Source organism: Facklamia lactis (assembly GCF_015863205.1).
GTDB lineage: Bacteria > Bacillota > Bacilli > Lactobacillales > Aerococcaceae > Facklamia > Facklamia lactis.
In genome coordinates this window covers 173,015-230,685 of the sequence record NZ_JACBXQ010000005.1, presented here as the reverse complement: position 1 = coordinate 230,685, position 57,671 = coordinate 173,015, and the positions used below count along the sequence as shown (strand labels likewise).

The window sequence follows — 57,671 nt, the reverse complement described above, 5'->3', positions numbered from 1 at the left end:
TTTCAACAGCAATTAACGCTAAATATACGTTAGAACAACTAGCACTACTTGATTTCTTCTTCCAACCTAATTACGATCGCCCTTGGCATTATCTCAATGTCTTAGCGATTGAAGCTTTAGGAAATAAAGTAACTGGAGCAGATAAGCTCTTATTTTAATAGTTCTATTGAGGCTCTAGTGTGAAAAAGCACTAGAGTTTTTTATTTTATTATTATTTTGATAACTGATAATGTGAAATTTTATATGACTTTAATCAGAAAATCTGATAATTGATAATGACCCCTTTTTATTTAGCATATGGTATATTTAAATAAATTCTATAAAAGTATTCAGAGGAGGATTTGAATGAGGAAAATTATACATATTATGCTAATAGGAGTTTTATCGATGTTGGCTTTTTCAGGAAATGGATTTCTAAACAGAGTAAGTGCCCAAGAAGAATCCGTTGAGATTAGTTTCATGATTCCTGATTGGGGAGTTCCGACAGATGAGATGCTAGATCGTTTTGAAGAAGAATCAGGAATTAAAGTGAATGTTATCACAACTGCTTGGGATGATATTCGTGATAAAGTCTCTACGGCAGCTGTAGGACAAACTGTAGCAGCAGATGTCTTTGAAGTAGATTGGTCTTGGACAGGAGAGTTTGTAGCAGCAGATTGGCTAGCTCCGATTCAAGTTGATGAAGAAACAATTAAAGATATACCAAATTTAGAAACTTTTAAAATTGAAGATCAATATTATGCGGTTCCGTATGCAAATGATTTTCGAATTTCATATGTTAATACAGAGATGTTTGACAATGCAGAGATTAAAGAGTTACCTACCAATTGGGATCAATTGATCGAAGATGCCAAAATCATTAAAGAAAAGGGAATTGTTGATTATCCAATATCGATTCCATTATTGGCAGAAGAGAATTCAACCACTACTTTTATTTGGCTAGCTTTTACTCGTAATGGAATAGTTTTTAACGATGATAATACTTTAAATCACGAGGCTCTCGTAGATACCTTGACTTTAATTGATACATTAGTTAAGGAAGAACTTGTAAATCCTGCAAATACAAATATTTCTGGAATGGATGCTTATAGTCAAATAATAACGGGAGACACAGCCGCCATGACAGGTCCTTCATCTTTTGTAACTCGTATTAATGATGAAGAAAATTCATCTGTTGTAGGAAAAGTTCAGCCAAACCGTCCTCTTTCAAAAGATCAAGATTATGCACAAGTGACCGTGCCATTTAATGAAGCGATTGGTATTTCTAAATATACCGAATATCCTGAAGAAGCTCTACAATTTGTAAAATGGTATACCTCTCCAGAAATTCAAGAACAATTAAACAAAGAGATTTCGGTTACCCCTACACGACTATCAGTATTAGAAAAATTATTCTCGGAAGGAACTATTGAAAACGGAGAGACTTTTTATGATATTGCAGAAATCGCAGAATCACCATTTCCTAAGGGAATTCCAGAATATTATGCTGAAATGTCTGCTGCCATTTTTAATGGGGTAAATCAATTGGCTTCAGGTCAATTATCAGTTGAGGAAGCGACAAAGGAAATTGAAAGTACTGTGAATGATTTAGCTTTAGAATAAAGTAAATTAAAGTGTGAAATTTCTAGTCGTATCATCGATACGACTAGTTTTTTCATCTAGAATGCGAGGTAAAATTTGATAAAAAATAATTGGCGTCCTTGGTTTTTACTTTTTCCAGTATTAATGATCATGATTATTTTTGTTTTTTTTCCAATTCTCCAGACTTTTTATTATAGCCTGCATGATTTCAAGCTGACGAGACCCAATCAAATTGAATTCATTGGATTACAAAATTACAGGGAAATACTAAAAAATAAAGACTTTTATCATGCTCTAAATAATTCATTATTTATTTTAGTGATAGTTGTTTGTTTAACCATGGTATCTTCACTATTTGTTGGGATTTTATTAAATATTCAAACAAAAATGTCAGGATTTTTAACTGCAGTTGCGATTTTACCTTGGGCATTACCACCTCTAGTTAATGGGATTATTTGGTCTTTTATTTTTCATCCAACATATGGTCTGTTGAATAAGGTATTAATAAACTTCAATCTTATTAATAAACCAGTTGTTTGGACCAATAACACATTGACACTTTTAATCATCGTATCAATTATTGTAGCATGGAGAATTGTGCCATTTTGTGCACTTATTATACTGGCTAATTTACAAAGTATTTCTACTGATATTTATGAAGCATCAGCGATAGACGGGGCAGGCAAGTATAGAACTTTTAGAGAGATAACGTTACCGCTATTAAGTCCCTCATTACTGGTTTGTTTAATACAAGCGACACTAGCAGGGTTAAATGTTTTTGATGAAGTTATTGCTTTAGTGGAATATCGACAAGATGCGCAAACTTTATTGATATATAATTATCAAAACACTTTTTCATTTTTAGAGTTTGGTTATGGCTCTGCAATAACCTATATTATTATGATTTTTACAGGAATTGCAGGATATTTTTATGTACGAAATATGACTCAAAGTATGTAAAGGAGATTAAAAATGAAATTCTCAATAATAGAAAAAGTGATATATGGACTAGCAATATTATTGTTCTGTCTATTTTGTTTAGGGCCTATATTATGGGCTTTTAATATTTCAATTACACCTGAAAATGAGATAATAAAGGGGGACAGTCAAATTTTTTCATTATTTGCAAATATAGATAACTATTTAACATTGTTTGATTCCACAACAGAAGCTCATCAAACCATTATGCCAGCAATTTATAATTCGATAAAGATGGCTACTTTCTCAATATTGATTGGCTTACCAATTGCTGTGATCACTGCCTATGCTTTTTATAGATATCAATTTGTAGGGAAAAAATTTGTTTTTCTTTTTATTATCATCACGATGGTTATTCCTGTTTTTACTACTATTATTCCAATATATGCTGTGTTTGCTAGGAATGGTTTGTTGGATAGTCTATTTTGGATAGCGATTATATATGTTTCCGCATTTTTGCCGATGACAACATGGATTATTTATAATTATTTTAAAACTTTGCCGTATGAAGTAATCGAAGCAGCGATGTTGGACGGAGCAAATGAGGTTGAAATTTTTACGGGGATCGTTTTACCTATGTCTAGGCCAATAATTATCACAGCTACTCTTGTCATTTTTTTAATGTCTTGGAGTCAATTTCAAATTCCAATGTTATTAACAACAACCCAGGCTAATAAAGTTATTACTTTAGTGATACAGGATTTTCAAGGGAGGTATTCAATTGAGTACGGTTTGGTGGCGGCTTCAGGAATATTAACGATCATTCCTCCCATGATAGTTGCAATTATTTTCAGAAAATATTTAGTTTCTGGATTGACAAATGGAGCAACGAAAGGATAGATGACACAATGATTGATTTTTACCGAAACTATTTTCAATATGTTGATATTAATGAACATTACAAAATAATGAAGGAAATTTTGGACCATCTTGGGATTAATTTTAAATTTGAAGTGACAAATCTAAAAATTAATAAGATAGAGTTGATTGAAATTTTAGTTTCGGGTTACCAAGAAATGTCCTTTGATGAGAAACGTTTAATTAGCAAAATAGATGATTATGAGAGAGCCGAGTGTTTACTTAATTTAATTCCCCCTTTAACATTACTATATAAACAACATTCATACCCAGTTTCGTTATTATATGAAAGTTTGACGGATCTTGCATTACGCTTAAATAAATATTGGGAAAAGGAACATTGTCTTGGATTAACTGCAGATGATGGTCATTGGCTGATTAGATTATTTTTTTTAAAGATATTTAAAATAGGATCATTACAATATGAACATTTGACTTTAGATTTTAATAAACTTGATTATTCATTAAATTGGAAAGAATCAGTATATAAAGATTCTTTGCAAGGTCAAGCAGTTATCAGTATTCATATTATGGAGAAAACAGATCTCTCCATTGCTGCAGTAAAAGAATCGTTTAGTCATGCTATGTTATTTTTTGATGGTTTTACATTTGACTATTTTTATTGTTGCTCGTGGCTATTAAATCCAGATAATAAATATCTTTTAAACAAAAATAGCAGAATTATAAAATTTTCTAATTTATTTAAAATAGTTGCGACTTCTAAATATAAAAAACATGCAATTTTTTCGATTTTTGAAGGAGATATTAATAAAGTTGCGAGAAGTAGTTTACAAATTAAAGCACAAAAAGCTCCAGATTATCTTGGGATTGGAGTTGGAATTATTCCTCATCCATAAAAGAGCGTATAATATGATAAGAAAGTAAGAATTTTATTATCTTCTCTCATTATATTGAAGAAAGCGCTTAAATTGTGTACCATTGATCCAGATAAGGATTATATCTATATTAGGGGGAAGTAATAATGAAACATGATTTTCAGACTTGCGTAGATCGAACTGACCAAGGCTCAAAAAAATGGCGCTTGATGCGTGAAAGTAAAGAAAATATTGGAGAGAATGTGGCTCCTTTGTCGATAGCAGATCTTGATTTTCCAATGGCTCCAGGAATTGTTGAAGGTCTAAAAGAAGAATTAGATCGTTTTATTATGGGGTATACGGTTCCGACTAAAGAGTATTTAGAATCCGTAAAGAATTGGATGAAAACTCAACATAATTGGGAAGTAGAAGAAGACTGGTTGGTGACGGCTCCAGGGGTCGTTCCAGCAATAAATGTATTTGTCAATGCTTTCACAGAAGAAGGAGATGGGGTTATTATCTTAGAGCCAGTCTATAATCCATTTTCTGAAACTATTAAGAATCATCATCGAGAAGTGATGGCTGTAGATTTAGTAAATGAACAAGGTGAGTATTCCATTGATTTTGATGCCTTAGAAGCAGTGGCAAAAGATGAAAAGAGTAAAGCGATGATTTTCTGTAGTCCCCATAATCCTTTGGGACGAGTGTGGACAAAAGAAGAATTAGAGCGAGTAGCTCAAATTTGTATGGATAATCAATTATATTTATTTAGTGATGAGATACACTTTGATCTCGCTCATAAAGATTATCAACATCATGTTTTTGCTAGTTTATCACCAGAAATAGCTCAACATGTGGTGGTCGCAACAGCTCCTTCAAAAACATTTAATTTAGCGGGGCTTCAAACGTCTAATATATTTATCCCTAATTCTGAGTGGCGTGAACGATATTCAGAAACAGCAGACCGACTTGATCTTAAATCTGTTCCAGCCTTAGGACTTTTAGCTTGTCAATACGCTTATAATACTTCTTTAGAATGGAAAGAAGAGCTAGTGGAATTGATTTATCATAATTATCTAGTGGCGAAAGAAATTATTGAACGAGAATTGCCAAAAGGCATTGTAACACCTATGCAAGCCTCTTACTTATTATGGCTTGATTTGAGAGAATATGACTTATCATGCGAAGAAATAGCAAAGATTAGTGAAGAAAATGATGTGTTTCTGAATAATGGTCAAATGTTTGGTAAGTGTGGTGAGTGTTTTGTTAGAATACATTTAGCTGTTCCGACCAAAGTGATTGAAGCCGCTGTGAAGCGTTTCTGTCAAGGAATCAATAATTACTCATAAGGAGTCATTTGATGAATGATCACCATAAGAAATTGATGGCTAATAACTATGCTATGCAACAACCCAGTGCTGATTCACGCCTTCTTTCCGCACAGCAAACGACGGATGAGAATGATTTCTTTGTCTCAGCTCAATGGTTACATCATGCAATCGAGCATAAAGTAGAGAATCTGATTGTTATAGATGTAACGAGAGGTAAGGGAAATTATCGATTAGATCAAACGCGAACAGCAATGGATTATGAATTAGGACATATTCCCACAGCTATTCATTTGAATACAGATGAATTAGGGGAGTTTAAAGATTACTTTAAACGTCCTGAGGCAATGCGAGATGTTTTCTTATCAAAGGGGATTACTTGTGATTCATTACTTGTGTTTTACTCGATCTACGCACGAGATATTATGTATATTGCCAGTCGTATGGCGTTTGCTGCCTATTATTTAGGTGTAGATCAAGTGAAAATACTAGATGGGGGAATTCAAGCTTGGCAAAGAGCTGGTTTTCTTTTGGAAGAAGGAAGTCGCAATGTTCAGCCAGTGAAGGAATTCGGTTGTTCAGTTCCGAAACGTCCGGAGATCTATGTACAAACGCCTGATGATCTTCTAGCATATCGCCAAAAGTATCCTGACCATGTATTAGCCTCTGTAAGAACCTGGAAAGAATTTATAGGAGACAATGAAGGTCACGCTTGGAATAAGGGGGCAGGAGAAATTGCAGGTGCTGTCTATATGGGAGATGAGTTATTAGTCAATATTGACGGTGAACTTGCTAATCCTAGCAATTATTTAGATCGTTGGAAAGAGTGGGGGATTGTCCCTGGAAAAAGGATCTTACTTTATTGTGGAACTTCATGGAGATCGTCTACTGCTTTTTTTATACTGAAGCATTTGGGATGGGAAAAAATTTCTATGTTTGATGGTTCATGGTACAAATGGTACCTTGCTCATGAAGAGAATCCGAAAAAGTATCCTATCCAGCGGGGAAACCCATTAGGGGATCCTCCATTAGAAATTTTTGATGGAGATTGTTAGTAAAAGAAACATCGTAGCGCTTGTTGTGATTAGGCAAGGCTACGATGTTATTTTTTTTCAATGATAAGAAGGGAAGGAGGAGAATTGTCCTGATTGAGATATTCTAGGTGACAAATAGTGTAATCCTTTTGAGGCCAGGCTTTTAGTTTTTCAAGTAAAGAAGCTTTTTCCTGTAGTCCTTGAGGATGGCCAGAATAAAGAACGAGGATAATCTGACCCTGACTCACTAATCGTTCCTGTATTTGGATGATCGCTGCTAAAGTTGTGTGGAATTGAGTGGTAATAGAATGATCTCCTCCGGGCAAATATCCTAAGTTAAAAATGGCGCCATGGATTTCGGGATAATCATGAACTGGGAGCATTTCATTCAGTGCATCATGACTAGCATGAAAGAGATGATATTGATGATTGGGAAATTTCTCAAGTCGCTCTTGTGCCAGTTGTATCGCTTGCTCTTGAATATCAAAGGCGATTACTTGACCTGTAAAATGTTTCTGTTCGAGGATAAAGGCGGTATCATGTCCTTTTCCGAGTGTGGCGTCAATAAAGAGACCATTTGGAAATCGGTGAATAAGATCATTTAATAGACTATGGCTGTACTGAAGAGCATTTTTCAAGGTTTTGGAACCTCCTCAAGTTGGAGAGGGATCTCCAGTTGATCATTGTTTAAAAGCAATTGTTTATCAGCAAATTTAAAGGAATATGTTTGGACCGGTTGATTATCATTCGGATCTAGTAAAATCAGTTCATTTCCTCTAATTTGGTAATTAAACTGATAGTTAAATTTTTCACTTGAAGTATTGATTATTTCTTTAACAGAAGGAAGTTCTAAACGAAGGTCTTCTTCGGCCATGGTTAAGAGGGATTCTTCATCAACAGTGAATGCTACTTGATCGTTTGAAAAGTAAACTTGATAGGTGAGGGGAAGATCTTCGTGGTCTATCTGAGTCTGCCAGTAGCTGTCTTTTAATTGATAATGATACAATTGATCACATCCGGCTAAAAATAGTAGGATCGTGCTTAATTTAATTAATTTTATAATTATTTTCAAGATCACACCTTCTTATAAGCTAGTAAACCTATTATACAGAGTACCCACAAATGTTAGCAAGTCTTTACTGAATATGTGAAAAGATTTCAATAACATTACAAGTGTTAAGGGTTCAATAAAAGTACGACTTTAGCCCCATTTTTGTTTGTACTTGGATTATAATGGACTCTGTATCCGAGAGGAAAAATTATTTGGAGGTTTATGTATGATTAATCAGCGTAATCAAAGAATGCGTCAGCAATTCAAAGAGAAAAGACGCAAGTTATATAAAAAAATCGTGACGCATGTCAATGCTGGCGTGATCATGTTTTCTGCTGGAATGGCGTTAGATCAAGCCACAGCTGAAAAAGCTATTGTCCATGCTCAAGGAGCCGTAAGTAAGTTTTCACCACAAGATTTCATTGCTAAAGTTGGAAAATCTGCTGCAAGAATTGCGGCTGAGAATGATTTATATGCTTCTGTAATGATTGCTCAAGCGGCTTTAGAATCAGGTTGGGGCAACTCAGGTTTAGCTCAAGCTCCTAATTATAACTTATTCGGTATTAAAGGGTCTTTTAATGGACAATCGGTAACAGTTGATACTTTAGAAGATTCAGGGAATGGTAACTATTATCCAATAAAAGATGCATTTAAACGCTATAATTCATATGATGATTCATTATTGGACTATGCAAATACATTGACAGGTGTTGGATCATCATGGCGTGCGAATTATTATGCGGGTGCTAAAAAATCTAATACAAACTCGTATCAAGATGCAACCGCTCATTTAACAGGACGTTATGCGACAGATACACGTTATGCAGGAAAATTGAATAATTTAATTAGTCAATATGGATTAAGTCAATACGATAGCCCAAGCTCAGCTCCAACTCCTGCAACTCCAGTAGAGGACACTCCACAAGCTGGAGGAGGATATGCTATTCAATCAGGCGATTCACTTTATAGAATTGCTCAGAATCACGGTGTATCTCTTGATGAATTATGTGCGGCAAACGGTCTTTCGGTTGATTCCACGATTCATCCCAATCAACAATTAGTGATCCCTGGGTCTGGTTCAAGTGCGACACCAGTTGCAGGATCTGATTCAACGATTGATAATGAAAATAATGTTGGATCTGGTTCTTATGCTATTCAATCAGGCGATTCGCTTTATGCGATCGCACGTCGTCATGGAATAAGTGTTTATGACTTAGCTTCAGCTAATGGTTTAACGATAGATTCTACTATCCTGCCTAACCAATCCTTGTCGATCCCAGCAGGGAAAGGTTCAGTGGCTGATTCTGGTACAGAAGCTCCTTCAACGGATTCCACATCTGCTTCTGCATACGCAGTACAAGCTGGAGAAGGATTATATCGAATTGCTGTCAATCATGGCATGACAATCAGCGAACTGAAGGAATTAAATGGTTTAACCTCTGATTGGATTTATCCAGGACAAGAACTAAAAGTTTCTGGAAATGCTCAAGCAAGTTCAGTAGAAAGTGCTCAAATAGCAGAAACTGAAGCAGTAGAAAGTACTGAAGTAGCAGATAGCAACTATCAAGCAGAAGAAGCAACAAGCGAAACATATACTGAATCCGTTAATCCGGTACAAGAAACAGGAGACTATACTGAAACTGCAACGGTTGAAGAAACAGCAACAACTGGAAGTTATACAGTACAAGCTGGAGAAACATTGTATTCAATTGCTCAGAAGACTGGACAAGATGTTCACCAATTAATTGAAAAAAATGGTGGAGCTAACATTTATCTTGGACAAGTGATCAATTATTAATCATTAAAATTAGCAGGACCTAGTAGAGTATGAAACAAACTGTAGAGAGCTTATGGTTGGTGAAAATAAGCGTTTAATCTTACTTGAACTCTTCCATGTATTATGATTAGACTAAGCTCTAATGAGTGTTAATTTAATCCGTTAGTCACGTTATCGCTCGAAGTCTATTAGAGGAAACTCTAGTAAAAGAATAGGTGGTACCGCGCTAACTCGCCCTATAAGGTCTTTTTGTAGATCTTATAGGGCTTTTCTTTTTATCTCTTAAAATATAAAATAACAATAAATAATTTCGGGAGGATCTAAAAATGACATATCAACATCGTATTATAGAAAAAAAGTGGCAAGATTATTGGGAGCAAGATCAAACTTTTATTACTAAGAATCGTCCAGACCATGAGAAATATTATGTGCTCGATATGTTTCCTTATCCGTCAGGGCAAGGATTACATGTGGGACATCCAGAAGGCTACACAGCAACTGATATTATGGCTCGAATGAAGCGTGCACAAGGATACGATGTTCTTCATCCTATTGGATGGGATGCATTTGGTTTGCCAGCGGAACAATATGCCTTGGATACTGGGAATGATCCTGCAGAATTTACAGCCCATAATATTGCTACTTTTAAACGTCAAATTAAGTCTTTAGGCTTCTCGTATGATTGGGAACGTGAGTTTTCGACTACCGATCCAGAATATTATAAATGGACTCAGTGGATTTTTACCAAGCTTTATGAAAAAGGGTTAGCCTATGAAGCGGATATTATGGTTAATTGGTGCGAAGCTTTAGGTACAGTTTTGGCAAATGAAGAAGTGATCGATGGATTGTCTGAACGAGGGAGTCACCCCGTTGTACGTCGCCCTATGAAACAATGGGTATTAAAGATTACAGCTTATGCTCAACGTTTATTGGATGACTTAGAAGAATTAGACTGGCCAGAAAGTATTAAAGAAATGCAACGAAATTGGATAGGCCGTTCTGAAGGAGCTGTTATTGATTTTAAGGTGAAAGATTCCGAGGCCTTGATTCAAACTTATACTACTCGTCCTGATACCTTGTTTGGCTTGTCTTATATCGTTTTGGCACCAGAACATGTACTAGTGAGTGAAATTACTAGCCCAGAACAGCGAGAAGCAGTCAATGATTATGTGACTTCTGCTGCTACTAAATCTGATTTAGCAAGAACCGAACTTAATCAAGATAAAACAGGTGTCTTCACTGGTGCTTATGCTGTTCATCCAGTAACAGGAGATGAGATTCCAGTTTGGATTGCGGATTATGTTTTGGTTTCATATGGGACCGGTGCTGTCATGGCAGTACCAGGTCATGATGAACGTGATTATGAGTTTGCAAAACAATTTAATCTTCCAATCAAAGAGGTAATCGAATCAGAAGAAGGAATTGAAGAAGCTGCCTTTATTGGCGATGGAATTCACATCCATTCGGACTTTTTAAATGGCTTGAAAAATGAAGAAGCTAGCACCAAAATGATTGCCTGGCTTGAAGAGCATCACAAGGGACAAGGTAAAGTCAATTTCAGATTAAGAGACTGGGTCTTTTCTAGACAGCGATATTGGGGAGAACCTATTCCAGTGATTCATTGGGAAGATGGGACAACGACCGCTGTTCCTGAAGATCAATTACCAGTCATACTACCTAAAATAGATAAAGTTAGACCGAGTGGAACGGGAGAATCTCCCTTAGCGAATGTTAAGGAATGGTTGGAAGTGACGGATCCAGAGACAGGAATGAAGGGACGACGTGAGACTAATACCATGCCGCAATGGGCTGGGTCTTCATGGTACTTCCTTCGTTATATGGATCCGACTAATTCTGAAGCCATTGCTTCTCCAGAGGCGTTAGAGAAATGGCAAAATGTGGATCTGTATGTCGGAGGAGCAGAACATGCCGTTCTTCATTTGCTGTATGCTCGTTTTTGGCATAAATTCTTATATGATATCGGAGTTGTTCCTACTAAAGAACCTTTCCAAAATCTATTCAACCAAGGGATGATTCTTGGGGAAAATAATGAGAAAATGTCGAAATCCAAAGGAAATGTGGTCAATCCAGATGAGGTAGTGGAACAATATGGGGCAGATACTTTAAGAGTATATGAAATGTTTATGGGACCACTTGATGCATCGATAGCATGGTCGGAGAAAGGCCTAGAAGGAGCACGTCGTTTCTTAGAGAGAGTTTGGCGTTTATTAATAAATGAAGATACTGGTAAACAAGCCGAAACCATTCAGGATCAAGAGAATGATCGTTTAACTAAGGTCTATCATCAAACCGTTAAAAAAGTGACAGAAGACTATGAAAATCTTCACTTTAATACAGCGATTTCTCAATTGATGATTTTCTTGAATGAAGCCAAAGGAGAAACGATTATTCCAAGAGAGTATGCTGAAGGCTTTGTTAAGTTGCTAGCACCAATTGCTCCACATTTGATGGAAGAGATTTGGCAACAATTTGGTTATTCTCATTCAGTATCAGAAGCAGATTGGCCAACCTATGAAGAAGCGCTTACGGTTGATAATACAGTAGAAATTGTGATTCAAGTTAATGGCAAAGTAAAAGCAAAAGTTGAAATTGAAGTTGACTTAGCTAAAGATCAAATGGAAGATTTGGCGTTAAATCATGAGGCTATTCAATCTGAATTGGAAGGGAAAACGATTAGGAAAGTAATATCTATTCCAAATCGCTTGGTAAATATTGTAGCAAACTAAAGGAAAAAAGGCTTAATGATCGTATTTGGCTATGAAAAATGATATATTATATAATGAAATATTTTACGAAAAGGGGTGTATGCAGTGTCTGAACGTCACAATGATCAAAATAAACAAGAACGATCACCTGGCTCTGAAGAAAAGTATCTAAATGAGACTTACGATCGTTATGCAACGATTGAGTTTACGGAAGAGGACTTGAGAAAAATTAGACGTCCTAATCCTCAACCGCTCGATTCGGATTATTTTGCTGTGGAACAACGCCTTGACACTCAACCACAAGCTTCATATAGTCAAGAAGGTGAGGGAAATAATCTAGCTGATCGTTCATATACTGACACACCAGAGGCAAGTCAAGTAGAGAATGAAGGCTTAATAGAAGATCGTGATCAAACGAATGAACCGCATATGGATCTAACTTTTAAAACGCCTAACGCTTACCAGGAAGAAGCTCAAGAGGAGCCTCAGGAAGAAGAAATAACTTATGTTATTTCTCATTCTACGACTGAACCAGAGACAGAGGATAACCTCGCGGAGGATGATCTAATTCAAGAAGAATTAGAAACGACATCTACAGAAAAGTATTTTGACCGTTCAGAGGTTGAACCTTTTGATCCGGAAGATTCATTAGAGAATTATGATTTACCTACAGAATTAACTTTCTATGACAGGAAGGTTGAAAGAGAAGAAGTAGATCATCAGGATATCGATCTAGCTGAGTATAAGGATTCGGCTAACCAGTTAGAAGAAACGTTATCCATGGATATTGAAGAGGACGTTTATCAACGGCATCATTTTGAAGAAGAAAGCTCAACTGAGCGTTCTAACTCTAACCCATTTGAATATCGTTCAATTGAGAATCAATTGCGTGATGAGCAAAACCAAAAAAGAGTTGCGAATGTGAAACCAAGCTTTTTCAAAAGGATCATGCAGAGCGTATTTTCGACGCGAGAAGATCTTGAAGAAACGGAATATTATTCTGATGAAGAAGATGAAGTGTTTTACTCAGATACAAGTCATGAAGAGGGAGAATTAAATCTTTCTGAGTTAGGAGATCACCCTGTTTCCGCAACAGATACAGAAGTGTTAGAAAGTGATAGCTCTAATTTTCGGATTCGTCGTACAGAGGATGACTCTGATGAAGCATATTTGGATCAAGAAGTTTCTGAAACAAGTAGTTTTGATGGAGAGAATAATCACGTTCAGGATGCGCCTTTGTATGTGGAAGAATATGAGGTTGAAGATAGAGAGGGAATGATGGCAGAAGAGGAGTATCCTCAAGTCGATCAAGTTATTTCTTCTGATGAACTTACTGAAGATCAGTATCAAGATGAAGATATTAGAATTACAACTGACTCTAAAGTTGAAGAGCGAGAGAGTCAGATAGAAGATCAGGTCATTCGGCCTGCTCGGACGGAGTTAGAAGACGAATGGGAAGATTCTGCTTCAGAGGAAGATCTCGCTACTTATCAAGAATTTGAGCAGGATGATGAAGATACCTCCTATTCTGAAGAACAGTCTAACGGTTCATCTTCAGAGGTATGGCAGAATTTAACGGAAAAAGGCTCCACAATGTGGAGTAAAACAAAAGATTCGCTCGGACAGTTAGCGGCAAGAATGCCTAGCAAAAAAGATCGTTCTGAAGAAAAAGCGGCTTATCAAGATGAAATAAGCTTAAAAGAAGGTCCGGATGTTTTTTATGAATATCGAATGAGCGATGCTAAAGAAGTGGTTCCAGAGGATTTTGATCCTGAAAATCAAAGTCTAGGAGATAAGGTCTCCCAGAGAACGGCGCATTATCATGAGCCAATTTTAACGGATGCTATTATTGAATCAGCTATGCGTCAACAGGAAATGACGGAGGATACGGATCAAAGCATAGAGGCGGACAAAGAAGCGAGTCGTAACTTTGTCTCAGGGACAGCTTGGTTATCTTTTGGTAAAATTTTCTCTAGAATAATAGGTGCTTTATATGTGATCCCTTGGGCAACCTGGTTGGGGGCAGAGTATACTCAGGCTAATACTTTGTATACAGTCGGTTATAAACCTTACTCACTTTTTCTAGCGATTGCGACAGCAGGTTTTCCAAGTGCAGTGGCCAAGCAAATGGCTTACTATAACACGAAAAAAGAGTTTAAAGTGGCAGATAAGCTATTCAGAAATAGTATGCTTATTATGTTGATTTCGGGTGTCATTTCCGCAGGCTTAATGTTTCTTTTAGCACCTGTTCTTGCCAACCAGTCAGCCACGGATAATCCAGAAGCAGCTACAACAATTATTAGAACGTTGGCACCTGCCTTATTGATCTTACCAGCGATGAGTTTAATCAGGGGTTACTTCCAAGGGTTAAACGATATGGTTCCGACTGCAATTTCAGAAGTATTAGAACAAATTGTGCGAGTTATTTATATGTTGGTTGCGACTTATGCGATAATGACAATCTATCAAGGCAATGCAACTTATGCAGTGGCGCATTCGACATTTGCTGCTTTTGTGGGAGCTTTAGCTTCTTTAATCTATTTGATTATTTGTTATCTTCGTCATCTACCACAATTGAAACAATTGAAAGCAGAATCTCGAGATCGCTTGGATGTAGATTTTAAAGAGAGTTTACGCTTAATGCTGATTGATTCGATTCCTTTTGTTCTTTTAGGTGGTGGAATCATTATTGTTCAGAATATTGATACTTATACTTTTAAACAGATATTGATTCGAACCACGGTCTTAATGTCGAATGAAATATCAGAGTTGTTTGGGGCAATGAGTTTAGATGTGGATAAATTAGTTATGATTATCATTGCGATATCTGTTGCGATTGCGACATCATCTATTCCAGCCGTTTCTGCAAAGTTTTCTGAAGGAGACGTTAATAAAACAGGAGAATTGATTAAAGATATTGTTCTAGTATTTGCCTTTATTATGTTACCTGCATCAGTCGGAATGGCTGCGATTGCAAACAATCTTTATCCATTTTTCTATCCGGCTGGTTATTCAGAAGGTCCAGCTTTGTTGGTAACCGGTTCTTTTATGTCCATTACATTAGGAACTTATACGGTCTTTTCAGCTATCTTACAATCAATGAATTATCGCCGCCAAGCAGTCAGCTATTTGGTAGTCGGAATCGTTGTTAAACTGATTTTACAATTTCCAATGGTTGCTTTATTCCAAGCGCATGGGGCCATGTTGGCGACAATGATTGGTTTCGGTGTCTCGTCCGTTATGATGTGGATGAAAATCTGGCGCGCGATAAAAATTCGTGACCGTTATTTTGTCGGAGATCTCGTTCGAATCTTGATTGGTACGGTTGTAATGGGAATTGGGGCGGTAGCCTGGAACCGAGCAATGAATGCGATGATGGATCCGGCAGGAAGAGGCCTGACATTCTTACAAATTATTATCGTTGTGATTATGGCGATGATTTTATATCTGGGGGTCATGAGTCTGTTTGGAATGATGTCGATCCTCATTGGTGATTATCAATCAGAGTTACAAGAAAGATTAAGTATTAATAAATGAGACTAGACAAATTATTAAGTAATAATGGCTTTGGGTCTCGTAAAGAAGTGAAAGCGCTGATTAGTGGAGGACATGTAAGATTAAATGGGGAAGTAGTCAAAAAGCCTAATCTTCATGTCCGTCCGGAACAAGATCAGGTAGAAGTGGGCGGGCAAAAGGTAGTTCACGAAGAGTTTGTCTATTGGATGCTTAATAAACCAAAAGGAGTTATTTCAGCAACCGAAGATTCGTATCATTCAACGGTTTTGAATTGCTTAGCCCCTGAAGACTATCGTCCTGATCTTTTTCCTGTAGGCCGGTTGGATATCAATACGACTGGTTTGCTTTTGTTAACAAATGATGGGAAACTAGGACATCGTTTAACATCACCCAAGCACCAAGTAGCTAAGCGATATTATGCTGAGATTAAAGGTATTGTGACGGAAAAGACGGTTGAAGCTTTTGCCCACGGCTTGGATTTGGGCGATTTTACCACTCAATCAGCAGAATTAGTGATCGAAGAAGTTAGATTTGAACAAGATATGTCTCGAATTACGGTTCAGATATATGAAGGGAAATTTCATCAAGTGAAGCGCATGTTTGAAGCTTGTGATTTGAAGGTTACGGAACTTCATCGACAAACGATGGGCCCAATTGAATTGGATTCCGACTTAGAATTTGGTGATTACCGCCGATTAAGTGAAATAGAATTAGAACGATTAAAACCCTTTGGATTAAGCTAGTCTAAAGGGTTTTCATGCATTATAATAAAGAAGTAAATAAAAAATGGAGGGAAGACATGGGTAAATTAGAGAATATTAATTGGCTTCAAGAGGTTGAGGAGCGTCAGGATGCCTTGCTAGAGGACTTATTTAGATTAATCCGAGTAAGATCTGTTCGTGAGGATGCGCTTGCAAGTGAGGATGCTCCAGTAGGCCCTGGACCTAAAGCGGCATTAGAAGAGTTCTTAAAGATGGCACAAGAAGATGGTTTTGCTACTGAACAATTTGGTCCTTTGGTGGGGAGGATTGAAATTGGTGAAGGTGAGAAAGTTTTAGGAATCCTTGGGCATGTGGATGTGGTCCCAGAAGGAACAGGATGGGAGACCGATCCATATGAACCGGTCATTAAGGATGGAAGGATCTATGCGAGAGGTTCTTCTGATGATAAGGGACCGACAGTTGGAGCCTACTTTGCAATCAAGCTATTGCGTGAATTAGGGGTTCAATTTAATCAAAAAATTCATTTAATCATTGGTACTGATGAAGAGTCTGGTTGGATGTGTATGGATCACTATTCTCAACATGCTGAAATGCCTGATTATGGCTTTTCACCAGACGCTCAATTTCCGATTATTAATGGGGAAAAAGGGAACGTTTCTGCAATCTTTCATTTTAATTCGGGAGAAAATACAAATGGTACAGTAAAACTAGCCCAGTTTCAAGCGGGATTACGGGCCAATATGGTACCTCAAGAAGCAGTTGCCACGGTTAAGACCGATCATCCCGAAGAAATGATGGAAGATTTTGGTCGCTATTTGGAAGGTAAGGAAATTAGCGGTCATGTTAGTTTTGATGCGGATAGTCTTCAGTTTGAAGTGACAGGTAAAGCTGCCCATGGTTCGACTCCTGAGAAAGGCCATAATGCAGGTACTTATTTAGCTAACTTTTTAAATCAATATGATTACGATGCTCAATCAGCAAATGAATTTCTTGCTTTAGCAGGCCAGACCCTACATGAGGATTTTGAAGGTAGTCAATTAGGAGTGGCGATTACTGATGAAATTATGGGAGCCCTTTCTATGAATGTGGGAATTCTTCAATATAATCTGACAGAGGGAGGCTTAATTAATGCGAATTTCCGCTATCCAAAAGGAACCGATTCAGCGACGATTCAATCAGCCATCGAGAGAGCCCTCGTTGATCAGGCGATTCAAATTGAGATGACAAAGGCTAAAGAGCCTCACTATGTTTCACCTGAGGATCCTTTAGTTAAAACCTTGCTTGATGTCTATCATCAACAAACGGGTCTTGAGGCTTATGAGCAAACAATTGGTGGCGGAACCTACGGACGTTTAATGGAGCGAGGGGTTTCCTATGGAGCGCTTTTCCCTGATTCGATTGATACGATGCATCAAGCTAATGAATTTTTAGCGATTAAAGATCTTTTGAGAGCAACTGCTATTTATGCTGAAGCGATTTATCGTCTGACACGTTAATGATTATCTAAGCGAACTCATGTCAAAAGTGGGTTTGCTTTTTTATGTACTTTGCTGTAAAGTTCTAGCGTACAACGTTTAGGATATAGAAGTAAAGGGAAGGAAAAAGGAATCAGACGATGGAATTCATACAATCTAAGCAAAATCAGAGAATTAAAGACTGGAGAAAATTGCAAACTAGTAAAGGAAGACGTAAAACACAGCAATATATAATCGAAGGGCAACATTTAATCGAAGAAGCACTTCGGTCTCAAGTCAACCTATTAACGATTCTTGTTACACAAAAATTTCTTGAACAAGTAACCAACCAACCGGTCTTCAAACAACAGCTGATGGCTAGTGGGATTGAAATGATTGAAGTGACGAATGAGATCATGGCAAGTCTCACAATGACAGAGACTTCTCAAGGGGTTCTTGCGATTGTGGGTATGAATCCTTTAGGTCAGGTCTCTCAAAAGTTAAATGGAGATTATTACTTACTTTGTGATAGTATTCAGGATCCTGGTAACTTAGGTACGATGATAAGAACAGCAGATGCTGCTGGTTTTGATGGGGTTCTAATAGGAGAAGGGTGTGTGGATCTATACAATGATAAAGTGATTCGCTCAACACAGGGATCTTTGTGGCACTTGCCATTGATTCAAGAAAATAATTCGACCTTAATGACTTATATTGCTGATCGACAACTTCCTGTTTATGCGACCGCACTGCATCAAGAGGCAAAATCTTATCGCAACTTAGCTGGGCAAAAAGGAGTTCTAGTGTTGGGGAATGAAGCCAAGGGAGTAAGTTCAAATTGGCTAAAATTTGCGGACGAAAAAATTTATATTCCCATGCCAGGAAGGGCAGAGTCTTTAAATGTAGCGGTAGCAGCCGGTATTCTGATGTTTGCCTGGAGTGAAGAGAGTAAAATGTTATAGGGGCTTAACCAAAACTTTACATGGAATTTACATTTTTTTTATAAAAGAAGGGTATACTTAAGTTAGTAAATTAAATGGAGGCATGTCTAAATGGCTTTAACTTGGCGTGAAAATAAGGACTATATGGAAATTGTAGCAGACCTGATGGGGTCAGAAGAAGTTCAAGCATTAGAAAAATTTGTTCATCATAAAGTAACGAATCGGTTAGCACATTCTATATCAGTTTCTTATCGGTCATATAAGATTGCCAAGTTTTTGGGATTAGATGAGGTGGCGACTGCTAGAGCGGCTTTATTACATGATCTTTTCTATTATGAATCTTGTGATAAGCATTGTGTTGGAGGGAAAGGCCATAATTATGAACACCCCAGAATTGCTTTAGAGAATGCTTTGAAGTTAACAGAATTATCAGAAAAAGAACAAGATATTATTGTAAAGCATATGTTTGGAGCAACACTCGCTCTCCCTCTATATGGTGAGTCTTATATCGTCACTTGGATGGATAAACATAGTGCCATTTGTGAATGGTGTGCAGGGATTATGAACTTTATTAAAAATAAAGAACAAAGTAAAGCTCAGGCTGTGGAAGTTTCAGAGTAGTTTAAACCCATAATAAATAGGATGATTGGAACAGTCCTTATTTCAAATAAGGGCTGTTTTTGATGAGGATACGATGAGAATCATGCTAACCATCAATTGACGAGGAAGATCATTCGGGTTATACTGGATGCAGCAATAATAAAGACTATGAAGAGACCCATGTTGTGTTAATTACATTAGAGGGAGGTCTGTCTTGACTGTAAACAGACTATGTAGTAACAACATTTTTCAGTCTTGGAGTCGATCTGTCAATAGTGGATCATCACTAGAAAAGGATACCTTCATTGGGGTTAACAATGTAAAGTGCTCTGAGATTTGTAATGGCTTGGAGAACAAGGGTGGTACCACGGTAGCGCGTCCCTTATTTGGGAGGTGCTTTTTTTGTACGATCAAATGCTAATCAAAACTATTCAGGGGGAAAAAGGTGACAGAGATGATAAAAGAATTACAAGAACAAGTTCATACACTTATTGAGAAAGCTCTAGAAGACATCAAACAAGCTTCATCAAGTCAGGAGTTACAAGATCTCCGAGTAAATTATACAGGTAAAAAGGGAGAGCTCACTAAAATCTCGAAAAAGATGAAAGATCTTGATAAAGAAGAGAAACCTCAGCTGGGGCAGTTTATTAATCAATTTCATACAAAGTTCAATGAAGCTTTTGACTTAAAACAAAAACAGATTGCGCAAGAAGAATTACAAGCGCAGTTAGCTAAAGAAACAATCGATGTCACTTTACCAGGTCGGATTCAGTCACAAGGTGTTCGACACATTCTGACTCAAACGCGTGAAGAGTTAGAAGATTTATTCTTAGGCATGGGCTACCAAATTATTGAGGGACCAGAAGTAGAACTCGATACTTATAATTTTGAAAGAATGAATCTGCCAAGAAATCATCCCGCTCGTGATATGCAGGATACCTTTTATATTTCTGAAGAAGTTCTTTTGAGGACTCATACTTCACCTGTTCAAGCAAGGACATTAGAGCAACATAACTTTGAAAAAGATGGGCCGTTAAAAATGGTATCGCCAGGTAAAGTTTTCCGTCGTGATACAGATGATGCGACACACTCTCATCAGTTCCATCAAATGGAAGGGTTAGTAGTGGCTCCTCGTATTACATTAGCAGATTTAAAGGGAACCTTATTGCAATTTGCCAAGGCATTTTTTGGTGAAGAACGAGAAATCCGACTTCGTCCTTCATTCTTCTCATTTACAGAACCTTCAGTAGAGGTTGATGTTTCTTGTTTTAAATGTGGCGGAGAAGGTTGTTCGATCTGTAAGCAAACAGGTTGGATAGAAGTGTTAGGAGCAGGAATCGTTCATCCGAATGTACTTGAAATGTCAGGTGTCGATGCAGAACGTTATTCTGGTTTTGCCTTTGGTGTAGGGATTGACCGAGTGGCGATGCTTAAGTATAACATTGATGATATTCGACATTTTTATCAAAATGATCTGAGATTTCTAAATCAATTCAAAGGAGGACAAAATTAATGTATGTATCATATAACTGGTTAGGAGAATTTCTCGATTTGAGTCAATATTCGGCAGATGATATTGCAGAAAAAATGTCTAGAACTGGAATCGAAATTGAAGGAGTAGATAATTTAGCTCAAGATATTCAAGGCCCTTTAGTTGTGGGTCAAGTGGTGGAACTACATCCTCATCCGGATTCTGATCATTTGAATCTCACAAAAGTAGATGTTGGCGATGGGAACCTACGTCAGATAGTATGCGGAGCGCCGAATGTTTGTCAAGGCGCTAAGGTAATAGCAGCGCTTGAAGGAACGGTCTTGCCAGGAGACATCTTAATTAAAGAGTCTGAATTGAGAGGACAGGTTTCTCAAGGAATGCTTTGTTCTTTACAAGAAATTGGTTTGTCAGAAAAAGTGGTCCCAAAAGAATTCGCGGATGGTATCATGTTACTACCAGAAGACGCTCCGATTGGAGCATCTGTAATCGAGTACCTAGACTTGGATGATCCCATCTTAGAATTGTCAATTACACCTAATCGGGCGGATGCCTTATCAATGCGGGGAACGGCTTTTGAAGTGGGCGCCATTATTCAGCAAAAACCCCATTTTTCTCATTTAGCTGCGAAGCCTGATGAAGTGACGGCTCTTGATTGGATGAAATCCGTAAAGGTTGTGCAAGAAGAGTCTGATTTGTCTTCTCACTATCAGCTTCGATTGATTCGTGATGTTGAGATTGAAGCAAGTCCTATCAATATCCAGATGCGGTTAATGAAAGCTAATATTCGTCCGATGAATAATATTGTTGACGCAACTAATTATTACATGCTTTATTATGGACAACCGCTTCATGCTTTTGATTATGATGCCTTACCAAGTAAAACAATCTCTATCCGTAATGGGTATCAGGGAGCAAAATTCCAAACCTTAGATGAAAAAGAAAGAACGCTTGAGGAACAAGATATTGTGATTGCCGCAGAGGACGAGCCTATTGCTTTGGCTGGAATTATGGGTGGTTTGAACTCTCATGTAACAGATACGACCCGAAATGTTCTGCTTGAAGCGGCTGTTTTTGAAGGAGGAGCGATTCGATCTGCTTCGCGTCGGTTAGGCTTACGTTCAGAAGCAAGTGCCCGTTTTGAGAAAGGCATTAATCAAGCGACGGTCTCGGAAGCGGGTGAGCAAGCGGCCTTGTTAATTGCAAGACTGGCTGGAGGGCGAGTCGAAGAGGCGATAGCCGAAATAAAGGTCGGTGATGTAGAGTCTGTTCAAGTGCAAGTAAAAAACGAAGATATTCATAATAAATTAGGGATTGATCTGAGCCAAAATGATTTACAAGTGATTTTTGATCGATTAGCTTTTGAGGTGGAATTTAGGGAAGAAGATTTTGTGGTCTCAGTGCCTCCTCGTCGTTGGGATATTAAAATACCAGCAGATGTATTAGAAGAAGTTGCTCGGATCTATGGTTATGATAATATTCCTGCTAGCTTGCCAAGTGCGCCTAGTCGTCCTGCCAAGCTAGATGATCGACAAATAATGATTAGAGCATGCCGTCATCTGGCGGAAGGAATGGGATTGACTGAAACGGTTTCTTATAGTCTAGTTTCTCCTGAGCAGGCCAAGCTAAATGAAAGTCAACCAGACAAAGTCACTCTTCTTTTACCGATGTCAGAAGATCGTTCTGTTCTACGTCAATCGATGCTTCCTTCTATGTTGGAAATTGCTCGATATAATAAAGCCCGTCATAATAAACCTTTAGCCTTTTATGAAATTGGAAAGGTCTTTCTAATGAATGAGGAAAAGAATAAGCAACCTCAAGAAACAGAACGTTTATCATTGTTTGTATCGGGAGAAAAAGCAAGTGCGCGTTGGGATTCAGGAAGTTTAAAGTATGATTTCTATGATATTAAGGGAATGCTCGAAGGAATTTTGGCTGACTTAAGGCTTATAGACCATATGCGATTTGAGGCAACACAAGATTATGAGTTTATGCATTTGGGTCGCACTGCTCACATTCTTTTAGCTGATGAAGTCATTGGCTTGGTTGGCCAATTACATCCAAGTATAGCGGAAGAATATGATTTGGAAGAGTGTTCCTATTTTGCAGAGTTGGAGATGGATAGGCTTGTACGATATCAACGAGAAGAACTCGTTCAAACTGCTCTTGCTAAGTATCCATCCACTTCTAGAGATTTAGCTTTATTGGTGGATCAGACGGTTTCTCATCAACGCCTGGTGACAATCATTGAACAAGCTGGTGGGAAGGATTTAATCCGTATTGAATTGTTTGACCGTTATACGGGAGCTAATATTGAAGCAGGAAAGCAATCATTAGCTTACCATTTAACTTTCCAAAATCCAGAAAAGACATTGAAGGATGAAGAGGTAAAACAAAGTATGGATAATATTCTAATGGCTTTAGCACAGGTTGAAGGATTAGAAGTAAGATAATAAATAAATGTGGTTCAAAAATAAGCCCCCAAAAAGTTCAACTTTTTGGGGGCTTTCTATTCAGTCTTTTAAGCTAATTGCCATTTCGCAAAAGCATCGAGGTATTTTTCATTAATGACGGCGGTATCGGTAAGCATATCAATAGGATGTTGATGCTTATTGGTGAAGACTAAGATAATCATGATCCAAGCAGCATAGTAGAAAATGATACGACCAAAGAATTCGCGGGTTAGTAGAGCAGAGAAAGGAATTTTTTGATCTTCTGTCTGAAGACTCACTGTTCTTAGTCTAAATAGAATTTTACCAGGTGTTTGTCCCTTCAAGAGGGCTGTCATAAAGGTAAAGTATAAACAGAAAATTAATAATCTTGCCATTGAGATGGCTAAAGATTCCCATTGGCCGAGGTTGAGATTAATATAGGGACCTGCAAAGCCAAAAATAATTTCAGTTAATAGATGAACGAAGATCCAGTCACAAATATAAGCAGCTAATCTTACCCAAAAGCCAGCAAAAACTTCATTAGGTAAACGATCATAGCCATGATTGAGACTTTGATCACGCTTTAAAGCTAGTTCTTTTTCAGAAATATCATCTGGAGAAGGAGCAGCATTCGTCTCATGTTTAAGATTTTTAGGTGCTAGACCAGCGGCGCTTGCCTTCGTAGAAGGAGAGCTAGAGTCTGTACCTTCTGTGTCGATAGAGACTTTCGTTTCTTCAGTGATCGTTTCTGATTCAGTTGTATTTGTTGTACGTTCTTGATCAGATTTAGTTTGGAGAAGTTCTGAATCATTGAGCGAATTTTCTTCATGGATGGGAGACTTTTCTGGCAGTATTTCATTGTCTTGGTCATGTAAATCTTCATGAACTGGCTCGATATCAGCAGGATCTTTACCTCCTAACAATTCGACCAGTTGGTCTTTGTCAAATTGTTCTTGTTTCATTTTATAGGCCACCTTCCCAACGATATTCTAGGTGAGGAGTGGTTTCTTCTTCCACACGATTAAGGATTTTGTCAAATTGTTCCGCATAATCAGGTGTTTCGGATTCCATAAATCCGGTTGGGAAGAAGTTATTAAAATTACTGTATGATTCAATTTTTTCAAAGACTTGGGCGTCTGCTAAGTTGTTTTCTTCACGAATGATCTCCACAACATCGCGATAGTAGGCTAAATCATCAATTAAACCATTTTCTTTTGCTTGAGTCCCTGTATAGATGCGACCATCTGCTAGTTCGCGAACGCGTTCTTCAGACATTTCGCGTCCTTCAGTCACGACTTGAACGAAACGGTTGAAAGCTTCGTCAATATAACCTTGCATGACTTTCTTCTCTTCGTCTGTCATTTCACGAGCGCCTGAACCGATATCTTTAAGATCTCCTGATTTAAAGACTTGAGGCTTCACCCCGATTTTTTTGTACAATTCTTCAACGTTCATACTTGAAGCAATCACACCGATCGATCCAGTAATTGTTTCGGGACTTGCATAAACCTTATCAGCTAACATGGCATAGTAATAGCCACCTGAAGCAGCCATTGAGCCCATGCTGGCATAAACAGGGATATCGTGTTCTGCTAAGACTTCTTTGAATAAGTCATAGGCTTCACGAGTATGGTAAACGGCTCCACCTGGGGAATCAATTTCTAAAAGGACAGCCTTGATGGTTTCATCTGTTCTGATCTGTTCAATGGTATCTAGAATGAGTTCATGATTATAAGAAGCATTCGTTGGACCAATGGCACCTTCAATCGGGATGACTAGAATTCTTTGATCAGAAGATCCCTCTTCGCGAACTTTCTCTTCATAGACCGGTTCATTGTTCAGGAGACCTGTTAATTGTGCTGACTGTTTTTGATTTAAAAAATCTTCCATTGTGGCTTTATTTTTATTGGCAAAAGCAGAAGCAATTAATAAAATTAAAGCAAATGCTACGACAATCCATTTTTTCTTATTCATAGTTTTTAACACCTTCCTTTACTACAGTATATCATTTTTTTTACAAAATCGGTAACAATATTACAGTAAAGTTTTCATTATTCTGGAGATAAGTTTATGAGCAATTAACAGCATGTCTCGATAAAGCCATGCTAAAATGAAAGAGAGTGTACGGAGATAAGCTATTAGTAATGAAGGGGAGACTCCTTTGTGTGGGTCATGTGTTTAGATTAAAAGTTAGGAGGATAATAATGATGAAAGAGGCTGCTGGAATTCATCATGTGTCGGTTTTAGTGAGTGATGCTCATCAGGCTCATTCCTTCTACCATCAAGTATTGGGAATGAAATTATTAATTAAAACAGTTAATCAAGAGAATCCTGCTATGTACCATTTGTTTTATGGTGATCAAGAAGGAAGAGCGGGAACAGAATTCACTATTTTTGAGATGAAAGATCATGTTCAGCACCAACATGGAACGAAAGGGATTGATCGTGTTGTCTTTTTGGTATCTAAGACTGCCACTTTCGACTTTTGGACTCAGCGATTCGATCGGATGGGAGTGAGGTATCAGTTGCTTGATTATCTGGGGCAGGAGGCTCTTTTCTTTGAAGATCCAGAGGGAATGCGCTTAGGGATGGTGAAAGCTAATCAAGAAATTAAGGATTCAAAACCTTTTTTATTAGGAGATATCCCTCGAGAAGAAGCGATTATTGGGATAGGACAGGTTCATTTAAGGGTCGTGAAGCGAGAGGTAACGTGTCAACTGCTGGAAGAATTTCTTGGTTTTGTTGATTCGTTTGAGCAAGAGTTTGAAGGTTTTCCCATCACTATTCTTCAGGTACATAATCATTTTCATCAGCAAGTTCATTTAATTGAAGATCGCCAGAGTCCGAGAGAACGCTTAGGAGTAGGAGGCATGCACCATGTTGCTTTTGGGTTAAGTTCAGAAGTAGAACTAGAAGAGATGAGTAGTACTTTATTAGAAGCAGGGTATTATCATACTGGAAAAAAGGACCGAGAATTTTTCCAGGCCCTTTATTTCCGTGAGGATAATCAGATTGTATTTGAACTTTCAACGCCTATCCATTTTGGAGATATTTTGTATTCTGATCAAGAACAGACAGGAAGGTTGGAGACTCTACCTTTAAGGCTGCCAACCTTTATGGAAAAGGATCGCTCTTCTATTGAATCGCTATATGGATCATCATATTATCTTGACTAGTATGTTAATCGTTTTACATAAAATGTTTTGCTTCAAATTCATCTAATAAGTGGCGCGCTTGATCAGTTGTCTCGGCTTCCATTAATTGAATTCTTAAATCACTAGCTCCTTTAAAGTCTCGGATATAGATTTTAAAGGAGCGTCTAAGAGCTGCCAGAGGTTTGGAAAGATGACAATCAAATAGTTCTAGATGGTAACGGAAGAGGTCAATGTGTTCTTTAGGACTGTGTGGTCGCGGTTCTTTCTCAAAGGCAAAAGGATTGGTAAACACTCCTCGACCAATCATAACACCATCAACTCCATATTGTTGAGCTAATTCTAAACCAACTTGGCGGTTGGGGATGTCGCCATTAATGGTAAGTAATGTTTGGGGCGCAATTTGATCGCGTAATGCTTTAATATCACCAATTAATTCCCAATGAGCCTCTACTTTGGACATTTCTGTTTTAGTTCGTAAATGAATGGATAAATTGGCAATGTCTTGTTCAAAAAGATGACTCAACCAATTTTTGTATTCTTCTACTTTATGGTGACCAAGACGTGTCTTGACAGAAATAGGAAGGCCGGATTTTTTGCTGGCTGAGATTAAATCGGCTGCAACTTGTGGTCTTAAGATCAGTCCTGAGCCTCGCCCATGCTTAAAGACATTTGGGGCAGGGCATCCCATATTAATGTCCACCCCTGCGAACCCTAAATCACGCATGCCTTTTGACATCTGTTCAAAAAATTCTGGTTTATCACCCCAGATATGTGCGACGATCGGTTGCTCATCCTCCGAGAAAGTGAGGCGTCCTTTGACAGAATCTTGCCCGACAGGGTGGCAATAGGATTCCGAATTAGTAAATTCTGTGAAGAAAACATCTGGACGTCCAGCTTGAGCAATCACATGGCGAAAGGCTATATCCGTGACATCTTCCATTGGAGCTAAAATAAAGAAAGGCTTCGGTAAATCTTGCCAAAAATTATTTTGCATATCGTTTCCTCCTTATTTAATGATTAATAATGACTAGAATGACATTCAGATAAATGACAATGTTTAAAATAATACCATAATTGTCTGTCAATTCAAGCGAGAAATAATTGAATGGGGATATTTTTTGAAAAAGTTTAAAGTGGATTTGTCTTAGATTTTTGGAGGCTTATTAGGTAAGCTCATAAGTGTAAAAGGGGTATTGATAGATTCAAGGATTAGAATCGGCTATGATAAAAAGTAAGAGATTATGGAGAGGATGAATTAGATGAAGGCATGGCATTTTACAGGAACAAATGAGCCGCTAATTGAAGCAGAAATAGAAGAACCAAAAGCACCAGCTGGTTATGTAGTTATCGATGTGAAGGCAGCGGGTTTATGTCATTCTGATGTAGGAGTTTTACGTGACCCAGGTTGGATGGGCATTATTGCCAAGACTCCAATTGTGATGGGACATGAAATAGCAGGAGTGATTACAGAACTTGGTGAAGGTGTGACAGAATTTGCTGTTGGGGATAAAGTGGCTGTTTGTCCAACAGGTCCAAGTGGCGAAGGGGCACCAGGTTATTCACGTGACGGTGGTTTTGCTGAAAAGACCACAGCTCCAGCAGCTGATTTGGTTAAAATACCTGACGGATTATCGTTTAAAATGGCAGCAGCCGGAACGGATGCTGGAATGACCTCTTATCATGCTATTTTTACGATTGGTGGTGCAGAAGCTGGACAAAAGGTTGGAATGATCGGAATCGGTGGTCTTGGGCAATTTGGTCTACAAGCAGCGGTCGCAAAAGGACTAGAAGTATACGCTGTAGATACCAGTGATCACGCATTGAAATTAGCTCAGGAGTTAGGAGCTAAGAAAGTGGCTCAAAGTATCACTGAATTCAAAGAAGAAGAATTAGATCTTATTATTGACTATGCAGGCTTTGATACTACAACACGCGAAGCTTTAGCTACGGTTAAAGCTCAGGGTAAAGTCGTATTAGTAGGAATGGGCAAATTAGAAACGACCCTAAATGTCAATGATTTTATTCTAGGAGAAAGAGCGGTATTAGGCTCGAACGGTGGAACCAAAGAGGATATGGCAGATGTTTATGAACTGATGCAGTCTGGAAAATTAAATCCAACTTTAACGGAGATTACATTTGCAGAGATCCCAGCAGGTATCGAACAATTGGAACGAGGCGAAGTAGTTGGAAGACTCGTAGCAATTCGAGAATAATATTGCTCGTGATGATCGAGGAATTTTAGGGCTGTAAATCAGCCTGATAAAAATTAATATTCTAAAAAAGAGGCCATTGGCCTCTTTTTTGTATGCAATGATTATTGGACAATTGTTCGTTCTTTAAGATTTTCATATATTTGATCAAATGTTAAATTTGGATCGCTTTCTTCAAAAATATCATCCCCGACATATAGGATGCGCGTGATCCATTCTTTTTTTATCTGCCAAAGGTTAGCTTGTACGTTAAAATCATTCCAGGAGTCAATCGTAAAGATTTGATCCCAACTTGCTCTTATTTTTTGTTCCAGTTGGGGGAACCATCCTTTATATTTCCCATTTATTATATAATGTTCGCTTTCAATTCCAAGTCGATCGAGTTCTGCTTTGTGAGATTCTGCGTCCTCCGTGTCGATGGGAATATAGAGATAATTTAAAACATAGTCCCATTTCATTCCATCAAAATAGATAACTTCTTCTTTGGGTACTGTTAAGCAATAAACGAGAGAGTTTGGGACAGGTTTTAAACAATTATTCTTGCTGATGGAAGTCCAGATAGGGAAGTCAGCATATTTGGGTTTGGGTAACCGTTTTTCAGCTAATGTCATAAAGTTTTTGTATCGTTCAATGAAATAGTTAGCATCTTTTCCCATATGAAGTCGAACATACACTTCTTTATTGGTCATAAAGCCTTTATTTTTGATTTCATAAATCGAATTGATATGTTGCCGAGTGAACAATTCAACCGTTTCCATTTGAGTCCCTCCTTTATGACTATCATATCAGTAAATGATAGAAAAGTGGTTCTAAAAGGTTTTTTCATATAAAAAGAGGGCATTAGCCCTCTTGAAATAAATACTTGCTTAGTCTTGTTCTACTTCCAGAATATCGCTGGAAGCAGCATCAATTGTGACAGATGCTTCTTTATTTTGATTTTCTTCTTCATCAAATTCAATTTCCCATTCAATTGCTCCATCATCTTCACTATCAAGCGTCCATGAAGTAGGGGCAGTAAGATCAACTTCAGCCAGTGCGAGTTCATTCGCCTCTTCAAGCGAAATAAGTTTTTCAAAGTCGAGCACTTCTTCATCTTTTTGATCGGTTGTTTCTTCTTCGCGATCTATTTCTTCCAGTTTACCATCTTGTGATCGGTAGTCAATTTCATAACTTTTATCGCCTACATAAGCGTCTATTGACACGGTATAAGTAGAATCCTTTTCATAATCAACATCAACTTGATGGATCTCGCCATCAGAAAATTCTTTTTGGAATAATTTGGTCACCTCATCCAAAACCTTTTGGGCTTCACTCGCATCTTGAGCTTTAATATTAGCTATGGGCGAGCATAATAAGCCCAATGTAGTCACAATTCCTAATAATGTTTTTTTCATGTTATCATCTCCTCTTAAACTGAAGTATAACAAAATTGTGTTAAATATAAAGTTATTTGCTTAGAAGGAAAAGATTTTAGTTGATTTATACAGTTTGGCGATATATAATTCAACTATACAGTTTAACTAAATAGTTATTCTTTATAATTGGAGGCGATTATTTGATGAGACATAAGAGTTTACCTTTAACAGAAACAACGTATTTAATTTTACTCGCTTTAATTGAACCAGGACATGGCTACGTCATTATGCAAAAAGTCGAAGATTTAAGTAACCATGAAGTGAAGATTGCGGCAGGAACCATGTATGGAGCTTTGGATAATTTATTAAAACAAAAATGGATCACAACGGTCCCAAGTGAGGATAAACGTCGTAAAGTTTATCAAATTACGGAAGAAGGAATGGAAGTTTTACAAGCAGAAACCAAGCGTATGGAAAATATACTAGAACTTGCTCACAGTATGATGAAAGGGAGATAGCAATGGAAGAAATTAAGGTAAAATATCATTTATTTTTATTTGCGGATCTTGAACAGGAAGAGAAATGGATCAATGGTCAACAACTGGAAGGTTATCAGCTTGTAGAAATATTAAGTGGCTTTAAATATATCTTTAAGAAAGTTGAAAGCGACTTTATTCCGACAGTCAGAATTGATTATCGCGAGATGAAAAATCAAGCGGATTACGAAGATTATTTGGCTTTGTTTGAAGATATGGGGTGGCAATTATTGAAAGGAAGTCGATGGAATGGTTATCGCTATTTTCAACAAAGTTCACCCGAAACAGAAGAATTTATTTATTCAAGCCCTGAGTCCCAAGCGCAATTATACAAACGATATAGTATGCAGGGGCTAATGTGGATTCCTTTCTACCTCTTAATGATGAATTCAGCTCTGAGAAATTATAGTAATTCTTTTTTCTTGAATCCTAAGAGCGCGTATTTGACACAGGGTTTATGGGAGCGACAAGGAACTGAGTTCTGGCAAGCTTTTCTCTTTGAAACGCCATTTGCGCTACTAAGAATATTTAGTGACCTTTTTTGGGTTGTCATGTTGATTTATTTTGTTTATCGAACTCTCAGTAGTTACTTAAAGTACCGTCAATTAAATCAAAAAGATAAAAGTTAGTGATGATATAAAGGAGATCATAAGATGAAAAAAATACATAAAATTTTTATTGGAGCTGCCTTAGCTCTATTGGCCATTGTTTTGTTTGGGATCTATCAATTGGGTCCGATGTTTAATCTTTATCTGTTTCCACCTAGTCCACAAAAATATGCTGAAATTGCGCTGGCGCAAATGGAATTGGGAATCAATTCTGACAGTCAAGAATGGAAAGACTTTCAAAAAGAGGCACTCACGCAAGTAAAAAATTCGAAATCTTATGAAGATAACTATGATATCTTAGCAGAAGCGGCAAAAGTCGCTGGAGGGAAGCATTCTTTCTTTGTAGCAGCGGATGAAATCGATAATAAAGTAAAAGATAGCGATTTGCCAAAGATCGAAAAACAAGGTGATTATTTAATTTTGACGGTTCCGGAAGTTGGAGCTGGGGATAATGAAGGAATTACTCAGTATGCTAATCAATTGAATGATGCCTTGCAAAAACAAGATTATAAGGGAGTGGTAGTTGATTTAAGAGATAATTTTGGAGGAGATATGGGCCCGATGATTTCAGGTTTATCGTCGCTGATACCTGATGGAGACCTTATTACATTTGAGATGGCTAAAAGTTCAGACTCTGTGGTTAAATTAGCAGAAGGAAAGGTGATGGGTGGGGGGAGTCCAGTGACGCTTAGTCATCCTGGAAAAGTCAAACCAGTTCCAGTAGCCATTCTGATGAATGAAGAAACAGCTAGTTCTGCAGAAATTACCATTTTGGCTTTTAAGGGATTAGATAAGGTGAGAACCTTTGGCAAACCAACAGCCGCTTATACATCTGTTAATTCGACATTTGATCAATATGATAAAGCCTTATTAGCGATTACCATGGGCTACCTTATTGATCGAGAAGGGACCAAATATGAAAATGTTCCTCTCCAACCTGATGTTGAAACAGAGGATGCGTTAAATGAAGCTTTAGAGTGGATGAAAGATCAATAATCTATAAAAAAGTGGCCAAGGGTCACTTTTTTTATGCTCTTAATTAGTAAATTCCTTATTATTCTTTTGAGTGAAAGAATATTTAATTGGCTGGCGATCTTTCTTCAATCATTTTCCGACCTCTTCAAACTTTTTTCACTGTCTTAGTGTAATAAATCAACAAAGTGTTCAAGCTTCGATAATAACTTCTTGCTATGATAGAGACAGTTAATAAGGCTTAACAAGTTGTGTGAAAGAAGGCAATTGAAGAAAGGGAGGTTATAAAAATGGTAAATAAGAAAGTATTAGGCTTAATAGCAACCGGTTTAATGGCGACTCATCTAGTCACAGTAGTGGACATAAGTCAAGAAATGATGGGTGGCAATAAGCTTTATGCGCAAGAAGAAGCAATAGGATCGGTGACGGTTGTTCCTGTAAATGAAAGGTCAGCTGTAATTGAGGGAACGAGTATAGGGGATGCAACGATTTCTCTTGTTTTCCCACAAACGGGAGAAGAAGTGACTACCACAGCTAATGAATTAGGTTATTGGTCGCTTAGTGTACCAGAATCTTATTCATTAGCAGAAGGTGAGAGCCTCTCGTTAACCGTTCATAGCCCAGAAGGTTCGATTGAAACAAAAGAAATAGTCGTAGAAGCATCAACCGAAGAAGAAAAACCTGAAGTCATAGAACATTTTGTAAAGATTGATTCTGTAACCGTTGAAGATGGTTTTGTTTCGGGAACAAGTTCTCCTAATGCAACAGTAAGTGTACGTTTCCCACAAACAGGAGAAGAACCTGTGACACAGGCGGATGAAGAAGGGAAATGGATGATTGCTGCTCCTGAAACTTATGATTTCCAAGTGCAAGAAATATTGGAAGCAACAGCTACATCTACTGATTCGCAAGTTGAGAAGGATCAAATAGCAGTAGAGGAGGAAGATGCAGAAGAAGATCATTATTTGGAAATGGATCCCATTACATCTAACGATTCAGTCATCACAGGTCAAACAAGTCCCCAGGCGACGGTAACATTCTTTCTAAATGCTACTGGGGAAAAAGTGACAGTAGAAGCAGATGAAGAAGGGAAATTCAGTGCACCATTACCAGATGGTTATGAGTGGACCGTAGGTGAAATTGTTCATGGATCTTCTACTTCAGTAGATTTAGAAACAGCTACGGATGAAGAGCGTGTGATAGAAGAAGAGGCTGAGCACTTTGTGACGCTTGACCCTATTTATGTTAATGAGTCATCAGTAAGTGGAACGAGTCTTCCAGGCTCAACGATTACCGTTCAATTTAAAGCGACGGGAGACAAAGTGACAGTAGAGGTAGATGCAGAAGGAAGTTGGTCAGTTGAAGTACCAGAATCCTATGAATGGTCCGTAGGTGACTTAATTCAAGCAACGGCCACTTCACCTGATTTAGAAATTGTCACAACGGAAGCTACGGTTCAATCAGAGCAAGTTGAGCATTTTATTTCGATTGACGATATACAGGCTGGAGATCGTCTCATTACCGGTAACAGCAGTCCCCATGCGACGATTACATTAATGTTTGTAAAGACAGGTGATAAAGTGACAGTTGATGCAAACGAGAAAGGTTATTGGGAAGTTGCGATACCAGAAGACATAGAGTTGCTGGATGGAGATCAAATTAATGCGACGGCGACCGCTGAAGATTTATCTGTTGCTTATCAGGAAGCTTTTGTAGAGGATCCAGCTGGTTCTGAGTCCACAACCACCACTGTGGCTGCTCCCTCTGATCAGTCAATGCTTCCTAATACAGGTGAAAAGACTTCGTGGTTATTGATTCCTGCGACTTTGTTAGGGGTTTTAGGAATAGGGATACTGTATATCTACCATAAATAAGGCTAGGATAAATTTTAAAGAGTCTAGCAGATAGTGACTAGGCTCTTTTATGTGGTAATTTTCATTGTAAAATTATAATTAATTAATGTTTTCATTAAAAATTCATATTTGTATGGCATAATACTATTATAAAGGTTATTTTGGTGTTAAAATTGTTGGTAAGTCGAATAGACTCTCCGGTGTTATGGTGGTTTTAAAAAAGAAAAGAGGAAATAAGATGATAAAGAAAAAGAGAATAATTTTGCTTTCAATTCTAATGGTTGCTTTATCCTCAGCGTGGAGTTTATTCACAACATCAAAGGTGTCAGCTCAAGAGGATTCAGAGGTTGAGGAGACAACTGCCACAACGGTTGAAGAAAGCACCGTAGAAGAAAACCCAGTTGAAACAACTATAGAAGAAGTTGCGGAAGAAGTAGAAGAATCAACGTCGGATCAGGGTCAAGCACAGTTCGTGACGATCAATCCTGTTTATGAGAATGACCATGTTGTGAGTGGTACAGCTTCAACCAATACGACGATTGCTGTTTTATATATTGGAAAAGGGCAAATGATTACAGCAGGTGTGGACGAAGAAGGAAATTGGTCTGTTGAAATCCCTAAAGATTTTAAATTGAAAGCAGGCGAAGTTTTTCAAGCAACGTCTATATCAAGAAAGCTACAAGTAGTGGTTGCAGAGGTAGAGGTTCAAGAAGCAAATTAATAATCATTTATAGGACAGTTCTTTTAAGGGCTGTCTTTTATTATTGATTTTCGGTCATAATAGATGGTCTTTCTATCTATAAATGGCTTTGTTATACTCTGTCTAGAAGGATGATCATTTTGATAGAGGAGGTGGCAGATGGAAGCCCTCACCCCGAAAGAACGAATTTATTATATGGATACTGGTAAGGAGCTAGATCGTTGGCCAATTATGCTTTTTCATGGGACCGTAGCCACTCGCTTACTTGGCTTAAGCTATCAGGAATGTCAGCAATCTTCTGATTATCTTGCTAGACGAGAAATTGAGTTTTATCGACGTTTTGCCTGTGATAATGTTTCGATTGAATATGGCCTCTGGGCCTTACCTCAGAGTTTAGGAACCGTGTTTAACTTTGTTAAAGACTCAGCCCCGTTGATAAAAGAGTATGCAATGAATCAAATTGATGAGGTAGATCAATTAAATTTCGATAAATTATCTTTTGAAAAAGATAGGCGACAACAACAGGTTTATCAAGCAATTGAAAAAGTTCAAGAGACTATTGGTCATGAGGTTATTTGTGATTTTGATTTAATGGGCCCTTTTTCTACGGCGATTAGTATCATTCCCATGCAGGAAATGATGCGTTCATTACGCAAAAGTCCTGCCAAGGTTCACCAACTGTTACAAGCCATAACGGATTGTTTGCTAGCAATGATTGATCATTTCAGTGTGTTAGAAATTAACTATGGTTTGACAGATTCTGTTGCTTCTAATGATTTGATTGGCCCCACACAATTTGATGAGTTCGCTGCCCCTTATCTTAAGCAGCTAGTGGATCGGATTCACTTTCATGGACGAAAGGTTAATTTACATATGTGTGGCAACATTTCACCCAGCCTTGAATCAATCGGTCACTTAGGATTGGATTGGCTGAGTATTGATCAGAAAATGAACTTAATGGAAGTGAAGCAAAGGATTGGGGATCAAGTTGGCTTACAGGGCAATGTCGATCCCATTAATGCCTTTTTATATGGACAACCTCCTGCTATTCAAACCGAAATAGAGCGGGTCTATGAACAAGGCTGTGATAGTCCTAAGGGCTTTTGTCTAGCTCCTGGCTGTAGTATCCCTTTGAGAACCCCTTTTGAAAATATTGAATTTTTTATGGAAGTGGCACAAAAAATTTACTTGAAAGATAAATGAGAATAGGGCTTTTAAAATGCTAGTTTAGACTGAAGATGGATAATAAGCTTTGAGACCGATTCATTAGATAAAAAGACGCTTTATACTTAAATAAAATAAAGGATAAGCTTTGAATAATTCAATAGAAAAGAGAGAAAATCATGTCTATTTATCTTTATCAACCTCTTTATCATTTAAAGAAAATCAGTGAGAATCTATGGATTGTGGACGGAGATCAGATTAATATGACAGTGGGTCCCGTTAAAATTCCGTTCCCTACTCGGATGACAGTTGTTAAATTAGCGGATGATGAGTTATGGATCCATTCGCCAATTAAACCGATGGATTCTTTACTAACTTCACTGAATCAATTGGGCAGCGTGCGGCACTTAGTCTCACCTAATAAACTTCACTATGCTTCCATGGAGGAGTGGAGAACTCTTTATCCACAAGCTATTACTTGGTATCCTCCTGGTTTGAAAGAACAACTGAGAAAACAAGATGATCACTTTGTGTTTGATCGAGAATTACTTGACCAAGCGCCAGAAGATTGGGAAATGGAGCTCGACCAACTGGTGTTTAGGGGAAGTGCTTATATTGAAGAAGTCATTTTCTTTCATAAATCAAGTCGTACATTGATTATGACCGATTTGATTCAGAACTACCGCCTAAGTCAGACCCATAGTAGAATGATGAAAACCTTGTATCGATTAGGAGGAATCGTAGCGCCTTGTGGCAAGACGCCTTTAGACTTAAGAAAATCATTTCTGGGCCATCATGATATAGTGAGAGAACAAATTGAACAAATCTTGAAATGGCATCCGGACAAATTGATTATTAGTCATGGTGATATTTTTGAATCGAATGTTACTGAAGAATTGAAGCGAGCTTTTGATTGGGCAAGTAAATAAACAATGACCATTGCGAACTCTTCATCATGATAACGGATTAAATAAGGTTTTGGTATAACTATTAACCCAATAATGGAAGTTGGGGCGTCAGTCTTAGAGGTGCATCTTGATCTAAATCAAGTTATAAAATTTAGAATTAGTCTATCATATAACATATCATATAAAGAAGGGAGCACTTGAATGATTCACAAATATAATTGTGTTCGGATTGTTCCAATTTTTAATCATTTAGATGAAGCATCGATGGCATTAATTAGAGAGAAAGTTCGCCATCGACAATTAGACAAGGGGGAGTATCTTTATCAGGCTGGAGAGCAGACAAATAATCTATTTGTCTTGCATTCTGGCATGGTAAGAGTGTTTCGCTTAGTAGAATCTGGTAAAGAACAATTAGTCAGGATTTTACAGGCAGGTGATTTTATGGGGGAGTGGTCTCTGTTTAATGCTGGCCATGTCCATGAAAATTATGCCCAAGCGATGCGTTCGACCTCAATTTGTATGATTCAGCATGAAGACATGCAAGAATTCTTAAAAGAATATCCTGAGATATCCTTAAAGCTTTTGGGTGAGATGTCTCGCCGTCTCGATCAATCTGAAAAGCAAGCGACACAGTTATCAACGGAACAGGTGGGAACTCGTCTTGCTTTTTTTATTGCAGACCAAGTGCAAGGAGATCAAGACCAAGATATTGAACTCGAGCTTCCTATTAGTCGTAAAGATATCGCTTCTTATTTAGGAACCACACCGGAAACTATTAGTCGCAAGTTTAAGGATTTAGAAAAGCAAGGTTTGATTCAACAAATATCTTCAAAAAAAATCAAGATACCGATTGTTGATGATTTGCTACTTTATTCTGAATAAGCATTCAGCCACCTTCCTAATTAGGAAGGTGGTTTTTCTTGATAGAGGTCAAGGTTTCCTCTCTTGATTCTAGGTAAACTCTAGATAAATAAAAGTTGGAGGGGGAAATAAAATGCAAAAATGGATTTATAAGAATAAAAATAAACTGGCGGTATTTTGTGGGGTACTCATTCTGATTGCTTTTCTAGGAAGGTTTGTGTTTAAACAGGAGAATGCCTCTCAATATCCTTTTATGATAGCAGGTATTTTGGGAACTTTTCCGATTGCTTATCAAGCTTATCAAGCATTAAGGATAAAAGTAGTAAGTATTGATGTTCTTGTAACAATTGCAGCAATTGGAGCTTTTATGATTCAAAATTATGAGGAAGCAGCGATTGTAACCTTTTTATTTTTATTAGGGTCTTATTTAGAGCAAAGAACCCTTAATCAAACGCGATCTGCGATTCGTGAACTAACCGAAATGGCTCCCGAGACTGCGTGGTTAAAGACTAAGGAAGGTTTTGTAGAAGTGTCCATTGAGGAAGTAGAGGTGGGGAATCTTCTCATGGTAAAAACCGGTGCTCGTGTTCCAGTAGATGGTAAAGTCGTGTCAGGGCAAGCCAGTATTAACGAAGCGTCTATTACCGGTGAATCGATACCGCTCGCAAAAGAAGTAGGTTCAGAAGTATACGCTGGAACGATTGTAGAGAATGGAACGATTCAGATTGAAACGAGTAAAGTGGGCGAGGAGACAACATTTGGCAAAATTATTAGTTTAGTGGAAGAGGCACAGGATTCAAAATCAGAGGCAGAACGTTTTATTGACCAATTTTCAAATTATTATACGCCTTTCGTCCTACTACTTGCTTTTATTGTTTATATATTTACTCGAGAGGTTGAACTTGCGATTACCATTCTAGTTTTGGGGTGTCCTGGAGCACTAGTGATAGGAGCGCCTGTGTCAAATGTGGCGGGAATAGGTAATGGTGCAAAACATGGTATTCTTTTAAAAGGAAGTGAAGTAATTCATGAATTTAGTAAAGTGGATACCTTTGTCTTTGATAAAACCGGAACTCTTACAATAGGAAAACCTTCAGTTGCCAGGATTAAAACCTATGGTTCTAAGACGGATCAGGCACTCTGCTACCTAGCTACTATCGAAGCAGAATCAGACCATCCTTTGGCTAAGGCGATTATCGATCAAGTTGGTAAGACATTGGATGTAAAAGTAGAGAAGACTGAGGTTATTAAAGGTGGAGGTATTAAGGCTGAAATTGAAGATCAACAAATAATTATTGGGAATCTTAGCCTTATGAGAGAAGAAGGAATTCCTATTGGAATGGAAGTCCATCAAGATATTCAAGCTTTTGAAGAGAATGGCTATTCATTAGTAATGACAGCGGTAGAAGGTGAGTTGAAAGTATTAATGGGAATTCAAGATCAAGTGAGACCTGGAATTAAAGAGGATCTCAATTCGCTTAAACAGTTAGGGATAAAAGAGCTAATGATTCTATCAGGTGATAACCAAAAGACAGTCGATCTTGTGGCTCAAGAAGTTGGAATTGATAAAGCGTATGGACACCTCTTACCAGAAGATAAGGCAAGCATGATTGAACAATTACAAGCAGAGGGCAAAAGGGTTGCTTTTGTAGGTGATGGAGTGAATGATAGCCCCTCTATTGCACTTGCTACAATTGGAATTGCGATGGGAAATGGCACCGAAGTGGCGATTGAAAGCTCAGATGTAGTCATCATGAATTCTGACTTTCATCGTTTACCTCATGCCTTAGGATTAGCCAAAGCAGCAGTTACCAATATGAAGCAGAACATTATGATAGCGGTGGGTGTGGTGCTTTTCTTACTGATGAGTTTGCTTATGAGTGATTGGATGAATATGTCATTAGGAATGCTTTTACATGAAGGGAGTATTCTAGTTGTGATATTCAATGCTATGCGTTTATTATCATATCGACTGAAAAATGTTTGGCAGCTTGATCTAGATCAAGGATAAATGAATGGCTAGCGTATATGATAAATAAGAAGATTAAGGAGGAGTGTATGATGGCGAATATTCAAACTTGGTTGGGAAGAAATAGTGAAAAATTGGATCTTTATACTCAAGCTATAAGTAACGTGCATGGTAGAAGTCATCCTGAAGCTATTGAAGTTAGAGAAATTTATCAAGAGCTTCAAAGTAAAATTAAACATGAGGAGTTGGACCACTTGGACTTAGATGAATTGTTTCAAACATTACGAAAGCTCACACATCAATACCAAGTGCCTGATGATGTATGTCCTACGTATAAAGAAGTCTATCATTTATTAGCAGAAGCCGATAAAGTCTATCATGATTAAGAAAAAGAAAGGAAGAGATATATGACTAAAGCGATTATTAAATTAGAAAGTTTAGCTTGTCCATCTTGTATGCAAAAAATTGAAGGAGCAGTTAAAAATTTGGCAGGAGTAGAAACTGGGACCGTGAAAGTTTTATTCAATTCGGGAAAAGTAAAGCTAGATTTTAATGAGCAGGAAGTATCCATTGCAGAGATTGAAGCAGCTATCACTAACCAAGGCTACACTGTCATTAAGTCGACAACAAAACCTGTTTAAAAGATTGAAAGGAGCTAAAGCCTAGCTCCTTTTTTTGTTATTTAATAGCAGTGTTATTACTCAAGAAACTTATTCCGAATAAATAGAGCTTCATCAATCGCTTCATCACTTATAAAGCGGAATTGGGAAGGAGAGTGGCCATAGTAGTTTTTGAATATTTTTGAAAATTGAAAAGCGTCTTTATAGCCAATCGTGTCTGAAATCTCATTGATTTTCATATGAGAGTCTCTTAATAATTGTGCCGCTAGATTCATTCTTAGTTCTTGAACAATTTGTTTTGGCGATTGATTGTAGTAATGTTTACAAATTTTGAAAAGATAGTTGCGGCTGATATCAAAATATTTAGCAATATCTTCAATGGTTAAGCCGGTTTGAAAATTTTCATAAATATAGGCATAAATTTCTTCAGCAAACGTTAGATCAGTGTTTTCTAAAGGATCTCCTGATATTCTCTTGGCAGAGAGTTCTTCATTGATTAAGGAGATTAATTTGTAAATCCGACTGTATATAAGAGCAACCTCGCTTGTATCCGAGGTTTTGACATACCTTAAGAACGTAACCGTATCAATAGTGTAATTGAAGACTTTGCTTTGATCAGTTAAGTGGAAGGTATCAGAAGAAAGAACCAATGTATGATTGAGATAATGGTTAATATTATTACCACCAAGACCGATCCAGCAAATAGTCCAAGGATCCTTTTCATCTGGAGCATAATAAACAGCATGATTTTTTTTTAGAACAAAACAATCATTCGCAGATAAAGTATAGCTTTTGTTATTCACTTTATAAATTCCTTTACCCGATAAAACTAAATGTAAAACATAATCATGTTTTACCGTATAATCATTGATTTGATTTGGAAGATATTTCTGAGTCCCTGCCTCAATTAAAGATATTTCGCCATTATCCAGTAAGAAATGTCTCCAGTAACTTTTCATTTTTTCTCCTTAAGTATCTAATAAAATAATAATAACAAAACATTCAACAAAATGACATATTTTTGTTACTAAAAGCCATATCAAAATGATGGGAAGAAATATATAATCTATCCTGTAAGGGTTTTCACCATTTTATCATAATATTTTAACATTCAAGCGTGAGTTTTTAATTAAATTTGTTTTCATGCTATTTAAGGAGGTTATTATCAGGTAGAAGATGGCATTTTGTATTTGTGTAATGACTTGTTGGGGAGAAAAGTAGCGATAGATAAATAAGAAGGAGAATCACATGATAAATAAGATGAAAAGAATATTTGTAGTTTTTGCATTAGCGTTCCTTACGTTAGGAAATCTTTCTGTATTAAATGTTAAGGCAGAAGGTGAGACATATGATGTTGGGGTGGCTATTTATCAATACAATGATAATTTTATGACATTATTTAGAAATGAGCTTGAGACCTATTTCAAAGAATTAGGTGAGGCTGATGGAAATACCTATAATGTTGAATTCCAAGATGGAAAGAATGACCAAGCCACTCAGACCGAACAATTGAACAACTTTATTGCTCAAGGAAAAGATATTCTAATCGCAAACTTAGTGGATCCGACTGGAGCTGACCAGATTATATTGAACGCCATGAATGCTGACATACCAGTTGTATTAATCAATCGTGAACCAGATGTGTCGACTTTAGAATTATGGCCAGGTAAAACAACGTATGTTGGGGTAGATGCTCGTCAATCTGGGGTCTTCCAAGGTGAAATTATTGCCGAATTAGAGAATAAGGGAGACATCAATGGGGATGGCGTCGTAAATTACATTACGATTATGGGAGACGCTGGAAACGTAGATGCTGAACAAAGAACTAAATACTCTGTGGAAACATTATCAGAAACCATTAAAGCAGAATCATTAGGTGAGCCACAACGAGGTAACTGGGACCAAGCTAAAGGTCAAGAAATTGCAGCAAACGCAATTAGCCAGTATGGGGAACAAGTAGAAGTCATCTTTTCAAATAATGATGGAATGGCTTTAGGAGCGGTTCAAGCTATCAAAGGTGCTGGCCGCACTATCAATGAAGACATTTATATTGTAGGTGTAGATGCCTTACCTGAAGTAGTGGATCTGTTAGAAAATAATGAATTTACAGGAACCGTATTGAATGATCATTATAACCAGGCGAGAACAGCTGCTGATATTGCAGTTAAATTATTGAATGGTGAAGAAGTATCTCCATATTATTGGCACGATTATATTAAAGTTTCAAAACCAGAAGATGCGGAATTAGAACGAACAGAATATCGTGAAGAGTCCATAGAAGATTATCAAAAACGGATTAAAGATACATACGGAGAATAATAATTATTAAATGATAAAGGCTTCTTATTCTTAAAGGGATAGAAGCCTTTAAAATGTAGTTAGGATGTGAAATGTGTGGATAGCAATGTGGTTTTGGAAATGAAAAACATTGAGAAAGTCTTTCCAGGAGTCAAAGCTTTAGACAAAGCTCAGTTAACTTTAAAAAAAGGAACGGTTCATGCTTTGATGGGCGAGAATGGTGCTGGAAAGTCTACCTTAATGAAGTGCTTGTATGGTATTTATTATCACGATAGTGGGGAAATCTTATTGGATGGGAAAGAAGTAAGTTTTTCAACTTCAAAGGAAGCGATTGATCATGGTGTTGCGATGATTCATCAAGAATTGCAGCCGATTCCTCAGATGACGATAGCAGAGAATATCTTTTTAGGGAATTATCCAAAAAAAGGCTGGGCTGTTGACCATAAGAAAATGGAAGAAGAAACACAGAAATATTTAGATATTTTAGGATTATCCGTTTCTCCAGATACAAAATTAGGAGATCTTACCATATCGCAACAACAATCTGTAGAAATTGCCAAAGCGATTTCTCATAATGCCAAAATAATTATTATGGATGAGCCTACCTCATCATTAACTCAGTCTGAAGTTGAGGTTCTTTTTAAGGTAATTAATAAATTAAAGCAAGAAGGAATTGGCATTATTTATATTTCTCATAAAATGGATGAGATATTAAAAATTTCAGATGAGATCACGATTATGAGAGATGGACAGTATATTGGGACTTATGAATCAAGTAAAATTACCACACGAGAAATTATTAAGCATATGGTTGGACGTGAGTTAGTCAATCAATTTCCTGAAAAAGATTTTTCTCCCAAGTCCGATAATATATTAGAAGTAAAAGATTTTACTTCCCCTAATCCTCTTTCTTTTCAAAATTGCTCATTTAATTTAAGAGAAGGGGAAATATTAGGTGTCGCTGGTCTGGTTGGAGCACAGCGAACAGAATTAATGGAAGCTATTTATGGTTTGCGAGAATATCTTCCTGATGGCCAGTTAATCTATCGAGGCAAAGAGATTATTAATCATAATCCGAAAGAAGCCATCAAACAAGGTTTTGCATTGGTAACGGAAGATAGACGAGGATCAGGGATATTTGGGGTTCTTTCTGTGAAAGATAATATTATTACAGCTTCCTTACCCAATTATCGAGATGCCTCAAAATTATTGAATGAAAGAAAAATACAAGATGTTGTAGTACAAGGCGTTAAGAGTATGCGAGTCAAAACGCCCTCTTCAAGCACTGAAATTCAAAATTTATCAGGGGGCAACCAACAAAAGGTGATATTAGCTCGGTGGTTGGCAACGAATCCTGATGTCTTTATCTTGGATGAGCCAACAAGGGGAATTGATGTAGGGGCTAAATTTGAAATCTATGAAATAATCTTAAATCTTGCTCGTTCTGGAAAATCGGTTATATTAATTTCTTCAGAAATGAGTGAAATCTTAGGGATTTCTGACCGCATCATGGTCATGTGTGAAGGAAAAATATCTGGCTTTTTGGATAAAGAAGAAGCCACACAGGAAAAAGTGATGGATTTAGCAACGAAATATATGCAATGATCGTTAGTTTTGGAGGAAAAAGAATGACAGAAGAGAATAAGAATATAACAAAAAAACCATTTAAATTAAAAGATTGGATGATTGAAAATGCATTAGTAGTCGTCATTATATTAATGGTCATTTATACTGCTTTTAGTGCGGGAAACTTTTTGAGTTTTAATAATTTGAAAAATATCCTGTCGAATGTCTCTGTAAGATTTATTATAGCGTTGGGGATTTCAGGACCTTTAATTATTCGAGGAACGGACTTATCTGCTGGTCGAATTGTAGGGATCAGCTCAGTTGTTGCCGCTATATTCTTACAAAGAGCTGAGGCTCCTGGAGTCATGTATCCAAATGTTGCCGGATCTCCGATTATAGTAGCTTTAGGAGTTGTATTATTAGTAGGACTTTTCTTTGGACTTATTAATGGAATTATCATTTCTAAATTTAATGTCCCACCTTTTATTGCAACACTAGGGATGCAGATTGCAATATACGGATTAAATATGATGCTATCTCAAAACGCACCAATCGGATCATTGAATACTGATTTCACTAAATTTGGTGCACTGGGTCTACGGATGGGGGATATTCAAATACCGTATCTTGCTTTTATTGCATTGGCAATTGGAGTCATCATGTTTATTTTATATCGTAGAACCGTATACGGTAAGGAAATGTATGCGATTGGTGGGAATGAGATCGCAGCAGAAGTTTCAGGAGTGAATACAAGTAAATCTAAAATATTGATTTATTCGCTGGCCGGTATTCTATATGCGCTTGCTGGATTTTTATTAACTGCCAAAACAGGATCAGCTGCGGTAACCGCAGGAACTGGTTATGAGCTGGAAGCAATTGCTGCGGCTACCATTGGAGGAGTCTCTACTTCAGGTGGTGTTGGAACGGTTCCAGGAATCCTAATTGGGGTTTTAGTTTTTGAATTATTGAAAACATGCCTACAATTTTTGGGAATTACTCCAGAAATGACCAATGTTGTTCAAGGGATTGTGATTGTAGTAGCGGTTGCTTTAGATATTCGAAAAACAATGAGAAAAAAATAATCTGTTTACATTTAAAATCTCCCAAAATTTTTTTGATCTTTTGGGAGGTTTATTTTTATTTCGATGCTCTCACAATATGTGGGGGGTTCTTCAACCACTATGTGCCTTTAAGAGATAGTTAAAGTCTTCCTAATAATGATCATTATCAATTAATTAAAACTTTTGCTATAGTATGGTTGGGTGGTCGAGCGTCTATTATGTAGAGAAATGAGGAAAAACCAATGAGAAAGAGTATCAGCTGTCTTCTGTTGTTTCTCGGCTGTTGGTGGATGATTAGCTTGAACGGTTTAGGACATGTATCAGTAGAAGCAGTAGACCAAGGGGATGTTGTTGAATTTGGTAAACTTGAAATTGAACTTCCTAATTATTGGAAAGAAAAGAAGAATCAGCAGGATTTGAAAGAGTATGCGTATCAAGATTTGTTTCTGATTATAACGAGTCCTAGTTATTATATGGACACTCAACAAGCTAGTGTTGAGGAGATTGTGGATCAATCCAAGTTAGAATTAGAGGATTGGGGTGTCAAGATTGAGCGAGAGGGCCCTTTGGCGAATAAAGATGAGGATTGGGAGGCGTATTTTTATCAATATGTTGATGAGAATGAAGGCCTTTCTCAAGAAGTGAAGATGATTATTGCGAGTCCAGACAAAACACCTATTATCCTATTAATGGGGTCAGACGTAGAAAATAACCAAGAGCTGACAGATGAATTTGATCACTTGTTGGAAATGATGGGTTATGATTCATTGTCGGATACTGACGCGAGCCATCAAGAAGTAACGAAACAAAAAAATCAAAAACTGAATCTTGATTACATTTATTGGGATTCACCGAGCGAGACAGCTGGAACTTTTGCTTATATTTTAGAATCAAATCCGATAATAGAAAGCAAGCAGACTGAATATGGGACGGCCATTCATTATGAATTATCCAAGCATTTAGAAATATACGAATATGAATCCGATAATAGTATGTATCTTCATTATCATCGCTTAGGGTTATTGGATATTCAAGATATTTTAACGTTTATTAATTACCAAGATCGTCAGGAACTGTATAATACAATTCAACAAAAAATTCAGCAACCTGGTGTAGATCGTGTTTCCTACTATATTGAATATCCTGGTAAATTGATAGGGATCACTGTTGATCCAAGAGGGTTACAACTTCATATAACGAATAATGCAAAAATAATTAAAGATTTTAAAGAAAAATATCCTCAGTAATTGGGGAAAAGTAAGAATGACAATATAAGTTTTACCGCTTTTATAAATAGCCTTTCAATAAAAATCTCCAGCCTGCTTTTAGTAGCTGGAGATTTTTGTTTTTATTGTTTTTTTAGTTGACGAATATTTTCTTTATGTGATGGGTCAGATAAATAAATGAGGTTTTGTTCGTTTATCTTTACTATAGCTCCACCGTTAATAGACTGTTGGATGTCTTTTTTGTTAAGAGAGTATTCTTGAGGGACTAGCAAGTGGTCGCTGAAGATTCCTGTTTCTGGTATCTTCTCTAAGAAGAGGTAGAAATTTTCTCCATTATAGGCTAGAAACTCTTTCGCAGTTATATAAACAATAATAAATTCTCTATCTTGTTGTGTTGTTATGGATGAATAACTTTGTTCAACTGAGGCAATGAAACGAGCATCCTCTGAAGATTGTAAATCATGTTTAAGAGCGATCATCGCTTGAGCATCGCTAGGATTAACGTCATAAGATTGTAACATTAAATTTTCACTGCTTCGGATGTTGGAGGCTTGTTCGGGATTGTTTAGAAAAACACGAAATTCATTGTCTACTTTGACAATCCATCCTCCATCAATTTTAGAAACTTTATCATCTTCTTTCAGTGTATAGTTATCAGAGACTAATAGTTGTTCCATAAAGATGGAGTCAGTAGGGACGTGACCTGAATAAGAATGGAAATGGTCGCCATGTGACGTAACATAACCTTCTTCATTGATTTTTACGATGATTTGGTCGGCAGCAATTCCCTCATCAAGACTGACTGCTTCTTGATTACGTTTTTCAATTTGAAGGTTTGTTTCATCTTTATCTGCTTGCTTTGATTCTGAACTGCTAAGAGAGACTTCATTCATACTGTGATCTTCTTCAGCTCGAACATAGGCTGGAATGAATATATATATAAGAGTACAAAAGAAAAGGGATAGAATTTTATGAGTATTTTTATATCTTATCATGATAGATCTCCTTCTATTGTGGAATAAAGTGTTTCTATGACTTGTTCTAAGTTTTCAAGAAAAGATAATTGATTCTGAGGATCTGTTTCTAATGGACTGAGTTCAACGACTGTTGTGCCAGTTGCTTCTGAAATAACGCGAGCAGATTTATCAGAAACAGTCGGTTCGACATAAATAGTGTTAACATTGTGATCTTTGACAAATTCTTGGACTTCTACTATTTTTTTTGAAGAGGGTTCAATATCAGAACTTACGCCTGCAATTCCCAGTTGAGTAAGATTAAAGCGGTTAGCTAAATAGGAGAATGCGGTATGTTGAGTGATAAAAGTGCGAGTCGTAAGTTGTGAGAATTTATCTTGATATTTATCGACAAGCAATTGCGCTTCTTCATTGAATTTTTCAGCATTATCTTGATATGTAGCTTGATTATCGGGATCAATTTTTGATAATTGGTCGGCAATTAATTGCGCTTCGAGTCCAGCTTCAATTGGATCTAGCCATGAATGCGGGTCATAAAGTGCTTGAGTATTCATTCCTTCGATCTCATCTATTTCTTCCAAGCCTTGAACTTTTAATAAATCCATGCCTCGGGAGGCTTCTACCATTACGACTTTTGAGTCTCCCATATTGGCTTTAATATTTTGGGTCCAAGATTCGAGGGTATTGGAATGATAGATAAAAATATCGGCATTATAGATAGCTGCAATATCATTTGCTGAAGGTTCAAAACCATGGATTCCTTTGCTAGAGTTGATTACTTTTACGTCATGAGTCTTTCCCACAATCTGCTTAGTGATGGCATACATAGGATAGAAGCTGGTGACAATTTCTAAAGGTTTAGACGAACTATCTTGTGCGTGTATCCTGCTGCCAAAAGGAGATCGGCTAAAAAAGACGGTGAGACTACATAATAATAAAAAGAGCGATAAAAAACGTTTGTTCAAGTAGGTTCCTCCTAAAAATCATATTTCATTTTATACAATAGTAATTATTACTATTAATAAAGTCAAGTTAAATTTTGGGGAAGATAGGGATTAATGATTTAAATAAATAGGCTTTTCTCATTAAAGAAGCTTTAGTGTTAGTGAGGAAATAGTTTTATATTGTTCGGACAATGAGTAAAATAAAGATAGGAGGATGTTAAAGTGACCAATGAAAGTGTATGAGACAATTAAATTTTATGGGGACTTCAAATAAAATATCAATAAAGCAAGGGGCTTGATAATGAACGCTGGTATGTTGAGTGTATTAGTGGTGTTGTTTCGTTTCTTAGTTATTTTAGTGGTGAATCGTCCGTCTTTTCTAGCGATTCAGCGTTTTGCTCCGATGGAAGGAAGCAATGAAAAGATGATATATTGGTTATATCAATTACTTCAAGCTATCCTCCTTGCCTACCCTTTCCTTTTAAAAATTGAATTTAAACTTTTGGGTATTATCGTCATGGGATTTGGAATGGCGGGATTATTTAGAGCAATTCATGATTTTGGTCCTGGTTTAGTGACCCAGGGGATCTATTCGCTGAGCCGTCATCCTATGTATCTTTCTTATTATTTAATCTATGCTTCGATTGCCATTATGACTTCCTCGATGGGCTACGGTTTATTTGTGTTCTTCTTTATCATAGTCAGTCATTTTATTATTCTCTCGGAAGAGAAGTGGTGTCTAGCGAACTATGGTCAAAAATATGTTGCTTATCAACAATCGGTGCCAATGTATATGATATTTTAGCTTTTAGAAAAGGTGATTGAATGCAAATTGTAAAATATGACAAAAAATATAATGAACAGTTTAAGGCTTATCAGTTTGAGGATGATACTTTTGCCAGTCATCCAAGCGTTCTACTAGAAAGATATAAAAATAAAGCAAATATTGAAATTTTTATTGGTTTAAATGAAAAGGGAATGGTTGCATTTGGGATTTTAGATTTTAGTCAAAATCGTTTGGTCTATACAGATCAACAGAATACTGTCTTGATTCGAGGTTTATCTGTTGATGAAAAGCAACGAGGAAATGGCTATAGTCGTCAACTCATGAATTTTTTTATTGATTATATCCAACAGAAAAAACCTGAAATTATTGAAATTGTATTGGCTGTGGAGACTGAGAATGAAGTGGGAAAGCAGCTTTACCGGTCTTTAAATTTTATCGATAGCGGTCGCCGTTTAATGGGGCGATCAGGAGAACAACAAGCGTGGTATCTTAAGGTTGGGAATGAGGGATGATAATTTGAGAAAAATCTATCTAGTTCGACATTCAATTCGTGATTTTGAAGTGAAAAACGAAGAAGCCCCTCTAACAAAAGAAGGTCATGATCTCGCCAGAGATTTAGTTCAATACTTTAGAGGAAAAGGAATAACAGCAATCTATGCCAGTCCCTATCGACGTGTGGTTCAAACATTGGAACCTACTGCTAAAGATTTGGGACTGCCCATTATCCGAATAGAAGATTTATGTGAACGATCTGTTGGAGAATGGGTCAATGATTTTGATCAGTTTGCTTGGAAACAATGGCAAGATCCTCATTATAAACTAACGACAGGTGAGTCTTTACATGAGGTTCGAGAAAGAGTGGTTCCCGCATTTGAGAAAATCCTTCATTCGAATTCATCTAGCATCATGATTGGAGGACATGGGACAGCTTTGAGCGTCTTGCTGAATCATTACACTGAGGGGGGGTTTGCATATGATGAGTTCAAAATGATGACAATGCCAGATGTTTATTTGCTTGAAATAGAAGGTACCGAACTACGATCACTTGAAAGGCTGTTGTTTTTTAGATAAAATTAATTATTCTTTTAATGGTTAGCCCTACACATTTAGTGGCTAACCATTTTGTGTTTTGTTAAGGCAACTTTAATAAGTGATTTTAAAGTTCAAAACGATATATTGATCAGTTATTTTAACCAACGATTTGGACCTGAGTGTTGTTTGGGAGAGTTGGGGAAGAAGGAGGGGGAGCATTTGTAGAAGTGTTAGGCAAACATAACTTTTTGTTGATGAAAAGTTTGATAAAAGAGCTAGCATTATTTGTTAGTAATCCTTTATTTAAAGTTATTTATAGAGATTACAATATTGTGAAATATAATTGACTATGTTATGATTTATTGGTGTGTTTGACTGTTGCGTAAAGGGGTGAGGATGATTGATTGAATTGATAAACGTGAGTAAATCTTATTTATCCAATCATGAAAAGGTGGAAGCAGTCAAGGAAATAAATTTAAATATTGAAAATAATGAGATTTTTGGCATTGTAGGTGAGAGTGGTGCCGGTAAATCAACTTTATTAAGATTTATTAATTTATTAGAGAAACCAGATGAAGGCCAAGTCCTCGTTGATGGAGTCGATTTACTGGGCTTAAGCAGGCAACAATTAAATTTGCAGCGAAAATCAATGTCGATGATCTTTCAACATTTTAATCTATTGAATAATAAGACGGTCGCGGATAATATTTTACTTCCTTTGGAACTTCATGATTATCGAGACACAATGGATTTAGATGAGGTTTTAGATTTTGTGGATTTGAAAGCGCATAAATCCCACTACCCTAGCCAGTTATCAGGGGGACAAAAGCAACGTGTAGGGATAGCACGAGCTTTGATTACTAAGCCCAAGGTTCTGCTTTGCGATGAACCCACATCGGCATTGGATGTGATGAGGACTTCAGAAATTATTCAATTATTACAAAGAGCTCATCATGAATTGGAAATGACGATTGTGTTAGTAACACATGAGCTTGATCTAATTCGTAGATTGTGTCATCGAGTAGCGGTGGTCGATCAAGGACAGCTGATTGATATTGTCGAAAACCATGTTCTTCATTCAGAAGACTATCCTAATTCTTATTACGAGAGTGTCTTGGAGGTGTTGAGAAATGATTGATCAACAATTTCTCGAGCGCTTGATCGAGTATAGTCCTAAGTTATTAGAAAGTTTACAAGAAACGACAATCATGATGGGGCTAGCCACGGTAGCAGCTCTTTTATTGGGGTTACCTTTAGGGACGACTCTATTCTTAACCAGTCCAAGTCAAAGCTTAAGCGAGAGTGTTTGGGCTAGGGTGATACATCAGATTTTGAATTTATTTGTGAATATTATTCGATCGTTCCCCTTTCTTTTATTGGTGGTAGCGATGCAACCGATTATTAGGCAGTTCTATGGCCGTGCAACAGGCGATCCAGTGGCCGCCTCTTTTCCAATGATGTTAATAGCCATTGCATTGTATGCGCGCTTTGTAGAACAATCTCTTCACGATATTCCAAAAGGAGTCAGTGAGTTAGCGGAATCGATGGGGGCGAGTCAATGGGAATTAGTTGTAAAGTTTCTTTATGTAGAAGCTCGATCTTCATTGGTCATTGGTTTCACAACAGCCTTTGTGAGCTTTCTCTCTTACTCTACTATTATGGGAGTGACAGGAGGTGGTGGGATTGGCGACTTCGCAATCCGTTATGGCTATCAACGCTATGAAACGGATATCATGTATGTTGCGGTTGTCGTTATAATTATAATGGTTCAGGTTTTACAATGGTTAGGTTTTAAGTTGGCCCGTCTCATAGACAAAAGATAATCAAGGAGGATTTATATGTTTAAAAAATTAGCAACAGCTTTATTAGCAATCGGTTTCTTTGCTTCTACAACTACACTTGTAGGGGCTCAAGAGGATGATAAGGTCTTAAAGATTGCTTCACATATGCCACCAATGACTGATATTGTGGAAATTGCAGCAGAAGTGATTGAAGAACCTTATTCAATTGAATTAGTGGAAGTTTCAGATAATATTCAATATAACGAGGCGGTTCTTAATGATGAAGCCTTTGGTAGTTTTGCTCAGCATCGTCCTTTTATGGAAATGTTTAATGAGGAAAGAGAGGGCGATTTAACAGCGATTCAGCCCGTTTATAATGCGATTGTTGGTTTTTATTCGCCTGTTTATCAATCAGTTGAAGAAATAGAAGAGGGAGCAGAAGTGGCGATTCCATCTGATCCAACGAATGAGGCGCGTGCTTTATTTGTGTTAGCTCAACATGATTTATTGAAGCTGGATGAAGAAGCAGGTCTCTTCCCAACAGTGGATGATATTACTGAAAATCCTAAAAATTTAGAATTTACTCATATTGATTTATTAAACTTAACAGGTGCTTATGAAGATGGTGTAGAATTAGTGTTTAACTATCCAACTTACATTGCTTCGATTGATTTAACGCCTGAAGATGCTCTAATTTTAGAAGAGGATGAGGAAGATACTTTTGCGATTACTTTGGTGATTCGTGAAGCGAATCTTGACAGTGAGGCTAGCAAAGCCTTACAAAAAGCCTTTGCTTCTCAAGAAGTTTATGATTTTCTAGATAAATTAGCTGCAGAAGGTCATTTAAAACCAGCTTTTGAAGTAGAGGGGGATCAAGAGAACTCGACTGCTTCAGAAGAGGACTCAGCTGTTTCGGAAGAAAATTCAAGTGAAGAAGAAACAACAGTTGAAGAGTAAGATAAAAATCAATAGAAAAGGGATCCAGCTTGATAGTTGGATCCTTTTTTTAGTTGAAGAGATAATTTGCTATTGTTTGAATGAGTAGCGATTGTCTATTTCTTTTGATTGACAATTCCTCTGATAAAGTATTCCACTAAAACTTGTAAACTTTCATTAAAATGCGGAAGATTTGATTTATCTATCTTGGTATCGAGTGCATATAATAATTCGTAAACTTGAATTAATTTTTTAATTTCGGAGTCTGAATAGCCTAATTCAACTAATTTTGTTTGAAAGGTTTCAAATAAAAAGTGATGAAAGGGGTATTCTTTTCTTCCCTGATCTGAATTGTAATAATCTTTCATCAGGTGGTTGATGGCCTCATTATTCCACTCAGCCATGATTTTATTATCTACTTGTTCCAAATGAGAGAGACGAAAGAGAGCTTGGATAATTGTAATGGGATCTCCTTGCCAATCAATTTGTGATTTGATCCGTTCACGCAGTTGATTATTTTCTTGTATATAGACTTGTAAGAAGATATCTTCTTTAGAATCATAATATTTATAGAAAGAACCCGTTGCAATTCCGGCTCTTTCAGTAATTTTAGAGATATTTGTTTTTTTGTAGCCTAGCTCTTTGAAGGTATGATGAGCAGCCTCTTCAATTAAAGCTTTTTTGTTGATAAGAGTTCCTCCTTTCCCTGAACAAAAAATGAAACTTATTCATAATGTATCAGAATTTCTAGTAAGTGTACAGTTTTGAATAGTTTCTGATGAGTGGCGAACGTTTAAAATGAGGGGGATGTGAGTTAGGGCTGGCGAGCATATTTTGTTATAATGGTGAAAAGAGTAAAAGGGGTGTTCGATATGTTGTTATATCTATTAGCCTCTCCTGAATAAAAATTAAACAAGGAGGGAATCAGATGTTAAAGATGACAAGTGAACAATGGGCAGAAGATTTTTATCGAGAGCAGATGCGGACACTTCAAGAGTTGGGAGTTCTTACAGAGGAGGATGTTGAACCCTTAGCAAGAGAACTTCTTGAGCAAGCGGGGCGAAGCATTCAAAGTTGTTTAGATTTAGGAGCGAGTACGGGTCATGTGGGACAAGCGCTGGCTAAGAGCGTTCAGCAGGTGACGACGATTGAATTGGTTCCGGAATTAGTTGCCAAGGCTAAAGAGCATAATCCCCAGAATATTAGGGCTTTAACAGGCAGTTTTTATCATCTTGATTTGAAAGAGGAGTTTGATTTAATTACATATCTTGATGGATTTGGTTTGGGAGATGATGATGAGCAGTTATGGTTATTGAAACGAATTAGGAATTGGGTGGCTGATCAAGGAGTTGCCTTAATCGATATTTACAATCCTGACTACTGGCAAAAAGTTAAAGGGCAGGCTATGAATTTCTCTGAAATAAAGCGCGTTTATGATTATGAGAATTCAACGAATTGTATGATAGATCGTTGGTCTTATTCTGACGGTAAAACGTATCAACAAACATTGAAATGTTATACCCCTGATCAAATTTTTGAGCTTTGTCGGAAAGCTGAATTAAAAGTTGAGGCTTATTTTCCGAATGGACGGATGGATTATGAGGAGATGAGTTACATTGAAACGGCTTCCCTCTCGGACTGTATGTCTTATCGTATAAAAATTGTGAAATAAATTTAAACTTCCAGCTCGATTCAGCTGGAAGTTTTTTGAAATCGTTTGCTAGTTTAGGCGAAAAATTTGCTATAATATGAATGAAATATGGGGAGGAGGATGATGATGCATGCAAACGATACAAATAGTCCTAGCGGATGATGAAGCCATCCAAAGAAAAAACATGACTCGTTTGATTGAACAAGCATGTCAGTCTCTGCAATTAACCCCCATTATCCATCAATTTGAATCAGGGGAAGCTTTCTTATTTGCTTTAGAAGAGCATCCTGAGTGGCAAATTGCCTTTCTAGATATTGAAATGGCTGAGTTGAATGGCATGGAAGTGGCTCATAAAATTTGTGAACAAGCGCCTTATCTTCAGATTGTGTTTGCAACGGCTTTTGCAGAATATGCAGTCGAAGGCTATCAAGTTGATGCCTTAGACTTCTTGTTGAAGCCGATTAAGCTTGCGGCAGTGGAACGGGTGTTAGCTAAGTACTTAATGACGGCTTCTAAGACGGAGAAATATTTTATCGTGGAGGATCGACAGGGTCAGCAACATGTCATCGAGATGGATGAACTCTTATCTGTCGAAGTCAACAAACGTGAATTGCGTTTAAATTTAGGAGCTCAGGAGCTTTTCATTAACGGAACGCTTGCTAATTTTAAAGATCAACTGGATCAACGCTTTGTGGCACCGCATCGAAGTTACCTCGTAAATTTGAATCATGTTGAGAGTATCGGAAAAGAAGATATTCTATTAACCAATAATGAAAAAGTTCCTATTTCTCGACGTTTAGTCAAAGAAGTCCAGAAAGCCTTTATAGAACATTATAAAGAGGAGGCTTTTTATGGCTAAGTACGTCATAATATTTTTAATGATTGCTTTAGTGGCTTCTTTTTGGTTGAATGGAAGATTACGTTATGACTTACGTTTTCAGCAAATACAGCAGAAAGAGTTAGATAGCTATGCATTAGAGGTAGAATCGGTTTATCGGCAGATGCGAGGGATTCGCCATGATTATCGAAATCATTTGCAAGTGATGGATGCTTATATTGAAGCATCTGATTTTTCGGCGCTCTCTCATTATATTCAAGAATTAACGAATGAAATGAACCAAGTGGATACGATTATTCGAACGGGTAATACCTTGATCGACGCTTTAGTGAATACGAAATTAAGCAGGGCACAAGCAGCTGGGATTGAAATTTATGCAACGGCGATTGCCCCTAAAGACCTAAGTATTGCGAGCACGGATTTAGCTGTGATCTTAGGGAATTTATTAAATAATGCGCTTGAGGCAACACAGAATCAAAAAGATTTGTCTCACTCATTTATTAGGTTGTATATCGCTCCTTTAAAAAACACGCTTTATATCAGTATTCAAAATACAATGGCTCAAGAACCACGGCGAGGTTTTCTATCATTGAAAGGACCTAATCGACAGGGGTACGGTTTGAAACGGATCGATGCAGCGGTGGAGAAGTATCAGGGAATTGTTAATCGCCAGTGGGAGGAAGGGGTCTTCGCTACGGAAGTCACTCTGCCATTGATGATTAACCATTCATAACAAAATAATGACCATTCATGCACTTTCGGATTAGAAGGTGCATTTTACATTCTATAATGTGAGCAAGAAAGCGAGAGGTGATTTAATTGAAAGAAAAATGGCAAACCTTGAAATTTTTAGTGAAGTTGTTATGGAATGATGATAAACGTTTCTTTGTGATCTATCTTTTAGATATGATACTAACCGTTGTAATGCCAATTTATCAGTTATTTGTATCTGTTCAATTGATTTCTGTGTTAAGGAACGACATAACGTTAAGAAGTTTTGTCCATACACTTCTTCTATATATGGGAATTTTGATTGTACTAGAAGTGTTAAAATCTTACACTGTAACCTTTCTTGAAAAACATGGCGAAAGCTTTAGAATTTCCGTTAGTGGCGAAGTATTATATGCAAGGATGAAGTTGGATTATCCGCTCTTGGTCGGATCCAAAGCGACTGAATTATTTAATAGTGTTACACGATCTTTAGATCATCCCGAAGCAGCTCTAAATGGTACGATCAATTCTTTTAGTAAATTACTTATTTCATTATTTTCAGTTTTAGTTTATATCGGTTTTTTAGTAAAGTTAGATTTAAACTTTTTATTGTTAATCATGGTCTTATTGTTAGGGTTGATTGGGATTAAGCACTTTCAAAATAAGTTAGTGAGCAAAAATCATGGTCAACGAGTGGCGAATGAAACTAAATTGGAATATTTGAACCATACAATGGGAGACCAAAGAATAGCAAAAGATGTTCGTTTGTATTCGATGAGTTCTTGGTTTAAGAATATTCAAAATCATCTTTTAAGTGAGTTTGAGGCGATCATTTACCCTGAAAATCAGCTCGCACGACTAGAAGGAGTCTTTGTACTTTTAATGCTGCTGATCATGACAGCATTGGCGTATTACCAAAGTATCGAAGAAATTAAACAAGGTCATATTGAAGTTCAAAATTTTGTCGTCTATGCTAGTATGGTTCCTATGCTCACTACCAGTCTGGCGAATTTTATCGATGCCACTGCAAAATTTATACAACATAATAGCAAATTAGTAGATATTTACCGGTATTTTCACCAAGAATCTGTGCTTAATCATCAATCAAATTCCCCAATACCAAACGAAATTGAAAGTATAGAGTTTCGAAATGTTTCATATACTTATCCGAATGCCGAAGAGGCTGTTATTAATCAACTTAATCTTAAAATCAGTGGTAATGAAAAATTAGCCATTGTGGGAGAGAACGGCGCCGGAAAAACGACACTTATAAAATTGTTATTGGGTTTATTGAAGCCGAGTCATGGGCAGGTCTTAATTAATAATCAAGAGGTTTCGAAGTTGAATATTGAAGACTATTATCATCTATTTGCGCCAGTCTTTCAGGATAATTATTTATTTACTTTGACGATTAAGGATACGGTTCTACAAGGTTATCCCTTTGATCAAGAGAAATATCAAACGGTCTTGAAACAAAGCGGATTAGACCAAGTGATTAAAGATTTATCTAAAGGAGACCAAACGGGGATCGTTCGTCAAGTTGATCACGAAGGAGTCTACTTATCAGGAGGACAGTTACAAAAGTTGAAGTTAGCCCAGGCTCTTTACAAAGATGCTCCGGTGTTGGTCTTAGATGAACCGACTGCAGCTCTA

54 protein-coding genes and 1 pseudogene (2 of these 55 running past the window's edge) are annotated in these 57,671 nt (G+C 37.2%); 43 read left to right on the top strand and 12 right to left on the bottom strand.

Going from position 1 to position 57,671, the window contains the following annotated elements; translation table 11 throughout:
• The 7 genes from HZY91_RS09140 to HZY91_RS09110 all read left to right on the top strand — a co-directional run.
• Positions 1–158, top strand: the 3' portion of a protein-coding gene (locus HZY91_RS09140) for an FAD-dependent oxidoreductase (protein WP_268888829.1). Its footprint begins 1,060 nt before the window's first position; the window shows 158 of its 1,218 coding nt (coding positions 1,061–1,218); its start codon lies beyond the left edge, outside the window; it ends in the stop codon at positions 156–158.
• A gap of 187 nt (positions 159–345) precedes the next feature.
• Positions 346–1,602 carry an ABC transporter substrate-binding protein gene (locus HZY91_RS09135; protein ID WP_197115967.1) on the top strand — a complete coding sequence of 419 codons (1,257 nt, stop codon included), beginning with the start codon at positions 346–348 and terminating at the stop codon, positions 1,600–1,602.
• A 75-nt stretch (positions 1,603–1,677) separates the two neighbouring features.
• Entirely contained in the window at positions 1,678–2,541 is an 864-nt protein-coding gene (locus HZY91_RS09130; RefSeq protein ID WP_235991551.1) for a carbohydrate ABC transporter permease, read from the top strand.
• Positions 2,542–2,553: 12 nt separating this feature from the next.
• Positions 2,554–3,399 carry a carbohydrate ABC transporter permease gene (locus HZY91_RS09125; protein WP_197115966.1) on the top strand — a complete coding sequence of 282 codons (846 nt, stop codon included), beginning with the start codon at positions 2,554–2,556 and terminating at the stop codon, positions 3,397–3,399.
• 8 nt (positions 3,400–3,407) lie between these two features.
• The gene (locus HZY91_RS09120) at positions 3,408–4,274 is read left to right on the top strand and encodes a hypothetical protein (RefSeq protein WP_197115965.1); all 867 of its coding nucleotides are present in this window, start codon (positions 3,408–3,410) and stop codon (positions 4,272–4,274) included.
• Between the two features lie 125 nt (positions 4,275–4,399).
• A complete protein-coding gene (locus tag HZY91_RS09115) occupies positions 4,400–5,581 on the top strand; it encodes a MalY/PatB family protein (RefSeq protein ID WP_197115964.1) in 1,182 nt (393 codons plus the stop codon).
• 11 nt (positions 5,582–5,592) lie between these two features.
• Entirely contained in the window at positions 5,593–6,615 is a 1,023-nt protein-coding gene (locus HZY91_RS09110; RefSeq protein WP_197115963.1) for a sulfurtransferase, read from the top strand.
• A gap of 47 nt (positions 6,616–6,662) precedes the next feature.
• Here the strand turns inward: HZY91_RS09110 and mnmM are convergent, their stop codons facing one another.
• Together mnmM and HZY91_RS09100 are read right to left on the bottom strand one after the other, a co-directional pair.
• Positions 6,663–7,232: a tRNA 5-(aminomethyl)-2-thiouridylate-methyltransferase MnmM gene (mnmM, locus tag HZY91_RS09105; protein WP_197115962.1), complete on the bottom strand. Its 570-nt coding sequence runs from the start codon at positions 7,230–7,232 to the stop codon at positions 6,663–6,665.
• Positions 7,229–7,666, bottom strand: a complete 438-nt coding sequence (locus HZY91_RS09100; protein ID WP_197115961.1) for a hypothetical protein — start codon at positions 7,664–7,666, stop codon at positions 7,229–7,231. Before HZY91_RS09100 ends, mnmM begins: the two co-directional genes overlap by 4 nt.
• 205 nt (positions 7,667–7,871) lie before the next feature.
• Here HZY91_RS09100 and HZY91_RS09095 point away from each other — a divergent pair, with 205 nt between their 5' ends.
• The 9 genes from HZY91_RS09095 to pheT all read left to right on the top strand — a co-directional run bounded on the left by HZY91_RS09095 (position 7,872) and on the right by pheT (position 23,323).
• Positions 7,872–9,443, top strand: coding sequence for a muramidase family protein (locus HZY91_RS09095; RefSeq protein ID WP_197115960.1), 1,572 nt, complete (start codon positions 7,872–7,874; stop codon positions 9,441–9,443).
• 305 nt (positions 9,444–9,748) lie between these two features.
• Positions 9,749–12,169 (top strand): leucine--tRNA ligase, encoded by a 2,421-nt coding sequence (leuS, locus tag HZY91_RS09090; RefSeq protein WP_197115959.1) that lies wholly within the window; start codon positions 9,749–9,751, stop codon positions 12,167–12,169.
• Between the two features lie 84 nt (positions 12,170–12,253).
• Entirely contained in the window at positions 12,254–15,685 is a 3,432-nt protein-coding gene (locus HZY91_RS11170) for an oligosaccharide flippase family protein (RefSeq protein WP_197115958.1), read from the top strand.
• Positions 15,682–16,407, top strand: coding sequence for a pseudouridine synthase (locus HZY91_RS09080; protein ID WP_197115957.1), 726 nt, complete (start codon positions 15,682–15,684; stop codon positions 16,405–16,407). Before HZY91_RS11170 ends, HZY91_RS09080 begins: the two co-directional genes overlap by 4 nt.
• A 56-nt stretch (positions 16,408–16,463) precedes the next feature.
• On the top strand, positions 16,464–17,882 hold the full coding sequence (gene pepV / locus HZY91_RS09075; protein WP_197115956.1) for a dipeptidase PepV: 1,419 nt from the start codon (positions 16,464–16,466) through the stop codon (positions 17,880–17,882).
• A 119-nt stretch (positions 17,883–18,001) separates the two neighbouring features.
• Positions 18,002–18,802: a TrmH family RNA methyltransferase gene (locus HZY91_RS09070; RefSeq protein WP_197115955.1), complete on the top strand. Its 801-nt coding sequence runs from the start codon at positions 18,002–18,004 to the stop codon at positions 18,800–18,802.
• A gap of 90 nt (positions 18,803–18,892) precedes the next feature.
• Entirely contained in the window at positions 18,893–19,402 is a 510-nt protein-coding gene (locus tag HZY91_RS09065; protein WP_197115954.1) for an HD domain-containing protein, read from the top strand.
• A 433-nt stretch (positions 19,403–19,835) separates the two neighbouring features.
• A complete protein-coding gene (pheS, locus tag HZY91_RS09060; protein WP_197115985.1) occupies positions 19,836–20,894 on the top strand; it encodes a phenylalanine--tRNA ligase subunit alpha in 1,059 nt (352 codons plus the stop codon).
• Positions 20,894–23,323: a phenylalanine--tRNA ligase subunit beta gene (gene pheT, locus HZY91_RS09055; protein ID WP_197115953.1), complete on the top strand. Its 2,430-nt coding sequence runs from the start codon at positions 20,894–20,896 to the stop codon at positions 23,321–23,323. The genes pheS and pheT overlap by 1 nt, the downstream gene beginning before the upstream one ends.
• A 68-nt stretch (positions 23,324–23,391) precedes the next feature.
• Here pheT and HZY91_RS09050 read toward each other — a convergent pair whose 3' ends face one another.
• The gene (locus HZY91_RS09050) at positions 23,392–24,264 is read right to left on the bottom strand and encodes an RDD family protein (RefSeq protein ID WP_197115952.1); all 873 of its coding nucleotides are present in this window, start codon (positions 24,262–24,264) and stop codon (positions 23,392–23,394) included.
• A 1-nt stretch (position 24,265) separates the two neighbouring features.
• A complete protein-coding gene (sppA, locus tag HZY91_RS09045; protein WP_197115951.1) occupies positions 24,266–25,276 on the bottom strand; it encodes a signal peptide peptidase SppA in 1,011 nt (336 codons plus the stop codon).
• Between the two features lie 230 nt (positions 25,277–25,506).
• On the opposite strand from sppA, the gene HZY91_RS09040 reads away from it, so the two are divergent.
• A complete protein-coding gene (locus HZY91_RS09040; RefSeq protein WP_197115950.1) occupies positions 25,507–26,478 on the top strand; it encodes a VOC family protein in 972 nt (323 codons plus the stop codon).
• A 13-nt stretch (positions 26,479–26,491) separates the two neighbouring features.
• Here HZY91_RS09040 and HZY91_RS09035 read toward each other — a convergent pair whose 3' ends face one another.
• Positions 26,492–27,451 carry a tRNA dihydrouridine synthase gene (locus tag HZY91_RS09035; protein WP_197115949.1) on the bottom strand — a complete coding sequence of 320 codons (960 nt, stop codon included), beginning with the start codon at positions 27,449–27,451 and terminating at the stop codon, positions 26,492–26,494.
• A gap of 265 nt (positions 27,452–27,716) precedes the next feature.
• Here HZY91_RS09035 and HZY91_RS09030 point away from each other — a divergent pair, with 265 nt between their 5' ends.
• On the top strand, positions 27,717–28,670 hold the full coding sequence (locus HZY91_RS09030; RefSeq protein WP_197115948.1) for a zinc-binding dehydrogenase: 954 nt from the start codon (positions 27,717–27,719) through the stop codon (positions 28,668–28,670).
• A 101-nt stretch (positions 28,671–28,771) separates the two neighbouring features.
• On the opposite strand, the gene HZY91_RS09025 is transcribed toward HZY91_RS09030, so the two are convergent.
• Both HZY91_RS09025 and HZY91_RS09020 read right to left on the bottom strand, forming a co-directional pair.
• On the bottom strand, positions 28,772–29,425 hold the full coding sequence (locus HZY91_RS09025; RefSeq protein WP_197115947.1) for a DUF3841 domain-containing protein: 654 nt from the start codon (positions 29,423–29,425) through the stop codon (positions 28,772–28,774).
• Between the two features lie 108 nt (positions 29,426–29,533).
• The gene (locus HZY91_RS09020) at positions 29,534–30,061 is read right to left on the bottom strand and encodes a PepSY domain-containing protein (protein WP_197115946.1); all 528 of its coding nucleotides are present in this window, start codon (positions 30,059–30,061) and stop codon (positions 29,534–29,536) included.
• A 161-nt stretch (positions 30,062–30,222) separates the two neighbouring features.
• Between HZY91_RS09020 and HZY91_RS09015 the strand changes: the two genes are divergently transcribed.
• From HZY91_RS09015 to HZY91_RS08965, 11 genes are all read left to right on the top strand, one after another.
• Positions 30,223–30,540, top strand: a complete 318-nt coding sequence (locus HZY91_RS09015) for a PadR family transcriptional regulator (protein WP_197115945.1) — start codon at positions 30,223–30,225, stop codon at positions 30,538–30,540.
• Between the two features lie 2 nt (positions 30,541–30,542).
• Positions 30,543–31,187 (top strand): DUF2812 domain-containing protein, encoded by a 645-nt coding sequence (locus HZY91_RS09010; RefSeq protein WP_197115944.1) that lies wholly within the window; start codon positions 30,543–30,545, stop codon positions 31,185–31,187.
• A gap of 24 nt (positions 31,188–31,211) precedes the next feature.
• Positions 31,212–32,162: a S41 family peptidase gene (locus tag HZY91_RS09005; RefSeq protein ID WP_197115943.1), complete on the top strand. Its 951-nt coding sequence runs from the start codon at positions 31,212–31,214 to the stop codon at positions 32,160–32,162.
• 266 nt (positions 32,163–32,428) lie between these two features.
• Complete coding sequence (locus HZY91_RS09000) at positions 32,429–34,012, top strand: hypothetical protein (protein WP_197115942.1); 1,584 nt, start codon at positions 32,429–32,431, stop codon at positions 34,010–34,012.
• A 217-nt stretch (positions 34,013–34,229) separates the two neighbouring features.
• Entirely contained in the window at positions 34,230–34,712 is a 483-nt protein-coding gene (locus HZY91_RS08995) for a hypothetical protein (RefSeq protein ID WP_197115941.1), read from the top strand.
• 138 nt (positions 34,713–34,850) lie between these two features.
• On the top strand, positions 34,851–35,894 hold the full coding sequence (locus HZY91_RS08990) for a uroporphyrinogen decarboxylase family protein (protein ID WP_197115940.1): 1,044 nt from the start codon (positions 34,851–34,853) through the stop codon (positions 35,892–35,894).
• 140 nt (positions 35,895–36,034) lie between these two features.
• Complete coding sequence (locus tag HZY91_RS08985) at positions 36,035–36,784, top strand: DUF4336 domain-containing protein (protein WP_197115939.1); 750 nt, start codon at positions 36,035–36,037, stop codon at positions 36,782–36,784.
• A gap of 180 nt (positions 36,785–36,964) precedes the next feature.
• Positions 36,965–37,645 carry a Crp/Fnr family transcriptional regulator gene (locus tag HZY91_RS08980; RefSeq protein ID WP_235991550.1) on the top strand — a complete coding sequence of 227 codons (681 nt, stop codon included), beginning with the start codon at positions 36,965–36,967 and terminating at the stop codon, positions 37,643–37,645.
• 112 nt (positions 37,646–37,757) lie between these two features.
• A complete protein-coding gene (locus tag HZY91_RS08975) occupies positions 37,758–39,635 on the top strand; it encodes a heavy metal translocating P-type ATPase (protein WP_197115938.1) in 1,878 nt (625 codons plus the stop codon).
• 50 nt (positions 39,636–39,685) lie between these two features.
• A complete protein-coding gene (locus HZY91_RS08970) occupies positions 39,686–39,979 on the top strand; it encodes an iron-sulfur cluster repair di-iron protein, ric (protein ID WP_197115937.1) in 294 nt (97 codons plus the stop codon).
• A gap of 21 nt (positions 39,980–40,000) precedes the next feature.
• On the top strand, positions 40,001–40,234 hold the full coding sequence (locus HZY91_RS08965) for a heavy-metal-associated domain-containing protein (protein ID WP_197115936.1): 234 nt from the start codon (positions 40,001–40,003) through the stop codon (positions 40,232–40,234).
• 56 nt (positions 40,235–40,290) lie between these two features.
• Here HZY91_RS08965 and HZY91_RS08960 read toward each other — a convergent pair whose 3' ends face one another.
• Positions 40,291–41,172, bottom strand: coding sequence for a helix-turn-helix domain-containing protein (locus HZY91_RS08960; protein ID WP_197115935.1), 882 nt, complete (start codon positions 41,170–41,172; stop codon positions 40,291–40,293).
• 289 nt (positions 41,173–41,461) lie between these two features.
• On the opposite strand from HZY91_RS08960, the gene HZY91_RS08955 reads away from it, so the two are divergent.
• The 4 genes from HZY91_RS08955 (at position 41,462) to HZY91_RS08940 (ending at position 46,385) form a co-directional block, all read left to right on the top strand.
• Positions 41,462–42,532 (top strand): galactose ABC transporter substrate-binding protein, encoded by a 1,071-nt coding sequence (locus HZY91_RS08955; protein WP_235991627.1) that lies wholly within the window; start codon positions 41,462–41,464, stop codon positions 42,530–42,532.
• 75 nt (positions 42,533–42,607) lie between these two features.
• Positions 42,608–44,116, top strand: coding sequence for a sugar ABC transporter ATP-binding protein (locus HZY91_RS08950; RefSeq protein ID WP_197115934.1), 1,509 nt, complete (start codon positions 42,608–42,610; stop codon positions 44,114–44,116).
• Positions 44,117–44,139: 23 nt separating this feature from the next.
• Positions 44,140–45,159, top strand: a complete 1,020-nt coding sequence (locus tag HZY91_RS08945; RefSeq protein ID WP_197115933.1) for an ABC transporter permease subunit — start codon at positions 44,140–44,142, stop codon at positions 45,157–45,159.
• A gap of 221 nt (positions 45,160–45,380) precedes the next feature.
• Positions 45,381–46,385 carry a hypothetical protein gene (locus tag HZY91_RS08940; protein ID WP_197115932.1) on the top strand — a complete coding sequence of 335 codons (1,005 nt, stop codon included), beginning with the start codon at positions 45,381–45,383 and terminating at the stop codon, positions 46,383–46,385.
• 101 nt (positions 46,386–46,486) lie between these two features.
• Here the strand turns inward: HZY91_RS08940 and HZY91_RS08935 are convergent, their stop codons facing one another.
• Positions 46,487–47,359, bottom strand: coding sequence for a pneumococcal-type histidine triad protein (locus HZY91_RS08935; RefSeq protein ID WP_197115931.1), 873 nt, complete (start codon positions 47,357–47,359; stop codon positions 46,487–46,489).
• A complete protein-coding gene (locus tag HZY91_RS08930) occupies positions 47,356–48,303 on the bottom strand; it encodes a metal ABC transporter solute-binding protein, Zn/Mn family (protein WP_197115930.1) in 948 nt (315 codons plus the stop codon). Before HZY91_RS08930 ends, HZY91_RS08935 begins: the two co-directional genes overlap by 4 nt.
• A gap of 280 nt (positions 48,304–48,583) precedes the next feature.
• Here HZY91_RS08930 and HZY91_RS08925 point away from each other — a divergent pair, with 280 nt between their 5' ends.
• From HZY91_RS08925 to HZY91_RS08900, 6 genes are all read left to right on the top strand, one after another.
• Positions 48,584–49,087 carry a methyltransferase family protein gene (locus HZY91_RS08925; RefSeq protein WP_197115929.1) on the top strand — a complete coding sequence of 168 codons (504 nt, stop codon included), beginning with the start codon at positions 48,584–48,586 and terminating at the stop codon, positions 49,085–49,087.
• 20 nt (positions 49,088–49,107) lie between these two features.
• Positions 49,108–49,581, top strand: coding sequence for a GNAT family N-acetyltransferase (locus HZY91_RS08920; protein WP_197115928.1), 474 nt, complete (start codon positions 49,108–49,110; stop codon positions 49,579–49,581).
• Between the two features lie 4 nt (positions 49,582–49,585).
• On the top strand, positions 49,586–50,140 hold the full coding sequence (locus HZY91_RS08915) for a histidine phosphatase family protein (RefSeq protein ID WP_197115927.1): 555 nt from the start codon (positions 49,586–49,588) through the stop codon (positions 50,138–50,140).
• A gap of 361 nt (positions 50,141–50,501) precedes the next feature.
• The gene (locus HZY91_RS08910; protein ID WP_197115926.1) at positions 50,502–51,239 is read left to right on the top strand and encodes a methionine ABC transporter ATP-binding protein; all 738 of its coding nucleotides are present in this window, start codon (positions 50,502–50,504) and stop codon (positions 51,237–51,239) included.
• A complete protein-coding gene (locus tag HZY91_RS08905; protein ID WP_197115925.1) occupies positions 51,232–51,924 on the top strand; it encodes a methionine ABC transporter permease in 693 nt (230 codons plus the stop codon). The genes HZY91_RS08910 and HZY91_RS08905 overlap by 8 nt, the downstream gene beginning before the upstream one ends.
• Before the next feature lie 15 nt (positions 51,925–51,939).
• Positions 51,940–52,839: a MetQ/NlpA family ABC transporter substrate-binding protein gene (locus HZY91_RS08900; RefSeq protein WP_197115924.1), complete on the top strand. Its 900-nt coding sequence runs from the start codon at positions 51,940–51,942 to the stop codon at positions 52,837–52,839.
• Positions 52,840–52,934: 95 nt separating this feature from the next.
• On the opposite strand, the gene HZY91_RS11035 is transcribed toward HZY91_RS08900, so the two are convergent.
• Positions 52,935–53,222 (bottom strand): hypothetical protein, encoded by a 288-nt coding sequence (locus HZY91_RS11035; protein WP_235991626.1) that lies wholly within the window; start codon positions 53,220–53,222, stop codon positions 52,935–52,937.
• 138 nt (positions 53,223–53,360) lie between these two features.
• Positions 53,361–53,489 (bottom strand): annotated as a pseudogene (locus HZY91_RS11210) (TetR/AcrR family transcriptional regulator); the annotation flags it as partial.
• A gap of 257 nt (positions 53,490–53,746) precedes the next feature.
• Between HZY91_RS11210 and HZY91_RS08890 the strand changes: the two are divergent.
• From HZY91_RS08890 to HZY91_RS08875, 4 genes are all read left to right on the top strand, one after another.
• The gene (locus HZY91_RS08890; protein WP_197115923.1) at positions 53,747–54,490 is read left to right on the top strand and encodes a class I SAM-dependent methyltransferase; all 744 of its coding nucleotides are present in this window, start codon (positions 53,747–53,749) and stop codon (positions 54,488–54,490) included.
• Between the two features lie 109 nt (positions 54,491–54,599).
• Entirely contained in the window at positions 54,600–55,328 is a 729-nt protein-coding gene (locus tag HZY91_RS08885) for a LytR/AlgR family response regulator transcription factor (protein ID WP_197115922.1), read from the top strand.
• Positions 55,321–56,040, top strand: a complete 720-nt coding sequence (locus HZY91_RS08880) for a sensor histidine kinase (RefSeq protein WP_197115921.1) — start codon at positions 55,321–55,323, stop codon at positions 56,038–56,040. The genes HZY91_RS08885 and HZY91_RS08880 overlap by 8 nt, the downstream gene beginning before the upstream one ends.
• Positions 56,041–56,126: 86 nt before the next feature.
• A protein-coding gene (locus tag HZY91_RS08875) for an ATP-binding cassette domain-containing protein (protein ID WP_197115920.1) crosses the window boundary here: on the top strand, positions 56,127–57,671 show its 5' portion. It continues 273 nt past the right edge of the window; 1,545 of the gene's 1,818 nt are visible here — the first part of the coding sequence; it begins with the start codon at positions 56,127–56,129; its stop codon lies off the right edge, out of view.

Excerpts from the sequence above, each read along its gene's own strand:
- HZY91_RS09135 (WP_197115967.1), top strand. The coding sequence starts at position 346 with ATGAGGAAAATTATACATATTATGCTAATAGGAGTTTTATCGATGTTG.
- HZY91_RS09125 (WP_197115966.1), top strand. The coding sequence starts at position 2,554 with ATGAAATTCTCAATAATAGAAAAAGTGATATATGGACTAGCAATATTA.
- HZY91_RS09120 (WP_197115965.1), top strand. The coding sequence starts at position 3,408 with ATGATTGATTTTTACCGAAACTATTTTCAATATGTTGATATTAATGAA.
- HZY91_RS09115 (WP_197115964.1), top strand. The coding sequence starts at position 4,400 with ATGAAACATGATTTTCAGACTTGCGTAGATCGAACTGACCAAGGCTCA.
- HZY91_RS09110 (WP_197115963.1), top strand. The coding sequence starts at position 5,593 with ATGAATGATCACCATAAGAAATTGATGGCTAATAACTATGCTATGCAA.
- HZY91_RS09095 (WP_197115960.1), top strand. The coding sequence starts at position 7,872 with ATGATTAATCAGCGTAATCAAAGAATGCGTCAGCAATTCAAAGAGAAA.
- leuS (WP_197115959.1), top strand. The coding sequence starts at position 9,749 with ATGACATATCAACATCGTATTATAGAAAAAAAGTGGCAAGATTATTGG.
- HZY91_RS09080 (WP_197115957.1), top strand. The coding sequence starts at position 15,682 with ATGAGACTAGACAAATTATTAAGTAATAATGGCTTTGGGTCTCGTAAA.
- pepV (WP_197115956.1), top strand. The coding sequence starts at position 16,464 with ATGGGTAAATTAGAGAATATTAATTGGCTTCAAGAGGTTGAGGAGCGT.
- HZY91_RS09070 (WP_197115955.1), top strand. The coding sequence starts at position 18,002 with ATGGAATTCATACAATCTAAGCAAAATCAGAGAATTAAAGACTGGAGA.
- HZY91_RS09065 (WP_197115954.1), top strand. The coding sequence starts at position 18,893 with ATGGCTTTAACTTGGCGTGAAAATAAGGACTATATGGAAATTGTAGCA.
- pheS (WP_197115985.1), top strand. The coding sequence starts at position 19,836 with ATGATAAAAGAATTACAAGAACAAGTTCATACACTTATTGAGAAAGCT.
- pheT (WP_197115953.1), top strand. The coding sequence starts at position 20,894 with ATGTATGTATCATATAACTGGTTAGGAGAATTTCTCGATTTGAGTCAA.
- HZY91_RS09050 (WP_197115952.1), bottom strand. The coding sequence starts at position 24,264 with ATGAAACAAGAACAATTTGACAAAGACCAACTGGTCGAATTGTTAGGA.
- sppA (WP_197115951.1), bottom strand. The coding sequence starts at position 25,276 with ATGAATAAGAAAAAATGGATTGTCGTAGCATTTGCTTTAATTTTATTA.
- HZY91_RS09040 (WP_197115950.1), top strand. The coding sequence starts at position 25,507 with ATGATGAAAGAGGCTGCTGGAATTCATCATGTGTCGGTTTTAGTGAGT.
- HZY91_RS09035 (WP_197115949.1), bottom strand. The coding sequence starts at position 27,451 with ATGCAAAATAATTTTTGGCAAGATTTACCGAAGCCTTTCTTTATTTTA.
- HZY91_RS09030 (WP_197115948.1), top strand. The coding sequence starts at position 27,717 with ATGAAGGCATGGCATTTTACAGGAACAAATGAGCCGCTAATTGAAGCA.
- HZY91_RS09025 (WP_197115947.1), bottom strand. The coding sequence starts at position 29,425 with ATGGAAACGGTTGAATTGTTCACTCGGCAACATATCAATTCGATTTAT.
- HZY91_RS09020 (WP_197115946.1), bottom strand. The coding sequence starts at position 30,061 with ATGAAAAAAACATTATTAGGAATTGTGACTACATTGGGCTTATTATGC.
- HZY91_RS09010 (WP_197115944.1), top strand. The coding sequence starts at position 30,543 with ATGGAAGAAATTAAGGTAAAATATCATTTATTTTTATTTGCGGATCTT.
- HZY91_RS09005 (WP_197115943.1), top strand. The coding sequence starts at position 31,212 with ATGAAAAAAATACATAAAATTTTTATTGGAGCTGCCTTAGCTCTATTG.
- HZY91_RS09000 (WP_197115942.1), top strand. The coding sequence starts at position 32,429 with ATGGTAAATAAGAAAGTATTAGGCTTAATAGCAACCGGTTTAATGGCG.
- HZY91_RS08995 (WP_197115941.1), top strand. The coding sequence starts at position 34,230 with ATGATAAAGAAAAAGAGAATAATTTTGCTTTCAATTCTAATGGTTGCT.
- HZY91_RS08990 (WP_197115940.1), top strand. The coding sequence starts at position 34,851 with ATGGAAGCCCTCACCCCGAAAGAACGAATTTATTATATGGATACTGGT.
- HZY91_RS08985 (WP_197115939.1), top strand. The coding sequence starts at position 36,035 with ATGTCTATTTATCTTTATCAACCTCTTTATCATTTAAAGAAAATCAGT.
- HZY91_RS08980 (WP_235991550.1), top strand. The coding sequence starts at position 36,965 with ATGATTCACAAATATAATTGTGTTCGGATTGTTCCAATTTTTAATCAT.
- HZY91_RS08975 (WP_197115938.1), top strand. The coding sequence starts at position 37,758 with ATGCAAAAATGGATTTATAAGAATAAAAATAAACTGGCGGTATTTTGT.
- HZY91_RS08970 (WP_197115937.1), top strand. The coding sequence starts at position 39,686 with ATGGCGAATATTCAAACTTGGTTGGGAAGAAATAGTGAAAAATTGGAT.
- HZY91_RS08965 (WP_197115936.1), top strand. The coding sequence starts at position 40,001 with ATGACTAAAGCGATTATTAAATTAGAAAGTTTAGCTTGTCCATCTTGT.
- HZY91_RS08960 (WP_197115935.1), bottom strand. The coding sequence starts at position 41,172 with ATGAAAAGTTACTGGAGACATTTCTTACTGGATAATGGCGAAATATCT.
- HZY91_RS08955 (WP_235991627.1), top strand. The coding sequence starts at position 41,462 with ATGATAAATAAGATGAAAAGAATATTTGTAGTTTTTGCATTAGCGTTC.
- HZY91_RS08945 (WP_197115933.1), top strand. The coding sequence starts at position 44,140 with ATGACAGAAGAGAATAAGAATATAACAAAAAAACCATTTAAATTAAAA.
- HZY91_RS08940 (WP_197115932.1), top strand. The coding sequence starts at position 45,381 with ATGAGAAAGAGTATCAGCTGTCTTCTGTTGTTTCTCGGCTGTTGGTGG.
- HZY91_RS08935 (WP_197115931.1), bottom strand. The coding sequence starts at position 47,359 with ATGATAAGATATAAAAATACTCATAAAATTCTATCCCTTTTCTTTTGT.
- HZY91_RS08925 (WP_197115929.1), top strand. The coding sequence starts at position 48,584 with ATGAACGCTGGTATGTTGAGTGTATTAGTGGTGTTGTTTCGTTTCTTA.
- HZY91_RS08920 (WP_197115928.1), top strand. The coding sequence starts at position 49,108 with ATGCAAATTGTAAAATATGACAAAAAATATAATGAACAGTTTAAGGCT.
- HZY91_RS08905 (WP_197115925.1), top strand. The coding sequence starts at position 51,232 with ATGATTGATCAACAATTTCTCGAGCGCTTGATCGAGTATAGTCCTAAG.
- HZY91_RS08900 (WP_197115924.1), top strand. The coding sequence starts at position 51,940 with ATGTTTAAAAAATTAGCAACAGCTTTATTAGCAATCGGTTTCTTTGCT.
- HZY91_RS11035 (WP_235991626.1), bottom strand. The coding sequence starts at position 53,222 with ATGGCTGAGTGGAATAATGAGGCCATCAACCACCTGATGAAAGATTAT.
- HZY91_RS08890 (WP_197115923.1), top strand. The coding sequence starts at position 53,747 with ATGTTAAAGATGACAAGTGAACAATGGGCAGAAGATTTTTATCGAGAG.
- HZY91_RS08885 (WP_197115922.1), top strand. The coding sequence starts at position 54,600 with ATGCAAACGATACAAATAGTCCTAGCGGATGATGAAGCCATCCAAAGA.
- HZY91_RS08880 (WP_197115921.1), top strand. The coding sequence starts at position 55,321 with ATGGCTAAGTACGTCATAATATTTTTAATGATTGCTTTAGTGGCTTCT.